The 56792-nt window shown below is 69.6% G+C and carries 55 protein-coding genes, 1 pseudogene and 1 riboswitch (1 of these 57 running past the window's edge); of the genes and pseudogenes, 20 read left to right on the forward strand and 36 right to left on the reverse strand.

The features are described from left to right. Positions 1-130: 130 nt before the first annotated feature. The 5 genes from KZ829_RS14190 to KZ829_RS14210 are packed head-to-tail and all read right to left on the reverse strand — an operon-like array spanning position 131 to position 3459. Positions 131-652 (reverse strand): hypothetical protein, encoded by a 522-nt coding sequence (locus KZ829_RS14190; RefSeq protein WP_220144364.1) that lies wholly within the window; start codon positions 650-652, stop codon positions 131-133. Continuing rightward, positions 649-1224: a GrpB family protein gene (locus tag KZ829_RS14195; RefSeq protein WP_246635655.1), complete on the reverse strand. Its 576-nt coding sequence runs from the start codon at positions 1222-1224 to the stop codon at positions 649-651. The genes KZ829_RS14190 and KZ829_RS14195 overlap by 4 nt, the downstream gene beginning before the upstream one ends. A gap of 24 nt (positions 1225-1248) precedes the next feature. Next, positions 1249-1881 carry a hypothetical protein gene (locus KZ829_RS14200; RefSeq protein ID WP_220144366.1) on the reverse strand — a complete coding sequence of 211 codons (633 nt, stop codon included), beginning with the start codon at positions 1879-1881 and terminating at the stop codon, positions 1249-1251. 21 nt (positions 1882-1902) lie between these two features. Beyond that, positions 1903-2640, reverse strand: a complete 738-nt coding sequence (locus KZ829_RS14205; RefSeq protein ID WP_220144367.1) for a VOC family protein — start codon at positions 2638-2640, stop codon at positions 1903-1905. 18 nt (positions 2641-2658) lie between these two features. Then, entirely contained in the window at positions 2659-3459 is an 801-nt protein-coding gene (locus KZ829_RS14210) for a hypothetical protein (protein ID WP_220144368.1), read from the reverse strand. A gap of 317 nt (positions 3460-3776) precedes the next feature. Between KZ829_RS14210 and KZ829_RS14215 the strand changes: the two genes are divergently transcribed. Next, entirely contained in the window at positions 3777-4643 is an 867-nt protein-coding gene (locus tag KZ829_RS14215) for an aminoglycoside phosphotransferase family protein (protein WP_220144369.1), read from the forward strand. 57 nt (positions 4644-4700) lie between these two features. On the opposite strand, the gene KZ829_RS14220 is transcribed toward KZ829_RS14215, so the two are convergent. Continuing rightward, a complete protein-coding gene (locus KZ829_RS14220) occupies positions 4701-5504 on the reverse strand; it encodes a CAP domain-containing protein (RefSeq protein ID WP_246635633.1) in 804 nt (267 codons plus the stop codon). Between the two features lie 696 nt (positions 5505-6200). Then, positions 6201-6375: riboswitch (cyclic di-AMP (ydaO/yuaA leader) on the forward strand. A 6-nt stretch (positions 6376-6381) separates the two neighbouring features. Between KZ829_RS14220 and KZ829_RS14225 the strand changes: the two genes are divergently transcribed. After that, positions 6382-6957 (forward strand): C40 family peptidase, encoded by a 576-nt coding sequence (locus KZ829_RS14225; protein WP_220144370.1) that lies wholly within the window; start codon positions 6382-6384, stop codon positions 6955-6957. Positions 6958-7008: 51 nt separating this feature from the next. Here KZ829_RS14225 and KZ829_RS14230 read toward each other — a convergent pair whose 3' ends face one another. The 4 genes from KZ829_RS14230 to KZ829_RS14245 form a co-directional block, all read right to left on the reverse strand. Then, entirely contained in the window at positions 7009-7215 is a 207-nt protein-coding gene (locus tag KZ829_RS14230) for a heavy-metal-associated domain-containing protein (protein ID WP_220144371.1), read from the reverse strand. 96 nt (positions 7216-7311) lie between these two features. Next, positions 7312-8547: an RNA polymerase sigma factor gene (locus tag KZ829_RS14235; RefSeq protein WP_220144372.1), complete on the reverse strand. Its 1236-nt coding sequence runs from the start codon at positions 8545-8547 to the stop codon at positions 7312-7314. Continuing rightward, positions 8544-8924: a YciI family protein gene (locus tag KZ829_RS14240; RefSeq protein ID WP_246635634.1), complete on the reverse strand. Its 381-nt coding sequence runs from the start codon at positions 8922-8924 to the stop codon at positions 8544-8546. Before KZ829_RS14240 ends, KZ829_RS14235 begins: the two co-directional genes overlap by 4 nt. A gap of 92 nt (positions 8925-9016) precedes the next feature. Continuing rightward, positions 9017-10258 (reverse strand): MFS transporter, encoded by a 1242-nt coding sequence (locus KZ829_RS14245; protein ID WP_220144373.1) that lies wholly within the window; start codon positions 10256-10258, stop codon positions 9017-9019. Positions 10259-10304: 46 nt separating this feature from the next. Here KZ829_RS14245 and KZ829_RS14250 point away from each other — a divergent pair, with 46 nt between their 5' ends. Continuing rightward, positions 10305-11444, forward strand: a complete 1140-nt coding sequence (locus tag KZ829_RS14250; RefSeq protein WP_220144374.1) for an ROK family transcriptional regulator — start codon at positions 10305-10307, stop codon at positions 11442-11444. Here the strand turns inward: KZ829_RS14250 and argF are convergent. From argF to KZ829_RS14275, 5 genes are all read right to left on the reverse strand, one after another. Then, positions 11413-12414 (reverse strand): ornithine carbamoyltransferase, encoded by a 1002-nt coding sequence (gene argF, locus KZ829_RS14255; RefSeq protein WP_220144375.1) that lies wholly within the window; start codon positions 12412-12414, stop codon positions 11413-11415. The two genes, KZ829_RS14250 and argF, sit on opposite strands and share 32 nt — an antisense overlap. A gap of 13 nt (positions 12415-12427) precedes the next feature. Then, complete coding sequence (locus KZ829_RS14260; protein ID WP_220144376.1) at positions 12428-13648, reverse strand: arginine deiminase; 1221 nt, start codon at positions 13646-13648, stop codon at positions 12428-12430. Between the two features lie 13 nt (positions 13649-13661). Beyond that, positions 13662-14627 (reverse strand): carbamate kinase, encoded by a 966-nt coding sequence (gene arcC, locus KZ829_RS14265; RefSeq protein WP_220144377.1) that lies wholly within the window; start codon positions 14625-14627, stop codon positions 13662-13664. 15 nt (positions 14628-14642) lie between these two features. Further along, a complete protein-coding gene (locus tag KZ829_RS14270) occupies positions 14643-16043 on the reverse strand; it encodes an amino acid permease (RefSeq protein ID WP_220144378.1) in 1401 nt (466 codons plus the stop codon). Between the two features lie 624 nt (positions 16044-16667). Then, positions 16668-17588, reverse strand: coding sequence for an alpha/beta fold hydrolase (locus tag KZ829_RS14275; RefSeq protein WP_220144379.1), 921 nt, complete (start codon positions 17586-17588; stop codon positions 16668-16670). Between the two features lie 81 nt (positions 17589-17669). Between KZ829_RS14275 and KZ829_RS14280 the strand changes: the two genes are divergently transcribed. Then, entirely contained in the window at positions 17670-18329 is a 660-nt protein-coding gene (locus tag KZ829_RS14280) for a TetR/AcrR family transcriptional regulator (protein ID WP_220144380.1), read from the forward strand. A gap of 16 nt (positions 18330-18345) precedes the next feature. Here KZ829_RS14280 and KZ829_RS14285 read toward each other — a convergent pair whose 3' ends face one another. The 6 genes from KZ829_RS14285 to KZ829_RS14310 form a co-directional block, all read right to left on the reverse strand. Further along, positions 18346-19011 carry a dihydrofolate reductase family protein gene (locus KZ829_RS14285; protein ID WP_220144381.1) on the reverse strand — a complete coding sequence of 222 codons (666 nt, stop codon included), beginning with the start codon at positions 19009-19011 and terminating at the stop codon, positions 18346-18348. Beyond that, positions 19011-19487: an SRPBCC family protein gene (locus tag KZ829_RS14290; protein WP_220144382.1), complete on the reverse strand. Its 477-nt coding sequence runs from the start codon at positions 19485-19487 to the stop codon at positions 19011-19013. Before KZ829_RS14290 ends, KZ829_RS14285 begins: the two co-directional genes overlap by 1 nt. Before the next feature lie 70 nt (positions 19488-19557). Continuing rightward, complete coding sequence (iscB, locus tag KZ829_RS14295; protein WP_220144383.1) at positions 19558-20865, reverse strand: RNA-guided endonuclease IscB; 1308 nt, start codon at positions 20863-20865, stop codon at positions 19558-19560. 347 nt (positions 20866-21212) lie between these two features. After that, positions 21213-21554: an ArsR/SmtB family transcription factor gene (locus tag KZ829_RS14300; protein ID WP_220144384.1), complete on the reverse strand. Its 342-nt coding sequence runs from the start codon at positions 21552-21554 to the stop codon at positions 21213-21215. 178 nt (positions 21555-21732) lie between these two features. Beyond that, positions 21733-22320, reverse strand: a complete 588-nt coding sequence (locus KZ829_RS14305) for a hypothetical protein (protein ID WP_220144385.1) — start codon at positions 22318-22320, stop codon at positions 21733-21735. Positions 22321-22500: 180 nt separating this feature from the next. After that, the gene (locus KZ829_RS14310; protein ID WP_220144386.1) at positions 22501-23079 is read right to left on the reverse strand and encodes a DinB family protein; all 579 of its coding nucleotides are present in this window, start codon (positions 23077-23079) and stop codon (positions 22501-22503) included. A 64-nt stretch (positions 23080-23143) separates the two neighbouring features. On the opposite strand from KZ829_RS14310, the gene KZ829_RS14315 reads away from it, so the two are divergent. From KZ829_RS14315 to KZ829_RS14345, 7 genes are all read left to right on the forward strand, one after another. Continuing rightward, positions 23144-23803, forward strand: coding sequence for an MSMEG_1061 family FMN-dependent PPOX-type flavoprotein (locus tag KZ829_RS14315; protein WP_220144387.1), 660 nt, complete (start codon positions 23144-23146; stop codon positions 23801-23803). Between the two features lie 163 nt (positions 23804-23966). After that, positions 23967-24644, forward strand: coding sequence for a response regulator transcription factor (locus KZ829_RS14320; RefSeq protein WP_220144388.1), 678 nt, complete (start codon positions 23967-23969; stop codon positions 24642-24644). A 121-nt stretch (positions 24645-24765) separates the two neighbouring features. After that, positions 24766-26145, forward strand: a complete 1380-nt coding sequence (locus KZ829_RS14325) for a sensor histidine kinase (protein ID WP_308285478.1) — start codon at positions 24766-24768, stop codon at positions 26143-26145. Positions 26146-26200: 55 nt separating this feature from the next. Then, a complete protein-coding gene (locus tag KZ829_RS14330; RefSeq protein ID WP_220144390.1) occupies positions 26201-27589 on the forward strand; it encodes a DUF2079 domain-containing protein in 1389 nt (462 codons plus the stop codon). A gap of 39 nt (positions 27590-27628) precedes the next feature. Then, entirely contained in the window at positions 27629-28354 is a 726-nt protein-coding gene (locus KZ829_RS14335; protein WP_220144391.1) for an aminoglycoside adenylyltransferase domain-containing protein, read from the forward strand. A 26-nt stretch (positions 28355-28380) separates the two neighbouring features. Further along, positions 28381-28740: a GNAT family N-acetyltransferase gene (locus KZ829_RS14340; RefSeq protein WP_220144392.1), complete on the forward strand. Its 360-nt coding sequence runs from the start codon at positions 28381-28383 to the stop codon at positions 28738-28740. Positions 28741-28769: 29 nt separating this feature from the next. Continuing rightward, the gene (locus tag KZ829_RS14345) at positions 28770-29288 is read left to right on the forward strand and encodes a P-loop nucleotide/nucleoside kinase family protein (protein WP_220144393.1); all 519 of its coding nucleotides are present in this window, start codon (positions 28770-28772) and stop codon (positions 29286-29288) included. A 63-nt stretch (positions 29289-29351) separates the two neighbouring features. On the opposite strand, the gene KZ829_RS14350 is transcribed toward KZ829_RS14345, so the two are convergent. After that, on the reverse strand, positions 29352-30557 hold the full coding sequence (locus KZ829_RS14350; RefSeq protein WP_220144394.1) for a cytochrome P450 family protein: 1206 nt from the start codon (positions 30555-30557) through the stop codon (positions 29352-29354). 38 nt (positions 30558-30595) lie between these two features. Here KZ829_RS14350 and KZ829_RS14355 point away from each other — a divergent pair, with 38 nt between their 5' ends. Continuing rightward, on the forward strand, positions 30596-31156 hold the full coding sequence (locus KZ829_RS14355) for an AAA family ATPase (protein WP_220144395.1): 561 nt from the start codon (positions 30596-30598) through the stop codon (positions 31154-31156). Between the two features lie 4 nt (positions 31157-31160). On the opposite strand, the gene KZ829_RS14360 is transcribed toward KZ829_RS14355, so the two are convergent. Next, positions 31161-31622: a pyridoxamine 5'-phosphate oxidase family protein gene (locus KZ829_RS14360; protein WP_220144396.1), complete on the reverse strand. Its 462-nt coding sequence runs from the start codon at positions 31620-31622 to the stop codon at positions 31161-31163. Positions 31623-31773: 151 nt separating this feature from the next. Between KZ829_RS14360 and KZ829_RS14365 the strand changes: the two genes are divergently transcribed. Next, the gene (locus KZ829_RS14365) at positions 31774-32718 is read left to right on the forward strand and encodes an LLM class flavin-dependent oxidoreductase (protein ID WP_372453867.1); all 945 of its coding nucleotides are present in this window, start codon (positions 31774-31776) and stop codon (positions 32716-32718) included. Between the two features lie 112 nt (positions 32719-32830). Beyond that, on the forward strand, positions 32831-33046 hold the full coding sequence (locus KZ829_RS14370) for a hypothetical protein (RefSeq protein ID WP_220144398.1): 216 nt from the start codon (positions 32831-32833) through the stop codon (positions 33044-33046). Here the strand turns inward: KZ829_RS14370 and KZ829_RS14375 are convergent. Continuing rightward, positions 33022-33408, reverse strand: coding sequence for a hypothetical protein (locus tag KZ829_RS14375; protein ID WP_220144399.1), 387 nt, complete (start codon positions 33406-33408; stop codon positions 33022-33024). The genes KZ829_RS14370 and KZ829_RS14375 overlap by 25 nt on opposite strands. Before the next feature lie 242 nt (positions 33409-33650). On the opposite strand from KZ829_RS14375, the gene KZ829_RS14380 reads away from it, so the two are divergent. Both KZ829_RS14380 and KZ829_RS14385 read left to right on the forward strand, forming a co-directional pair. Further along, on the forward strand, positions 33651-37460 hold the full coding sequence (locus KZ829_RS14380) for a CHAT domain-containing protein (RefSeq protein ID WP_308285479.1): 3810 nt from the start codon (positions 33651-33653) through the stop codon (positions 37458-37460). A gap of 103 nt (positions 37461-37563) precedes the next feature. After that, positions 37564-40728: a hypothetical protein gene (locus KZ829_RS14385; protein WP_220144401.1), complete on the forward strand. Its 3165-nt coding sequence runs from the start codon at positions 37564-37566 to the stop codon at positions 40726-40728. A 5-nt stretch (positions 40729-40733) separates the two neighbouring features. On the opposite strand, the gene KZ829_RS14390 is transcribed toward KZ829_RS14385, so the two are convergent. Next, the gene (locus KZ829_RS14390) at positions 40734-41258 is read right to left on the reverse strand and encodes a GNAT family N-acetyltransferase (RefSeq protein ID WP_246635638.1); all 525 of its coding nucleotides are present in this window, start codon (positions 41256-41258) and stop codon (positions 40734-40736) included. 77 nt (positions 41259-41335) lie between these two features. Here KZ829_RS14390 and KZ829_RS14395 point away from each other — a divergent pair, with 77 nt between their 5' ends. After that, entirely contained in the window at positions 41336-41560 is a 225-nt protein-coding gene (locus KZ829_RS14395; protein WP_220144402.1) for a hypothetical protein, read from the forward strand. 43 nt (positions 41561-41603) lie between these two features. On the opposite strand, the gene KZ829_RS14400 is transcribed toward KZ829_RS14395, so the two are convergent. Beyond that, positions 41604-42233, reverse strand: a complete 630-nt coding sequence (locus KZ829_RS14400; RefSeq protein WP_220144403.1) for a TetR/AcrR family transcriptional regulator — start codon at positions 42231-42233, stop codon at positions 41604-41606. A gap of 124 nt (positions 42234-42357) precedes the next feature. Here KZ829_RS14400 and KZ829_RS14405 point away from each other — a divergent pair, with 124 nt between their 5' ends. Together KZ829_RS14405 and KZ829_RS14410 are read left to right on the forward strand one after the other, a co-directional pair. Beyond that, entirely contained in the window at positions 42358-43305 is a 948-nt protein-coding gene (locus KZ829_RS14405) for an NADP-dependent oxidoreductase (RefSeq protein ID WP_220144404.1), read from the forward strand. 102 nt (positions 43306-43407) lie between these two features. After that, positions 43408-44331 carry an NmrA family NAD(P)-binding protein gene (locus KZ829_RS14410; RefSeq protein ID WP_220144405.1) on the forward strand — a complete coding sequence of 308 codons (924 nt, stop codon included), beginning with the start codon at positions 43408-43410 and terminating at the stop codon, positions 44329-44331. Between the two features lie 263 nt (positions 44332-44594). Here KZ829_RS14410 and KZ829_RS14415 read toward each other — a convergent pair whose 3' ends face one another. Next, the gene (locus tag KZ829_RS14415; protein WP_220144406.1) at positions 44595-44843 is read right to left on the reverse strand and encodes a tetratricopeptide repeat protein; all 249 of its coding nucleotides are present in this window, start codon (positions 44841-44843) and stop codon (positions 44595-44597) included. 407 nt (positions 44844-45250) lie between these two features. Here KZ829_RS14415 and KZ829_RS14420 point away from each other — a divergent pair, with 407 nt between their 5' ends. After that, on the forward strand, positions 45251-45679 hold the full coding sequence (locus KZ829_RS14420) for a hypothetical protein (protein ID WP_220144407.1): 429 nt from the start codon (positions 45251-45253) through the stop codon (positions 45677-45679). Here KZ829_RS14420 and KZ829_RS14425 read toward each other — a convergent pair. From KZ829_RS14425 to dctP, 9 genes and pseudogenes are all read right to left on the reverse strand, one after another. Beyond that, entirely contained in the window at positions 45589-48384 is a 2796-nt protein-coding gene (locus KZ829_RS14425; RefSeq protein WP_220144408.1) for a TniQ family protein, read from the reverse strand. The two genes, KZ829_RS14420 and KZ829_RS14425, sit on opposite strands and share 91 nt — an antisense overlap. Positions 48385-48389: 5 nt before the next feature. Beyond that, complete coding sequence (locus KZ829_RS14430) at positions 48390-49484, reverse strand: TniB family NTP-binding protein (protein ID WP_220144409.1); 1095 nt, start codon at positions 49482-49484, stop codon at positions 48390-48392. Further along, positions 49481-51454 carry a TnsB C-terminal domain-containing protein gene (locus tag KZ829_RS44485; RefSeq protein WP_220144410.1) on the reverse strand — a complete coding sequence of 658 codons (1974 nt, stop codon included), beginning with the start codon at positions 51452-51454 and terminating at the stop codon, positions 49481-49483. Before KZ829_RS44485 ends, KZ829_RS14430 begins: the two co-directional genes overlap by 4 nt. Continuing rightward, positions 51451-52197 carry a TnsA-like heteromeric transposase endonuclease subunit gene (locus KZ829_RS14440; protein ID WP_220144411.1) on the reverse strand — a complete coding sequence of 249 codons (747 nt, stop codon included), beginning with the start codon at positions 52195-52197 and terminating at the stop codon, positions 51451-51453. Before KZ829_RS14440 ends, KZ829_RS44485 begins: the two co-directional genes overlap by 4 nt. Before the next feature lie 172 nt (positions 52198-52369). After that, on the reverse strand, positions 52370-53719 hold the full coding sequence (locus tag KZ829_RS43955; RefSeq protein WP_220144412.1) for a hypothetical protein: 1350 nt from the start codon (positions 53717-53719) through the stop codon (positions 52370-52372). 109 nt (positions 53720-53828) lie between these two features. After that, positions 53829-54542: pseudogene (locus tag KZ829_RS14450) on the reverse strand (Ppx/GppA phosphatase family protein); the annotation flags it as partial. A 93-nt stretch (positions 54543-54635) separates the two neighbouring features. Continuing rightward, on the reverse strand, positions 54636-55916 hold the full coding sequence (locus tag KZ829_RS14455; protein WP_220144414.1) for a sodium:proton antiporter: 1281 nt from the start codon (positions 55914-55916) through the stop codon (positions 54636-54638). Positions 55917-55920: 4 nt separating this feature from the next. After that, positions 55921-56781, reverse strand: coding sequence for a shikimate dehydrogenase (locus tag KZ829_RS14460; RefSeq protein ID WP_246635640.1), 861 nt, complete (start codon positions 56779-56781; stop codon positions 55921-55923). Beyond that, positions 56781-56792: the 3' portion of a TRAP transporter substrate-binding protein DctP gene (gene dctP / locus KZ829_RS14465; protein ID WP_220144415.1), read on the reverse strand. 993 nt of this gene lie beyond the right edge of the window; 12 of the gene's 1005 nt are visible here — the last part of the coding sequence; its start codon lies beyond the right edge, outside the window — the gene reads right to left on this strand; it ends in the stop codon at positions 56781-56783. The genes KZ829_RS14460 and dctP overlap by 1 nt, the downstream gene beginning before the upstream one ends.

Genomic DNA, 56792 nt, shown 5'->3' on the forward strand with positions numbered 1-56792 from the left:
ATCGAGCAAGCGGAGTCCTGGGGTGGGTTGTCTTGGAGTGACAAACCTCTATACCGGAACTCCGCTTCCTACTTTCTGATCAACACACCCTTGACGCCAGCCCGGACCGCCTAACTGAACGGCGTTGACTCTAGTCGAGGTCGTGGACCTCCAGCCCGCGCATGATCCGGCTTCGCATGGACCCGAATTCGTAACCATCCACATCAGAGGAAAGCTCCGCCACCTCTCGGAGCACGGGCTCGACGTCGATGCCCCTGTCACGGGCCCGATTGCACAACCACCAGATCCTCATCAGCTCGTCGCGCGGGTCGGCACCCTGATCCATCGCGGAGACGTGCATCAGCCCGCGGCGAAACTCCGTCACCGACTCCCATTCGACCGGCAGACGAGCCGCCCAGCGGAACGACGGAAAATCCCGGAAGACGGCCCGGACCTCTTCGCGGACCGGCGGACCACCAATCTCGTACGCGTCGAGCAGCGCCTCCAACGCGGCAGCGGCCTCTACCGCCACCCCGGCCTCGTCCACCGGTGCCGGCGCCCGGCGCAGTTTGTCCTGCCAATCCGGGTCACGCACGTCGACCGGGCGCTTCGCGATCTCCCGCAACAATTCATCGAGTACGGCGACGTCCGCGCGTATCGAGGCGAGATTCATGCCGTCCCCCGTACTGAAGGAGACCAGCCCGTGGCGGCCGCCCACTCCTCCGCGACGGTCACGACGAGGTCGACCACCGGGTCCTTGACCTCCGTGTAGACCTCCAGATCACCGACGGCCTCGCCCAGAACACTCTTGAACCGCGCATACGCCGGCACCGCGTGCGGATGCGCCCGGAACCAGTCCCGGAACAGCAGGGCGAGCCGCTCGTTCGGCGATCCGGCAAGCCGGCAATGCAGGTTGACCCGCCGCTCACCCGGTACGCGCTTGTTCCAGTACCGCTTGGCCCAAAGGAGCGGCGGATCCGCGCGACCGGCCGGCACATGATCCTGCTCGTACGGTCGCCGGCAGAACCCCAGGTTGGCCAACGGTCCGTCGAACGCGGCCGCCGCATCGTCGAGATCGACGACACTGACCTGTACGTCGAACACCGGCTTGGCCGCCATCCCGGGAATCGAGGTGCTGCCGATGTGATCGACCCGCAGCGCCGACGGCGCCAACGCGGCCCGCAACTCACCGACCAGAGCCGCTCCCTGGTGTCGCCAATCCGGGTCATACGCGGCTATGAACATCACGCCAGCACGGTAGCGAAACGCTCAGCGGTCCTGCCATGCGCCGATCGCCGCGACGGCATGACCATCGCCACACCACCAGACGGCGGCGCCGTCGTGGCTCCGGGCGTGAACACCGAGCCGGTGCACCGGGCACACCGGCCACGCCGACCAGAGCATGTGCATCACCGCGTCCTGCGCGTCTTCGGCCACCGCCACCAGCGCGGACACCGGGTCGGCACCGGAGGCGGGAAAGACGCCCACCCCGGTGCCCGAGTGGCCGTCCCAGGTCTCGGCGTGGGCGTTGCCGTTGTGGCCGGGCCAGTATTCCTCGTCGACCCGAAGCCGGCACCGATCGGGCAGCCCGGTCGCGGCCACGTCCTGGTTGACCAGGCGCATGGCGTCCTCGAGGCGGGTCAGCCACTCCGGCTCTTCCGTGAAGCCCGGCTGGAAACCGGCCTCCGCGAGCAGGGTGAGGGCGAGTCCGGCCAGCCGGGGCCGGCTCACCTCCGCGCAGTCGAGGCTCAGCGAGGCCAGCTCGGTGGCATCCGGATCCGCCGGCTCAAGCTCCAGCACGGACGCGGCCAGATCGAACGCGTCCGTGCAGTCGACCTCGCCTGCCCGTGCCGCGCGGTACACGGTCCGGTACAGCCGGTCGAGAACCTCAACATCATCCACGCTTCTATGATCCACGCTGGATCAACCCGGGCTGAGCAGGCAGAACTCGTTGCCTTCCGGGTCGGCGAGAACCGTCCACGAGATGTCGCCGTTGCCCAGGTCGACGGTGGTGGCGCCGAGAGCCCGCAATCGGGCCGCCTCTGCCCCCGGATCGTCACCCGGATACGGGCGAACGTCCAGGTGGACGCGGTTCCACCCGGTCTTGACGTCGGGTGTGCGCAGGAACTGCAGATACGGGCCGACACCCGCCGCCGAACGCAGGACCGCGTTGTGGTCGCTCACCCGCAGCACCGTCCAGTCCATGGCCGCGCCCCAGAACCGGGCCATGGCACGCGGATCCGCGCAGTCGACCACGACGGTGGAGATCGGCCCGGTGTCCGAGCCCGGGTCGTGCCAGTCCAGCACGCAGAACTCGTTGCCCTCCGGGTCGGCCATGACCTTCCACGGCACGTCGCCCTGCCCGAGGTCGACCGGTGTGGCGCCGAGGCCGGTCAGGCGGGCGACCAGCTCCGCCTGATGCTCCTTCGAGGTGGTGGCGAGGTCGAGGTGCACCCGGTTCTTCACCGTCTTGGGCTCCGGGGAGACGACCAGGTCGATGCAGACCGCGACGGGATCGGGGTAGACGAAACCCTCGGGTTCGAGGTTCGTCACACCGGGTCCCTCGCTGGAGACCGCCCAGCCGAGCGCCTCCGCCCAGAAAGCGCCGAGCCCGGCGTCGTCGTACGCCTTCATGTTGATCTGTACCAGCCGCGTTGCCACGCCGCCGATACTAAAGGTTCAATTCTTGGTCTCGATCTCCGCGCGCATGTCGGGGAAGTCGCCCTTCACGTCCACCGCGGTCTCGTAGAAGTGCAGGAACATGCCGACGCTTCCTTCGTCGGCCCACCCGCAGATGGCCACGTCCTCCTTACCGATGACGCTGTTGCCGCACTGCGCCACGCCGCCGAGCGAGCCGGTGCTGACAGCGGAGACCTGGGTGAGCTGGTTCTCGCCACTGAACGACTGGAACATGGTGTCGAGCATGCGCTGCGGATCGTCGATGTCGACCTCGGCCGCGAGCACGGCGATCATCTTCTTGTCGGCCAGGGACCCGTAGAAGGCCCCGAACGCGTTCGCGGCGCCCGGGTAGCCTTCCAGTTCCTTCGCCAGGTCCATGGTGAGCGAGGACAGTTCCTGGGCCTCGATTTTGGAATGACCGTTCAGCGTGCTCGGCTCACGGATGCTGATGTCCGCCTTCGCCATTTCGCTCGGGCCGGGGCTCGCCTTCTCGTTCTGGGAGAACTTCTCTCCGACCAGATAAAAAACGATTCCACCGCCGACGAGTACGACGAGCGCGATCGCCGCCGACAGGAGTGTGATCGCGACCGTTCGCGACTGTCCCTGCCGCTGCGGCGGGGCCATCGGGATACCCGGCCGGCCATACTCGGGTTGGCTGAGGCCCGGGTGGCCGTAGCTCGGCTGGGCATAGGTGGGCCGACCGAAGTCCGGCTGCTCGTAGAGTGGCGCGGTGTGCTGCGGCGTCTCATACGGGTCGACGGGCGGTGGAAGCGGTTCACCGGGCGGCGGCGGGTAGGTCATCAACGCTCCAGGACTCGAACTGTCGCTGGATACTACCGACGGCCGAAGCCGCGGCCTCTCATGACCTGGGCGGATGTGGTTACCGGACGACGGCGATGGTCAGGACGCCGGGCGGTGGGCGCACATGTCGGCGGTGTCGAAGGTGGTGAGGCCGGCGTCCGGCGCGGCCGGCGGTCGCGGGCCTGTCGGGGAGCCTACGCTGAGGTGTTGTCGCCCAGTGATCGTCGACGGATGAGGGCCGGCGCTTGACGAGTGGAAGCGATTCGCCGGACCGCGGGGCGAGGTCGGTCGTGGAAGTGCCACAGTCGTTTCGGGACATGCCGCGCTGGTGGCACGGCGGTGCCGGCTGGTTGGACCGGCTGCCCGCGCTCGTTGCGGACTGGTGTGCCCGGTGGCGGCTGACCGTCACCGGTGCGCCGGTGCATGGGTCGAACGCGCTGGTCGTACCCGTTGCCCGGGGTGAAGATCTTTTTGTTCTTCGACTGACGCCTCCCGGTCCCGGCGTCGCCGGGCAGGTGGCCGCGCTGCGGTTCTGGGACGGCCGCGGAACCGTCCGGCTCGTCCAGGCCGACGTCGATGCCGGGGTGATGCTGCTGGAACGGCTGGACATCGAAGGCTCGCTGGCCCGGGCGCCGTCGCTGGAGGCGGTCGAGGTGCTGGGGCGGATGATGCGCCGGCTGGCGGTTCCGGCGCCGTCGCACGCACCGAGTACTGCGGGAGTGGTGGCTCGGCGCCTGACGGCGATGCCGGCTGAATGGCGGCGCTTGGGCCGTCCCTTCGACGAGGTCCTGCTCGATCGCGCGGTGGCGGCCGGCGCCCGGATGGCGCGTGCCGACTCCGGTCTGGCTGTCGACGGTGACCTGCACAGCGGGCAGGTGTTGCGCGGTGAACGAGAACCGTGGCTGATCGTCGATCCCGTGCTGCTGCGCGGTGACATCGCTTACGACCTGGCCCGTGTGCTGTGGACCCGGCTCGACGACATGCCCGGGCCGGACAGCATTCTTCAGCACTTCCACATCGCCGTGGGCGCTGCCGACCTCGATCTCGATCGCTGTCGCGACGGGGTTCTCTACCGGGCCGTGGATTACTGGCTCTGGGGGCTGGCAGCCGGGTTGACCGATGATCCTCGGCGCTGTCGGCGCCTCGTCCACGCCATCGACGGGCCGGGTGAAGGAGGGGGCTGAAGCGAGATGCCCCAGCCGCACAGGGCGGCTGGGGCATCAGGCGTCAGGCGTCAGGCGTCAGTAACCGAAGTCCTGGGTGTAGTACGGGGTGCCGTCGGCCTTGAAGACCACGCCGACACCGACCGTCTTGGACTTGCAGTTGACGATGTTGGTGCGGTGGCCGGTGCTGTTCATCCAGCCGTTGACCACCTCGGAGGCGGTGCGGTAGCCGTAGGCGATGTTCTCGGCCGACGGCTGGGCGTAGCCGGCCGCCTTGGCACGGTCGACGAAGCTGGATCCGCCGCTGCCGGTGTGCGAGAACGTGCCGGTCTGGGCCATCCAGGCGCTGTGGTCGCGGGCGGCCTTGGTGAGCTGCTCGTTGACCGTCAGGGCGGAGCAGCCGTTCTTGCCACGCTCCACGTTGATCAGGCGGTTGACCTCGTCCTGCAGGGCCTGCTCGGTCGACTTGGCCGGCGTGGTGTTGCCCGGGGCGGGTGTCGTCGGCGCGGGCTGGCTCGGGGCGGGCTGGCTCGGGGCGGGCTTCGTCGGGGCGGGCGTGGTGGGAGCCGGCCGCGACGGGCGCTGGCCCGGACCGGGGTTCCAGGAGCCGTACCGGCCCGAGTCGTAGTTCCCGGAGCCGTACCTGCCCGAGTCGTAGTTCCCGGAGCCGTACCGGCCGGAGTCGTAGTTTCCGGAGCCGTACCGACCGGAGTCGTAGTTGCCGGAGCCGTACCAGGAGCCGTACTGCCCGTAGTCGGGCTGCGTCGGGCCAGGCTTCGCCGGTGCAGCCTCGGCCGGGCTCGCGATCATCGTGGTTGCGCCGACGGCGGCGACCGGGGCGAGGAGGGCGGTCACAGCGAAGCGGCGAAGAAGCTGGCGCAAGAGCAGACCCTTTCGAAATGTGCAACCCGCTGTTTGCGGGCTCACCAGTCACTTCGACGGGGCGCCGGCCGCGACGATCACAGAATCGGTGTTTGCCGGTTTCCGAATGGTTGCCGCGATCGATCCGGGCACCGGCGGCGTTCGCGGTCATCTTGCGGATCGTGGACGCTTCCGGACGTACCGTATCGATCTTGAAAGACCTGGCCGCGGAGCCCACGGGCCCACCAGCGTTCGACATGCGCTCAGCCGGACCACGAGAGGACGCGGCCGCAACCGGCCGGAGGGATCTTGACGCGAGGACCAAGGAGTCGTGTGCGGTGAGCGCCCGGCCGGTGAAGCCCCGGCCCGCCGGTGACGGCGCTCGACCACCTGGCCGTGCCCGGCGAGCCGGTGAGTCGGCCCGCCCTCGACAGAACGGATGATCGGCGGCGGGGCGACGGAGACAGCGATCCGGATTTATCGTGATCAGTTTCACACAAGATCATCACCGAGGCGTCACCGTCCATGAACACAGCGTGTCGGAAAACTTCGCACCCGTCCTGCAACCGGGACGCCGTTCGCCGAATCGATCGGCGGCCGTGGATGCCGAGGCGGGTTGGCGGCCCCGGGACCTGGGATATCAAGGAGGGGCGGCGGGCACCTGCTCGCCGGTCGTGTCAGCACGGACCACGCCGAGCCCTGCCCCGGTCCGGCGACACGAGCCACTTGGCGAGCATGAGGCAATCGGGGGCAGGGACGGGGGAACCACATATCGATCCGCCACCGCCAGTGGCAGGTAACGGATCTTGGGGTGAAGCCGCCAGCGTGCGGCCGGGCATTCCTTCGCGCCCGAACCCGACAGCTAACCTCGCAGGCGTGCCGGAGGGATTCCTTCACCGTGCACGTACGTACTTCGAGCCGGCACTTCCGCACCCTGGGAACCGGCACCATCGCCCTGTCCGTGGGTCTCGGTCTTCTCGCTGGAGGGCTCGGCACACCGCACACCGCCTCCGCCGCCCCACAGGCGCCGAGCGTCGCCGCCGTCCGGACCAACGTGACGGTGAGCCGTACCGTCACCGTCGAGGCCGCGACCAGCACTCGGGTCGTGACCGCGGCGCAGCCGATCGGCGCCCGGGTCGTGACCGAGGCCGCCCGGCACAAGGGCAAGCCCTACGTGTTCGGCGCCGTCGGGCCGAACCGATTCGACTGCTCGGGCTTCACCCTCTACGTCTACAAGAAGACGGTGGGCAAGAAGCTGCCGCACAAGGCGAACCTGCAGCAGAAGTACGGCAAGGCGATCAGCAAGGCCAAGGCCCGCCCCGGTGACCTCATCATCATCCGCAGGGGCTCGTACGGCATCCACGCCGCCATCTACGCGGGCAACGGCAAGATGTGGTCGGCGCCGCGGACCGGCAAGCCGGTCAGCAAGCAGAGGATCTGGAGCTCGAACTACGTCGTCCGGCGCCTGGCCTGATGACAGCGCTGCCCGCACCCACCACAGGGTGCGGGCAGCTGGCGTGTATGACTACCTCGCCAGTTCGTACCCGGCCTCGTCGACGGCCGCGGCCACCGCGGTGTCCTCGACGGGCTGGTCGCTGGTGACGGTGACCGCGCCGGAGGTCAGGTCGACCTCGACGCCGGTGACGCCGGGAATCCTGCCGACCTCCTCGGTCACCGAGTTGACGCAGTGTGAGCAGGTCATACCGGTCACGGTGTAGGTCCTGACAGCCATCACGGTCTCCTTGTCGTTAGCGGACGCCGACCAACCACACTACCCCTACCCCCCTAGGGTATTCAGGCCTGGGGAGACGGCCCGGCGCGTCGTGGGTCAGAGCTGGTCGCGGCGGCGGATGAGGTACGCCCGTTCGGCCGCGTTGTCGGTGCGGGCTACGGCCCGGTCGTAGGCGGCCGCCGCGGCACCGTCGCCGAGACGTCGCAGCAGGTCGGCACGGGCGGCGTGGAAGGCGTGATAGCCGTCGAGGACGTCGGCGAGCCGGTCGACCTCGGCGAGCCCGGCGGCCGGGCCGTCGACCTCGGCGACCGCGACCGCCCGGTTCAGCCGCACGATCGGTGACGGGTCGAGCCGCACCATCCGGTCGTACAGGGCGACGATCGTCGGCCAGGGGGTCTCCCGGGCCGACCGGGCCTCGGTGTGGACGGCGTTGATCGCGGCCAGGATCTGGTAGCGCCCGGCCGGTGGGCCGCCGGCCGCCGCCGCCGCGATCCGCTCCCGGACCAGCGCGGCGCCCTCGGCGATGAGGTCACGGTCCCAAAGCTTGCGGTCCTGCTCGGCGAGGATCACCAGTTCCCCGCTGTCGGACACGCGAGCCCGCCGCCGGGCGTCGGTGAACAGCATCAGGGCGAGCAGCCCGGCCACCTCGCCGTCGCCGGGCAGCAGGTCGCGCAGCAGGCGGCCGAGGCGGATCGCCTCGTCGGTGAGGTCGGCGCGGACCGGGTCGTCGCCCTCGCCGGCGAGATAGCCCTCGTTGAAGATGAGGTAGACGACCGCGAGCACGCCGGCGAGCCGCTCGCGGATGTCGCCGGCCGACGGCACCCGGTAGGGAATGCCGGCCGCCCGGATCTTCGTCTTGGCACGGGTGATGCGCTGCGCCATCGCGGTCTCCCGGACCAGGAAGGCGCGGGCGATCTCGGCGACGGTGAGGCCGCCGAGCAGGCGCAGGGTGAGCGCCACCCGGGCGTCCATGGCGAGCGCCGGGTGACAGCAGGTGAAGACGAGCCGGAGCCGGTCGTCCTCGACGGGGCCGGTGGGTTCGGGTGCGCTGTCGTCGTACACGATGAGGGCCGCCTGGTGTTTGGCGTCGCGCTGGGCCTCGCGCCGCAGCCAGTCGATCGCCTTGCGGGATGCCGTGGTGGCGAGCCACCCGCCGGGATTCGGCGGTACGCCTTCGCGCGGCCACCGCTGTGCGGCGGCCGCGAACGCCTCGGCCGTCGCCTCCTCGGCGATGTCGAGATCACCGAAACGGCGGGCGAGGCCGGCGACCAGCCGCGCCCACTCCTGACGGTGGGCGCGGGTGATCGCCTGCTCGGTGGCGCCAGCGCTCATTGCTTCCCGAGGTAGCCGGCACGGTCGGCTCCGGGGCCGCGGAACCGGTGCACCTCCTGGGGCCAGTCGAGCGCCGTCGCGAGCCGGCCGGCCCAGTAGCGCGCCGTCGCGTCGTCGGGCACCTCCACCGCGGCGAACCCGCCGAGGTGCTCCTTGGTCTCGACGAACGGGCCGTCGGTGAAGACGGCTTCCCCGTCGACGGTCTCGACGCTGCACAGCGTGGTGGACCGGTCGAGGCCGCCGTTGCTGAAGATCAGCACGCCCTCGGCCAGCATCTCGTCGATCACGGGGCGGACCGCCTCGGACTTCGCGCGGATCTGCTCCTCGGTGTGGTGGGGCACCCACTCGTCGTTGAAGGTGATCAGGTATTCCGGCATGGTCGTCTCCCTCTGATACCGGTCCGGCGGACGCCGCACACCGATTCCACGAACGGCCGCCCCTTGATACGACACCATCGGAACAGAATCTTTCAGACGGCCCGCCGGCGGTCGAGCGTGAACCCGGCAGCGGCCAGGGCGAGGCCGGCCAGGCCGAGGGCGACGCCGGCCCAGGCGGGGGCGCGGTAGCCGAGACCGGCGGCGATGACCGCTCCGCCGAGAGCCGCACCGAGACTGTTGGCGATGTTCATGGCGGACTGGTTGACCGCCGCGCCCATCAACTGTGCCCCCGGTGCGACCGTGATCAGGCGGGACTGCAGGGCGGGGCCGAGGAAGAGGCTGGTCGCGCCGATCAGGAAGGCGCCGGTGAACAGGCCGGCCGTGGTGCCGGCGGTCAGGGCGAAGAGCACCGCGGTGGCGATCATCGCGGTGAAGCCGAGGAGGGTGGCGCGGTGCAGGTCGCGGTCGGCGTACCAGCCGCCGAGCGCGTTGCCGACGGTCATGCCGAGGCCCATGGCGACCAGCACCCACGGCACGGTGCCGGCGGACAGGCCGGTGACCTCGGTGGTGACCGGGGCGATGTAACTGTTGACGGCGAAGAAGCCGGCGAAGCCGATGGCGGCGGTGGCGGCGGTCAACCAGACCAGCGGGTGGCGCAGCGAGCGCAGCTCGGCGGCGGGGGAACCGTCGGCGGCGGGCGCGTCCGGCACGGTGGCGGCCACGGCCACCAGTGCGAGGGCGAAGACACCGGCGATGACCAGGTAGGCGATCCGCCAGCCGGACTGCTGGCCGAGCCAGGTGACGGCCGGCACGCCGACGACGTTGGCGATGGTCAGCCCGCTGAGCACGACGGCGAAGCCACGGCCCTCGTTCCCGGGGCCCATCAGTTTGGCCGCGAGCAGACCGGCTGCGCCGAAGTAGGCGCCGTGCGGCAGCCCGGCCACGAACCGGGCGACCAGGACGAGGGTGAATCCGGGGGCGAGCGCGGACGCGACGGTGCCGGCCACGAAGAGCACGAGCAGGGCGAGGACCAGCCGCCGGCGCGGCACCCGGGCGGTCGCGGCGGCGATCAGGGGCGCGCCGACGACGACCCCGAGGGCGTACGCGGTGACCATCCAGCCGGCGTGCGCGACGGCGTCGGACGGTGATCGGGTGTATTCGGCGCCGAGCAGGTCCTGGGCGATCTGGGGCAGCAGGCCGGCGGGGACGAACTCGGTGAGGCCGATGGCGACGGCGCCGAAGGCGAGGGCGAGCAGGGCTGGCCAGCGGCGGTCGGCGCCGGGGTGGGGAGCCACAGCGTCGAGTTCTGCAACGCTGTTGCGTTTGTCGGTCATGGCCCGGACTTTAGCAACGCTGTTGCGTTAGTTGTAGTGTGAGCCCGTGCACCTCGCCTTCCTCCGCGACTACCACGAGGCCCTGGTCCTCACGCTGGCCCGCACCCGGCCGACCATCGAGCGCGGCACGGTCGCCGAGGTCACCGGCCTGACCCCGCAGGCCGTCTCCAAGGTCATCGCCCGGCTGCTGGAGGAGGGCCTGATCGCACCGGCCGGGGTCCGCCGGGCCGCGATGGGCAAACCGGCCGCCGTCTACCAGCTCGTGCCCGACAGCCGGTGGGCGATCGGCGCACACGTCACCCGCCGCGCCCTGCGCCTGGCCCTGACCGACCTGGCCGGCACCGTCCGGGCGAGCACCACGACCGCCCTGCCACCCGACTTCACCCCGGAGCAGCTGCTGAGCGACCTGTCCGCCGGGGTCACCGCGCTACTCGCTCCCCCGGGCCCCGAAGGCTCGCCCCGGCACCTCGCCGGAGTCGGTATCGGCATGATCGGGCCGCTCGACCAGGCCACCGGCACCGTCCGCGACGCGCATCGGCTCCGCCACTGGCACGACATCCCGCTGGCCGCCCTCGCCACCGAACGACTCGGCCTGCCGGTCCACGTCGACAAGGACGTCACCGCCGCGGTGACCGCCGAGGCGTGGCGCCGCGGCGCCGGGTTCCGCGACGCCGCCCTGATCATGGTCGAGAGCGGAGTCGGCGCCGGCCTCTGGCTCGGCGGCACCGCCCACCGCGGCGCGCACACCAACGCCGGGGAGTTCGGGCACACCGTCGTCCAGCTCGACGGCCCGCCGTGCGTGTGCGGCCGCCGCGGCTGCCTGGAAGCGGTTCACGACCGGGCCGGTGACCCGGCGGCGGCCGCGGCCGTCCTCGGTGTCGGCGTGGTCAACCTGTTGCAGACCCTCGACCTGGGGCACATCGTTCTCGCCGGAGCCGACCTGCTCGAACACGGCGACATCTACCGCCGGGCCGTCGAACACGCGGTCCGGACCCAGGTCCCCCGCGCCGACTGGCTGTCCGTCGAGGTCGCCCTGGCCGGTCTCGGCACCGACACGATCGCGGCGGGCGCCGCGATGCAGGTCCTGAACGCGCGGTACGGCGTCCCCGATGCCCGGGTGCCGGCTCGGCCGGGGCCGAGCCGGCACCCGGTGGTCAGCCCAGAGTCGCGACCAGAACCGCTTTGATGGTGTGCAGACGGTTCTCGGCCTGATCGAAGACGATGCTGGCCGGTGAGTCGAAGACCTCGCCGGTGACCTCGATGCCGGAGGTCATGCCGGTGTGCTCCATGATCTCGGCGCCGACCACGGTGTTGCTGTCGTGGAAGGCCGGCAGGCAGTGCATGAACTTGACGAGCGGGTTCCCGGTCCTCGCCAGCAGGTCACTGTTCACCTGGTACGGCGTGAGCTGGCGGACCCGGTCGGTCCACACGTTCTTGGCCTCGCCCATCGACACCCAGACGTCGGTGTGGACGAAGTCGACGCCGGCGACCGCCTCACCGGGGTTGTCGGTGATGGTGATCCGGGCGCCGGTACGCCCGGCGATCTCCTGGGCGAGCTGGACGACGTCCTTCGGCGGGTGCAGGTCGGCGGGCCCGGCGAGCCGGACGTCGCTGCCCATGAGCGCCCCCATGATCAGCAGTGAGCGGCCCATGTTGAAGCGGCAGTCGCCGAGGTAGGCGTACGTCAGGCCGTCGTAGGGTTTGTTGCTAGCCTCGCGCATGGTCAGGAAGTCGGCCAGCATCTGGGTGGGGTGCCACTCGTTGGTCAGCCCGTTGTAGACCGGCACCCCGGCGTGCGCGGCGAGTTCCTCGACGTCGGTCTGGGCGCTGCCGCGGAACTCGATGGCGTCGTACATGCGGCCGAGGACGGCGGCGGTGTCGGCGATCGACTCCTTGTGGCCCAGCTGCGACCCGGACGGGTCGAGGTAGGTGACGTGCGCGCCCTGGTCGAAGGCCGAGACCTCGAAGGCCGAGCGGGTACGGGTGGAGGTCTTCTCGAAGATGAGGGCGATCTCCTTGCCCTCGAGGTGTTTGACCTCGGTGCCGGCGTACTTGGCCAGTTTCAGCGCCTCGGCGAGCTTCAACAGGTGCCGCAGCTCCTGTGGGCTGAAGTCGATCTCTTTGAGGAAGTGGCGGTTTCTGAGGTTGAACGCCATGGACGGTCTCCGATCAGAACGCGGGGTCACGCTGGATGGGACAGGTCATGCAGTGGGAGCCGCCGCGGCCGCGGCCGAGTTCGAAGCCGGCGATCGGCAGCACCTCGATGCCGGCCTTGCGCAGCGCGGCGTTCGTGCTGGTGTTGCGCTCGTACCCGACGACGACCCCGGGTTCGAGGGCGACCACGTTGTTGCCGTCGTCCCACTGTTCGCGTTCGGCCCCGAAGCTGTCGCCGCCGGTCTCGATGACCCGCATCTCACCGATCCCGAGAACCCGCGCCATGACCTGGGGCAGCGAACCGTGTGCCTGTTCGACGACGAGGTCGTCGGCGTCGTCGCCCGGGCGGATGGCCCAGATCCGGGCGCCGTCGACGACCTGCGGGAACGCGGTGACCACGTCCCGGTCGCACATGGTGATCACCGTGTCGAGATGCATGTAGCTGCGTGACTTCGGCAGCAGCACGGCCAGCACGACCCGCGCGGCGGCGGCCCGGAACAGCGAACGTGCGATCCACAGCACGGCCTGCGGGGTGGTGCGCTCACCCATGCCGATCATCACCGCGCCGTTGCCGATGGGCTGGACGTCGCCGCCCTCGACGTTCGCGCGGCCCCAGTCCTCGTCGGCGCCGCCGAGCCAGATCGGGAACTTCTCGGCGGTGAACATCGGATGGAACCGGTAGACCGTCTCCATGATCATGGTTTCCGGTTTGCGGGCCGGTTTGGTCATCGGGTTGAGCGTGACGCCGTCGTAGATCCAGCAGGACGGGTCACGCTGGAACAGGAAGTTGGGCAGCGGCGGCAGCAGCATCGTCGTGGCCGACGCCGACTCCCACATGAGCCCGAGCGGGTTGGCCACGTCGGCCTTGGTGATCCCGCCGATCAGGAAGTCCGCCACCTGCGCCGGTTCGGCACCGCCGACCCATTCGCGGGCCCGGTCGGCGGCGGTGATCCCCACCTCGCGCTCGTTGAGAATGTGCTCGCTGACCCACAGCTTGGCGGCCGGGTCGGCAAGCGCCTCGGTGAGCAGGGTCTCCACCTCGAACACCTCGACACCGCGGCCGCGCATCACCTCGCAGAACGCGTCGTGCTCGGCCTCGGCCCGCTCGACCCACAGCACGTCGTCGAAGAGCAGCTCCTCGGCGTTCGACGGGGTCAGCCGGGTGTGTTCGAGACCGGGACGGTGCACCATGACCTTGCGTAGCTTGCCAACCTCTGAGTGAACCCCGAAGGGCATTCCGATCACCTCTTTAGAGAGCGTTGGTGGGGACGGACTGAGGTTTGAGGTCGTGCGGGCCGCCGTAGTCGCCGCCGGGGGTCACGACCGTGCCGGCCTTGCCGGCGAGGATCTGCTCCGCCTCGTCGAGCGCCCCGATCGCGGCCAGGTCACCGGTCAGCTCCACGAACCGGCAGACGGCCTCGACCTTCGGCCCCATCGAGCCGGGCGGGAACTCCTCGCGGCGCAACGCGGCCGGGGTGGCCCGGGACAGGACCTCGGCCTGGCCGGTGCCGAAACCGCGGTACACCGCGGGCACGTCGGTGAGCAGCAGCAGCGCATCCGCCTCGAGCGACTCGGCCAGGACCGCGGTGGCCAGATCCTTGTCGACGACCGCCTCGACACCCTCCAGCCGGCCCGCCTCGTTGCGGATCACCGGTACGCCGCCCCCGCCGGCGCAGACCACCACCGCGCCGGTGGACAGCAGCTGGCGGATGATGCGGGTCTCGACGATCCGCTCGGGCGCCGGTGACGGGACGACCCGGCGCCAGTGCGGCCCGTCCGGTTTCACGTCCCAGCCCCGTTCGGCCGCCAGCCGTCGCGCCGTCGCCTCGTCGTACACCTGCCCGACGAACTTGGTCGGCGACGCGAACGCCGGGTCGGCGGCGGACACCAGGGTCTGGTTGACGATCGCCGCGACCTGCCGCCCCGGCAGGGCGTTCTGCAGGCCCTGGAGCAGCCAGTAGCCGATCATTCCCTGGGTCTGCGCGCCGAGGACGTCCAGCGGGTAGGGCCGTTCCAGGTCAGGGTCGTTCGCACTCTCCAGGGCGAGCATGCCGACCTGCGGGCCGTTACCGTGGGTGATGACCAGCTCGTGGCGGGCGGCCAGCGGGGCCAGGGCTTCGACGGCTCGGCGGGCGTTCTCCTGCTGGATCGCGGCGTCGGGCTTCTGGCCGCGTTGCAGCAGCGCGTTGCCGCCGATGGCGATCACGATGCGCATGGGGATCCTTCCGGGTCAGTGGTAGGGCGGGACCGGCGGCGGTTCGGTCATCCGGGTACGCATGCGCAGGTAGACGGGTATGCCGATGAGCATGGCCGCGCCCGCCATCAGGAACGGGCTCCACACCTGGTACCAGTTGTCCGCACCGGTGTTGCGGGAGCACACGATGAACAGGACCGAGAAGGCCAGGGCGAGGACCGCCACCGTCGCGTCGCGGGCGAAGCGTGGCGTGTGCAGTTCCCGGCGGTCGCGCAGCCGCCACTTCAGTTGGGCGAGCGCGGAGAACGCGTACGGGATCGCGGCGGTGATGCCGGTCATCAGCACCAGGGTGTTGAAGACGGTGGCGCCGCTGGCGCCCATGAAGCTCACCGCCATCGCGACACTGCCCAGCACGGTGGAGGAGATGATGCTGACCGCCGGCACCCCGCGGCTGGAGACCCGCCCGAACACCTCCGGGAACAGGCCGTCCTTCGCGGCCGCCAGCGGCATCTCGGCGCAGATCATGATCCAGCCGTTGAGAGCGCCGATGCCGGAGACGATCACGGCCAGGGCCACCAGCGATCCCGCCCAGGTGCCGCCGCCGACCATCGCGTCGGCCGCCACCGAGTACGACGCCTTGTTCTCGTCCTTGGCGAGTTCCGTGGTGGGCACCGTGCCGAACACGGCGATCATCGAGAGCAGATAGACCACCGAGGAGCCCAGCGTGCCCAGCAGCGTGGCCTTGGGAATGTTGCGCTCGGGGTCGCGGACCTTCGCCGCGGCGACCGCGGCCGCCTCCACCCCGAGATAGCTGAAGAGGCAGATCGCCATCGCGCTGCCGATCGCGCTCAGATCGGACTCGCCGCTGACGTTCCACGGTGAGAAGTTGCCGGAGCTGATGGCGAACAGGCCGACGGTCGACATCAGCGCCAGCGGCACGTACTTGATGATCGACGTCCAGAGCTGGACGGCCCCGGCGTTCTTGACGCCGCTGAGGTTCACGGCCGCCGGAATCCACAGGCCGACGAGGGCGATGACGATCGACCAGCCGGCCACATGACCGGTGTTGACGAACTTCTCGACGTAGAAGACCCAGCCGGTGACGATCGCCGCGTTCCCGGCCCAGGCCGTGATCCAGTACGACCACGCGTTCATGAATCCCGTGCCGTTGCCGAAACCGGCACGGGCGTAGGCGTACGGGCCACCGTCGGCGGGCAGCCGCCGCGACAGCGACGCGAACATCAGCGCCAGCGCGACCGCGCCCAGTGTGGTCAGCAGCATCGCGACGATGCTGATCGGCCCGATCGACGCCAGGGAGTACGGCAGGTTGAAGATGCCGACCCCGATGATGCTGCCCAGAATGAGCGCCGTGGCTTGCGGGAGCCCCAGGCTGGCGGCGGCCTCGGGCTTCGACGACGCTTCTCTGACCTCTGCCATGGCTCTCCCCGCACTGCTGGGTGGACATCGCATGAATGACGATTTACGTGCGTTAACCTCGTGTTTCAGTTACCGTTGCCTCGCGATTCGCCCCGTGCGCGGTCAGTGGCGAACCACACCTGAACGATGGCGGCCGATCCCCCGCCTCACTTCGTCCGGAGCGGATGAATTCCGCGGACCCCGACGCCCTCGGATGTGGACTTTGGACTGGTCAAGGGCCTGCATCAGGAAACAGGGCGGACCAATCCGTCCCGCCGGCCGTGGCGATTTCATTCTCCGCAGAATGTGCAGGATGCGACCGTGAACTACATTGGCCACGATCGGCCACACGGGGGTTGCACGACGGTTTTCGGCTGCCGTACCTGCGGAACCGCGCTGACGGTTCCGGTGTCGAGAGTGGCGCTTCCCGCTCACACGTGTCTGAGGCTCAGCTACGGCCCGGGTTCGCACGACCCGGTGCTGGAACCCGGCACGGTTGCTGGACGGCGGGTGGCGGCCGGACCTGCCCGAGCCGGTCACTCGGCGGATGTGCGCTGTTCGACACCGTCTTCGCCCGCCGCGGCGCGCCCACGGCGTAGAGCCGACGCCGCTCAGGATCGGTGTGTGCGTACCCGGATGGGTCTTTCAGCCGTCGATTCTCTGCGTCTGGGCGGCATCGTCGGCGCGGGCGCGGATCTCGCGGGCCACGGTGGGCCAGATCTCCCGGGGGAGGTCGTGGCCGGTGCCCGGAAGTTCGACGTAGCGGGCGTTCGGCACCGATGCGGCGATGCGGCGGCCGGCGGCGGGGCGGATCAGCGGGTCCTGCTCGCCGTGCAGCACGAGGGTGGGGACGCGGAGCTCGCGGAGACGTGGGCCGTGCCAGGTGGCGCTGGTCTGGCGGGCCTGGGCGCGGCTGTCGCGGACGCCGCTGGGCAGTCCGGCGTCGAGTTCGCGCTCGACGCGGAGGCGGGCGTCCTGCTCGTCGAAGGGGTAGCCCGGGGAGGCGACCGCCCGCAACAGGTCCAGGCCCGCGACCACGTCGCCGTCGCGGCCGGCGGGGTGGCGCATCCGGGTCAGGCGCGCCAGGAACGGCAGGCGCACGTAGCGGAGGACGGCGGCGCCGCGAACGTCGCTGGGCACGGCGGCGTACGAGGTCAGGGTGTGCACCCGGTCGGGGTGACGTAGTGCGGTGCGCTGGGCGACCAGGCCGCCCTGGGAGATGCCGAAGAGGTGGGCGCGCTGCCAGCCGAGCGCGTCGAGGACGGCGACCGTGTCGTCGGCCATGTCCTCGGCGGTGTAGGCGGGCGGGCGCCGGCGCAGCAGGGCGGTCAGCGGGTTGCCGACGGGCGTGTCGTCGAAGTGGGTGGAGCCGCCGGCGTCGCGGCCGTCGAACGAGACGACGCTGAATCCGGCGTCGATCAGTGCGGCGACCAGGCCGTCGGGCCACCAGAGGCGGGAGACGCCCAGTCCCATGAGCAGCAGCAGCGGCTCGCCGCCGGCGCCGCCGAGGTCGTCGACCGCGAGACGTACGTCGCCGTTGCGTGCGGTGTACGGGGTCCTGGTCATCATCGCCTCACTCATTCGGGAACAGCGTTCGCGAACACTGTACTCGGAACGATAGGGTGGGCACAACGGGAGAGGAGCGGCATGGAGACGGTGCCGGTGTGGCTTCGAGAACGGCGTACGGGCGTGGGCCGGCCCGCCGAGCGATCCCGCGCGGAGGTGACCGCCGCGGCGATCGCCCTGGCCGACCGGGAGGGCCTGGCCGCCGTGTCGATGCGCCGCGTCGCCGCCGAACTGGGCACCGGCGCGGCGTCGCTCTACCGCTACGTCGACAGCCGGGACGACCTGCTCGATCTGATGACCGACGAGATGGCCACCGAGTATCAACTGCCCGAGCCGGGCGGCCCCTGGCTGCCGGCCCTGCTGGAGGTGTACCGGCAGGGCCGCACGGTGATGCTGCGGCACACCTGGCTGCCGGAGCTGATGCTCACCCGCTCCACGCTCGGCCCGCACTCCACCGAACTACTGGAACACGTGCTCGCGATCCTCGCCGCGCACCCGGCGGGCGCGGGCCGCAAACTGGAGGCGTTCGCCGTGATGACCACGCTCACCGCCGCCCTCACCTTGAACGAACTCAACGCGAGCTCCGGCGCCCCGCAGAGGCAGGGCGCCTACCTGGCCCACGCGGTCGCGGCGGGACGGCACCCCCACCTGACGGCGGCGCTGGCCGGCGGCCCGCCGACACCGGCGCCACGTTTCGAGGACACGGTGTCACGGGTGCTCACCGGCCTGCTGGGCGAATGAGCGCCGCCGTCACCGGTCAGCGAGGGTGTACGGCGTAGGTCAGGTGCGTCACCCGCGGTGACGGCTCGGAGCGGACCGGCTCCAGCCTGATCCGGGAGGCGTCCACGCCGTCGAACAGGCGGGTGCCGGAGCCGAGGAGCACGGGCGCCAGCGCGATCGTGAACTCGTCGACCAGGCCGGCGTTCACGTACTGCAGGATCGTCTCCCCACCGCCCGAGATGCGGACGTCACGGTCGCCGGCGGCCTCGCGGGCCCGGTCGAGCGCGGACTTGATGCCGTCGTTGACGAAGTGGAAGGTCGTCCCGCCGGGCCGCTCCCACGGCTCCCGCTCGGTGTGCGTCACGACGAAGACCGGCGTGTGGAAGGGCGCCTCCTCCGGCCATGACTGCTCGCCGAGGTCGAACATGCGCTTTCCCATGACGTTCGCGCCGATTCGCTCGTACGTCTCCCGCGCGATCTCGTTGTCGCGCCCCTCCTCGCCGCCCTCGCCCAGCTTGAGGTTCTCCCGGAAGAACCGCAGCGGGAACATCCACTGCTGCAACTCCCCCCACTGTTTCATCCACCGCCGCACGTCCGGATCATCCTGCCTACCGGGCGTGAGGAAGTCGTCGACGGACGGCGGCTCGGGCGCGACGAAGCCGTCCAGCGACATCGACACACCGAAGAACACCTTTCCGGCCATCAGCTCTCCCCTTCCTTCAGCAAAACCTCGATGACGTACGCCGACAGGTTGCCCAGAGTCTGCCGACCACCCTCGACAGCGTGGTATTTCTCGACCGCCTCGTCGCGCAGCTGCTTCGTGGGGAACACCGTGCGCATCTCGATCCGGGTCGCCACGCCGTCCGGTGTGAACGTCAGAACCGACTCGAACGCGTTCGGGTCGTCGTGGAACTCCCCGTGCAGCAGCGCGATCCGCTCCGGCGGGACGATCTCGGTCCAGGTGATCCATTCGGAGTAGTCGGTCCCGTCCGGCCCGTGCATCACGAAGTCCCACACCTCGCCCTCGCGGAACTCGAAGGACCGCGTGGTGGTGCTGAAGCCCTCCGGCCCCCACCACCGGGACAGGTGACGGACCTCGGTGAACGCCTCGAACACCAGCTCCCGCGGGGCGTCGATGACCCGGGAGATCACGATTTCCCGCTCTTCTGCGCCGGTCATCGCACCACGGGGGCGGAAACCGGCTCCTTCAGGGCCGGGAGGAAACCCGGTACGGGCCGGCGGCTTCTCGTCAGGCATGGGTTGGTTGTCCTTCGGGTTGGTGGGTGTAGGCCCAGCCGTCGGCGCGTTGCAGCAGCCGGATGTGCCGGTGGTGGACTCCTTGAAGCAGCCCGGTTCCGGTGCGGATGTTGAACCTGCCGGTGCTGCGTACGGCGACCCGGCCGGTGTGCGTGCCGCGGTTGACACCGGCCGGAACGACCGCGTGGACGAGGTCACCGGTGGCGAAGCCATACACCTGTTTCGTCCTCGGTAGGCGCAGGCGGGGGAAGCCGTACCTGTCGCTGCGGGTGCGGCTATAGGTGCCCCGGCCCGTTGACGTCGCGACCAGCGCCGTGCCCGGCCATCGGGTGACGGTGTCGAGTGCGCCGGTGTGCAGCGCGTCAAGGGTGTGGGTTTTCAGTGCGCCGGTGCGGTGCCGGTTCCATTTCGTGCGGCCGCCGGTAGCAACCTGCACTGGCAGGCCGGTACCGGTCAGCGCTCGCCACAACGCCCACCGGGTCGAAGTTGCCGCGGCGGCATCGCGCAGTGGTGTCTTCGTCTGGCGCAGGATCCGGGCGAGCACGTCCGGCCGGTCGGTGAGGAACACCTCTGCCGGTGTGGGGCCTTTCGCCTGGTTGCACGGGACGCAGGCCAAGGTGAGATTTGAGATCCGGTCGGATCCGCCGCACGCTCTCGGGCGGATGTGGTCGATGTTGAGCGGCACCCCCGAGGCGCCGCAGTACGCACACCGGCGTTTCCACTTCTCGAGCAAATACTCGCGGACCTCGTACCCGGCAAGTTCCCCGGCTTGATACTCCACGCCTTGGATGGCCGGGTTCTGCAGCAGCTGGGTGTCGAACGCGACCCGTTCGACGTGTAGCTGGGTGACCGGCGCCCACCGGCGCAGCCGCTCCACCCAGGACATGGTGTTGTCGACCCGGTGCCGCAACGATGGGGCGAGCCAGCCTTGCGACCGGGCACGGTTGTTGAACCGTGGCGCCCGGTGCCGCAGGTTCCGTGACCGGCGGCCACGGCGCAGCGCAGCCCGGGCGGTGAGCTTGTCCCGGATCTGCCCGCCCCGGTGCCGGACCTCGATCAAGAGCAGTCCGGTACGGGTACCGTCCTGGGCGGTGAACACGGCGACGCCGGTCGCCTTCGACCCCGGGTCCACCCCGACCTCAACCCCCAGAATCTCCGACTCGCCCACGGTGCGGTCTTTGAGCCGGATGACGAACGGGGTGTGGCGGTGCACGACGGCGCGGCCGGCGGTGAGCAGTTTGCGGGCGCGGGCGGGTGTGCACGGTTGTAGTGGCCAGCCGTGTTTGTCGAGGACGAGCACGACCGGATGATGGGTTGGTGGGGTCTTACGGCCCCGGTCTCCGGACGGTGGCCCGTCCGGGTGACGCCGCTGGCCCGCATGCGGGGCAGTGGTCTCCCCTCGCCCATGTTGCACACCAGATACCGCAACGGGGTCGCGGTGTCCGTGTCCCGTTTCGTGCGCTCTCGTCGGCTTGTCTGCTGACACGGATTCCAGAGTCCGGCGCTGAGGAAGCACACCGGAGCGGGTCGACTGTCTTGTATGCAACGTAGTCACCTCCTTCAAGGTGCCTCGGGCTGGTCAGCCGTCCCCTCCGCACCGAGCCCGCTGACGCGAGCACGGTCCTTCGGGGCCGAGAAGCTGACCAGTCAGTCCTCCTGCCGTGTCTGCTTGAGCTCCTGCACGTACGTTTCCAGCCGGTCGAAACCGCCGGCCCAGAACCGTTCGAATCCGCCCACCCACTCGTGGATCGGCCGCAACCCGCGAGCGTCCAGGCCGTAGAGGCGCTGCTTGCCCACCTCACGGACACGCACCAGCCCCACCTCCCGGAGCACTCGCAGGTGTTTGGACGCCCGTGGCTGGCTCATCCCCAGCTCCTGGGCCAGGTCGGTCACCGGCCACTCCCCCGCCCGCAGCAGCGCCAGGATGTCCCGGCGCTGCGGCTCGGCGATCGCGTTGAACGCGTCCGACGTCGTAGCTGCTCGTGCCATGACTACAATCATATTCCCATAACGGAATGCGTCAAGCCGAAGCGACGCCCCATTGGTCGGAGTCAGCGGGTGTCCCGCCTACTTCGCGATCACGGCATTGACCGCCGGCACCGAGCGGAAGATCACCGATCTGGTATGGCAAGCGGCCCGGCTGAGAAAGGTCGGTGTCCGCTTCCGCTCAGTCGGTTCGGATCGTTCCGACGGGGATGCAGTTCTTCTTGCCCGCGATACTGACATCGCACAGGGACGCACCCTCGAGGTCGGCCTTCTCGGAGACCAACTGCCAGGCCCAGGTGTAGTACACCGTGTTCGCTTCCAGGACGTCGACACCCTCTGCCCCGTCACCCCCGAAGAGCACCTGGTCCTCGGTGAGATAGGGCTCGCGGCCGTCGAACACGGTCCCGATGTACTGGTTCAGGTCCTGACTGCGGCTGGGGTAGTCGATGCTCAGGTGCTGGATCGGTGCGGTGATCCGGCGTTCCGGCGGATCGGCCTCCACCCGCAGCAGCAGCACCAGCGCCGTCGTGCCGGCCGGCGGCGGCGGGTCGGACGGCATGGACAGCGTCGTCATGGCGTCGAGCACCTGCACCGTGTACGTGTACGTGTTTTCCACGTGCAGCACGGGCCCACGAGCCGCGGGAAGCGTGGGCCGGGTCAGGTCGTCCCCCGCGTACTTTCCCGAACCGAGGGATGGCGCTGTTCCGGCCTGCGCCGCGCCCGCATCCGCATCGGCACTGCCGGAACTGCCGCACGCCGCGAGCGCCACCGAGCCCAGCAACACGAGAAGCGGAATACCGACTCTGACTCCACGCACCGCAGCCTCCGCGATAGATCGATGATCGCCGTCCCGGTCGCGGACTGTACCAAGCCTCCGCCGACGAGATCAGCCGCTCGCGCGGCGCAGCGACCTCGCACGTACTGCTGCCCGGTAGGCGGCAGTGACCGGTCAGGCGAAGGAACGCGCGGTGGCTTCCAGCCGGTCGCGGTAGGCGGCCCACCACGCCTCGTCGGCCTCGTGGACGTTGTCGCCGGGGCTCAGCCAGCCGACCTGGCCGTCGATCAACTCGCGGACGAGATCGGCGTGGCCGGCATGGCGGTTCAGCTCGGCGAGCACGTGTACGAGGATGTGGTGCAGTGTCACCGGAATGTCTCCCCACCAACGGACCGATCCGGGCGCGTCGATCGGGAGCGCCTCGATCGTCGCGTCGGCGTGGGCCCAGGCCTGCTGCCACAGGGCGATGATGTCGTCGCGGGACTCGCCGGCGCCGGCCCACATGTCCACGTTGGGTTCGGCGCCCTCGGCCAGGCTGAGCAGTGGCCTGGGGAACGGCCGGTCGAACACCTCGCCGAAGTAGCCGGCGGTCACCACGGCCACGTGCTTGACCAGTCCGAGCAGGTTCGTTCCGGTCGGTACGAGCGGCCGCCGGACGTCGTACTCCGACAGCCCGTCGAGCTTCCCGAGCAGCGACTCGCGTGCCTCCCGCAGGTAGCGGAGAAGATTCGCCTTGGCATCGAGATCAGTCATGCCGCCCAGGATGCCATCGGCCGCGCGGTCCCCGTACACCGAAGGGGTTTATTAAGGTCGATGCATGCGACCAGATCTCGCCACCAGCGCCTTCGACTCGTTGCGCCACGACGCCGTGCCCGACCGGGAGACGCTGCGCCGAACCTATGCGATGCCCGGCGACGCGGCCGTGCGCAAACAGATGACCGAACTCACCGACCAGACCCGGCAGTTGATCGCCTGCTCCTCGCTGGTCTTCATCGCCAGCGCGGACGCCGACGGCAACTTCGACGTCTCGCCGCGCGGCGGCCCCGCCGGATTCGTCAGCGTCCTGGACCCGCGGACCGTGGTGATTCCGGACGCGACCGGCAACAAGCGGCTGGACACCCTGCAGAACGTCATCGCCACCGGGCGGGCCGGGCTGCTGTTCGTCATCCCGGGGCGCGCCACGACGCTGCGCGTGAACGGCCGGGCCTGCGTCTCCACCCGCCCGGACCTGCTGTCTCAGCTGACCGCGGTGGGTAAGCCGCCGGCCAGTGCGCTGGTGGTGGGCATCGACGAGGTCTACCCGCACTGCCCCAAGTCGTTCCTGCGCGGCTCGGCCTGGAAGCCCGAGGAGTGGCTCGCGGCGGACGCCCAGCCGACCTCGGCCGAGGTGACGCTGGCCCAGCTGAGGATGCCGGATCTGACGATCGCCGAGATCGAGCAGACGGAGGCGGACGCGCTGAAGTACCGGTACGAGTGAGCCGAGCGGAGGGTGAGCACCGGAGTGAGGCCGCTCTGCCCGGCTCAACGAGGCGACCTGGAGTGGGCAGCCCGCCAGTGAAGTGCTGGGCATAGGACAGGCCTGTACCGGAACCTGAAATCGGCTTCAGGATCTTGACGTCGGGTGCTGGGAGGATGACCTGGTGCGGTTACTGGTCGTGGAAGACGAACGAGAACTGGCCGAGTCGTTGCGTCGCGGTTTGATTGCTGAGGGTTACAGCGTCGATGTAGCTCATGACGGGAGCACCGGGCTCGAGTACGCCATGACCGAGGGCTATCAGGCCGTGATTCTCGACCTGATGCTGCCGCGGCTGAACGGTTTCCAGGTGTGCGCCCGGCTGCGGGAGTCGCGGGTCGGGACGCCGGTGCTGGTGCTCACCGCCAAGGACGGGGAGTACGACGAGGCGGAGGCCCTGGACACCGGGGCGGACGACTATCTGACCAAACCGTTCTCGTACGTCGTCCTGCTGGCCCGGGTGAGAGCCCTGCTGCGCCGTGGCGGCGAGCCGAGGCCGGCGTTGCTGCGAGTGGGTGACCTGGTGGTGGATCAGGCGCAGCGCCGCTGTTCGCGGGGGACGACCCCGATCACGCTGACCGCCAAGCAGTTCTCGGTGCTGGCCTGCCTGGCGCGCCGGGCGAATGTGGTGGTCAGCAAGGCCGAGATCCTGGACGAGGTGTGGGACGCGGCCTACGACGGTGATCTGAACATCGTGGAGGTCTACATTCGCGCGCTGCGCCGCAGTATCGATGTGCCGTTCGGGGTGCGGAGCATCGAGACGGTCCGTGGCGTGGGTTACCGGCTGGTGGACGGCTGTGCGTAGGCCGTGGTTGCCGAGCCCGGCGGCGGTACGTGTCCGGGCGGCGGCAGCGGCGGCGCTGGCGGCCGCGTTGTGCCTCGGGGGCGGGGCGTTCTGGCTGCGCCAGGTGATATATGCCGACAGCGTGGCGGGGTCAATCGCGACCGCGCGGTCACAGGCCCTCGCTATCGCCTCGACATACGACACCCCTGCGGCGAGGATCAACGCGGACGGGGGCACGCTGGCCCGCGGCCCGGTGGACCTCGACGTCGAGAGTGATCTTGCGCGCGACGGATACGACCGGTGGTACGAGTTCCCCTATTACGGCATGGGGATCAGTTTCGCGGTGGTCGACGACCACGGCGAAGTGCTGCTGGCCCAGAACCAGCTGGCCTACTACGTGCGGGAGAGCGGTCTGACCTTCCCCCCATCCCCACCACGGCAGAGCGACTTCTCGTTCGGTCGTCTCGACGTCTTCCTGCGACCCCCCGGCAACGGCGCACAAGGGCAGCACGACGGTCGCGAGGTCACCCTGGTGACCTATAACTTCAGTCCATCGGGCCCCGAGTCGAAAGACGTCGAGGCGACCGTCTACATGCTCATCTCTCCGCTCGACGCGGAGGCCGCCGTGGCCCCGGTCGACCACTGGCTGCGCCGTGGTCTCCCCACCGCCGTACTGTTCGTCGCCGTGGTCGCCTGGTGGGCCGCCGGGCGCGCGCTGCGCCCGGTCGAGAGGATGCGGGCCGAGCTGGCACGGATCACCGCCGCGGACATGAGCAGCCGGGTACCCCAGCCGCGCACCGGCGACGAGATCGCGCGGCTGGCGGTCACCATGAATGCGACCCTCGACCGGCTCGCCGACGCGGCCGAGCGGCAGCGCCGGTTCGTCGCCGACGCGGCGCACGAACTGCGCAGTCCCCTCGCCGGTCTGCGGAACACCGTCGAGGTCGCCGCCACGCACGGCGGCACTGCCGACCCGAAGGTTCTGGGCGCCGGCATCGAGAGGTTGCAGCGGCTCACTGACGACCTGCTCCTTCTCGCGCGTCTCGAACGGACGGCGCCCGCCCGCGGGAAGCCGATCGACGTCGCCGCGATCGCGGAGGAACTGGCCGGCGAACGGCGCTATCGTGTGCCGCCGGACGAGCGGTTCATCGTGGTGGCGCCTGAGCCCGCGCTGGTGACCGGGCGCGAGGAGGAACTGGCCAGAATGCTGAGAAACATTCTGGACAACGCCTCCCGATACGCGCGCGACCGCGTCACCGTGACCGTCACGAAACCAGGGCCCGGCCTCGTTCGCGTGGAGGTCCACGACGACGGCCCCGGCATACCGGAAGCCGACCGGGAACGGGTCTTCGAACGGTTCGCGCGCATCGACGAGGCCCGCGACCGCGGCCACGGCGGCGCGGGGCTCGGCCTGGCCATCGCCCGGGACATCGCCGTACGCCACGGCGGCAGCCTGTACGCGGCCGGCGCCACCGGCGGCGCCCGCCTCGTCGCGGAGCTGCCGCAGTCGCCGCCCAACTGAAACTTGTTCAGGATTCTTCAGCGGCGGTTCAGCCGCGGCACCGCAACCTCCCGGCATGCCCACAACCCCAGTCCGCTCCTCGTCCGCGGCACCGTACCCTCTGGCCGGGGCGCTGTTCCTCGCCTACGCGTGCTGGTCGGTGCACCGGCATCTACGGCTGGAGACCAGCGCCTACGACCTCGGCATCTTCGAACAGGCGGTACGCGGCTACGCCCACCTCGGCGCACCCGAGGTGACGATCAAGGCGCCCGGCTTCAACCTCCTGGGCGACCATTTCCATCCGATCCTTGCCGTGCTCGGCCCGCTCTACCGGCTGTTTCCGAGCCCGATCACCCTTCTGGTCGCGCAGGCGGCCCTGATCGCGGTGTCGTCGATACCGATCACCCGGCTCGCCACCCGTGTCGTCGGCCCCGGAGCGGGGGTGAGCGCCGGGCTGGCGTACGGGATGTCCTGGGGTCTGCAGTCCGCGGTCGACTTCGACTTCCACGAGGTCGCCTTCGCCGTTCCCCTGCTGGCTTTCGGCCTGACCGCACTGGCCGAGCGTCGTTTCCTCGCCGCCGCCACTTGGACGCTGCCGCTCATCGCGGTGAAGGAGGACCTACCGGCAACGGTGGCGGTCATCGGCTTGCTGCTGGCGCTGCGCGGCCGGCGGCGCTTGGGCGCGGCGACGATCCTGATCGCGATCTGCTCGGGCCTCGTGATCGTCGGCGCGATCCTGCCGGCCTTGAATCCCGCGCACATATATCCGTACGCGGCAAGCGCGGCCCACGACGGCCAGGACCCGCTGAACCGCATGTTCCTGCCCGCCGTCAAGACGCACACCCTGCTCTGGCTCCTCGCACCGACACTGTTCCTCGCGCTGCGCTCACCACTGCTGCTCGCCGCCGTACCGACCTTGGCCTGGCGATTCTGGTCGACGAACCCGCTCTATTGGAACACCGGCTTCCAATACAGCGCCGTCCTGATTCCCATCGTCTTCGTGGCATTCCTCGACGCGCTGAACGCGACAGGGAACGGACGCCCGGCGCGGGCGGCGGTCCACACCGCCTGTGTGATCGCGGTTGCCGCGACACTGCTGGCTCCCTTACCGCTGCGCGGCCTGCTGAGCCCGGGCACCTGGGCCACCGACACCGATGCCCGGCGGATACGCCTGACGCTGGCCCACATACCGGACAACGCCCGGGTCGCCGCCGACAACCGGCTGGCGCCGCAGCTCACCGCCCGATGCACCGTCTACTTCTTCCCCACGTACCCACGGTCCGACATCCGGCCCGAGTGGGTCGCCGTCAGCAACCCGCCGGAGACCACCATGGCCGCCCCCGTGACGATGGCCGCCGCCATCGACCACCTACCGGCTCAGGGATACCAGGTCGCCCTCCGGACCAGTGGAGTCATCATCTTCCGTCGCAGTGACGTCGATCAGCCCGCCACTCGGGCCGAGTGATAGAACAGGCTGATGGTCGACAGGGCGGAACGGAGTGCCGTGACCGCTGCCGAGGGGCTGGCCCACCTCCTCGCCGGCGCCGGGGTCGGGTCGGTGGTGTTGCACGGGTCGTTGGCCGCCGGCGGTTTCCGCCCCGAACAAAGCGACATCGACCTGTTGGCCGTCCTGGACGGCGGCCTGACCGATACACAAGCGGCAGAGATCGAGCGGCTGGTCCGCCAGGCGGATGTGGGTGGCGCGGCCGGCATCGACCTGGATGTCGTGGCGGCCGAGGTCGCCGGCGCACCGGATCGAATGCCCGCGCTGGAGTTGCACCTGAGCCGACACGACGGGCCGCCGGCCGTGTTCGAGGCGGAACGCCGGGTGCGGGCCGCTCCGGACCTGCTCGCTGAGCTGTCGATGGCACGCGCACACGGGCGTGCCATCGTCGGTGCCGCGCCGCATGAGGTGATCGCGCCCGTTCCGGCCGAGTGGATAATCGAGCGCGGCCGGTACTGGCTGACGTTCTGGCGATCGCAGACCGACGACGTCCAGCACGCCGCCTTCATGGTCCTCACCGCCTGCCGCATGTGGCGGTTCGCCGTGGAGGGTGTGCACTGTCCGAAGGCGCAGGCCGCACGGTGGGCCATGGACCGGGATACGTCGCTGGTGGCGATCCGGCAGGCGTTACGGCAGCTCGACCACGGCCCAGCGGTCGTCGTCGCCGGGAACGACATCGCGGATCTGCTCGACGTCGTGCTGAACGAGACCGCTCAACGGGGATAGTTCACCGGCGTATGGGCGGTGTGTGCGTGTGTTCGGGGGCGACTGCTCCTGGGTCGCGGCCGCCCCTCGCCGCCCGGCTGTCGGCTGATCCGGGCCAGATCACCATCCGGGTCGCTGAGGCCGACGGCCGGTTCGTCTGCACCGCCTTCGCGGTCTACTATCCCGGCACCGACTTCGTCGCGCTCCTCGGCGGCGCGACCTCGGCGGACTGGCGGGGACGCGGCCTCTATCGCACCATGATCGCCGCCCGGGCACGGGAGGCCACCGCCCGCGGCTTCCGGCTGCTGCACGTCGACGCCTCCCCCGCCAGCGCGCCCGTCCTGCGCCGATGCGGCTTCCACGAGATCACCACATCGACGCACTACCAGTGGACGCCGCCGACATAGCCGGACCGCCCTTGCCTCGCGGTGGCACGATGCGCGGCGTGATCGTGTGGATCAACGGCGCGTTCGGCTCCGGCAAGACGACGACGGCGAGTCTGCTGGCCGAAAGGCTGGACGGGGCGAAGCTGTTCGATCCGGAATACGTCGGATACATGCTCATGCCGTTCGTCGAGTCACCGACCGGCGATTTTCAGGACCTCTCGCTCTGGCGGCACCTCGTGATCGAGACGATGACCGGCCTCGCCCGACAGTATCCACACCCGTGGGTCGCCCCGATGAGCCTGATAAACGCGACCTACCGGACCGAGATCCTGGACGGCATCCACCAATCCGGCATCAGGGTCCACGAATTCATTCTGACGGTCCCCGAGGACCGGCTACGGGCCCGGATCGACGCGGACGAGGTCGACGTCAAGGCACGGCAATGGCGCCAGGACCACGTCGATCAAGCGCTGGCCACGTTCGCCACACTGACCGACGCCACGTTCATCGACGGCACGCCACCCGCCGAGCAGGTAGCCGGGGCCGTCCTGCATCGATTGGCCGCGTGACGAAATGCAGCTGGCCGGCGATCCGGATCAGGCATACGTCCACGAACTCACTGCTGACACCAATCAGGCGTTGGCCGGATCGCTCGGCCGGAGGCGGATCGGCAGGGATCGTAGGCCGTGCATCAACAGCCCGGTGCGCCAGCGCAGCTCCTGCGGCGCCGTGGTGACCTCGAGATCGGGGTGGCGGGCGAACAATCGGCGAACGGCGATCTGCGCTTCCATCCGGGCCAGCGGCGCGCCCAGGCAGAAGTGGATGCCGTGGCCGAAGGCGAGATGCCCGCTGTCGGGCCGGGCGGGGTCGAACGTGCCCGGGTCGGTGAATCGTCGCGGGTCGCGGTTGGCCGCGAGCAGGGAGACGAGCACCTGCTCGCCGGCCGGGATGGTGGTGTCCCCGAGGGTGACCGGGCGGGTGGTGACCCGGTAGGTGCTGGTCGCCGACGGGCTGGCCATCCGGAGCACCTCCTCGACCACGGCGGGCACCAGGTCCGGGTCGTCGCGCATCCGCGAGCGCTGCGATGGGTGGCGGCTCAGCAGGTGGACGGTGTTGCCGATCAGGTTCGCCGTGGTCTCGTGGCCGGCCACGACCAGCAGGAGCGCCATGCCGACCAGTTCGTCGTCGGTGAGCCGGTCACCGTCGTCGACGATCACGGCGAGCGCGCTGAGGAGATCGTCCGCCGGCCGGGCGCGTTTGCGGGTGAGCAGGTCACGGAAGTAGGCGACGCTCTGCGACAGGGCTTCGACCAGGTCGGCGCCGCCCACGATGATCGTGTCGGACCAGGCCCGGAACGGCCCGCGTTCGGCCGGCGGGATGCCGAGCAGTTCGCAGATCACCTCGAACGGCAGCGGGACGGCGAGCCGGTCGATCACGTCCACCTCGGCATCCGCGGCGAACGCGTCGATCAGCCGGTCGGTGAGCTGCTCGATCCTCGGTCGCAGCGCTTCGGTACGGCGTGGGGTGAAGCCGGCCGAGACGAGCCGCCGCAGCCGGGTGTGGTCCGGCGGGTCGCGCAGCAGCATCTGCGTCGTCAGCGCCGAGCGCAGTTGCGGGGGCAGCCCGTCCATGGGCTGCTGTTTGGACAGCGACGGATCGGTCAGTACGAGGCGGGCCTCGTCCCAGCGGGTGACCAGCCAGAACGGGATCCCCGCGGGTGACGTCACCCGGTGCGCCGGGCCGGCCTGCCGCAGCTCGGCCAGCGCCGGATGCGGGTTTGCCGGGTACGCGTCGTCGAACAGCGCCATGCGTAGTGCCTCCCCCAGGCGGACATGCATCGACCATCGTAGGGGTCCACTCACGAAGGAGGCTCACCGTGCCCCATTTCATCCTCACCGGCACGCCCGGCGCCGGTAAGACCGCCATCCTTCGCCGGCTGGAGGTCCGCGGACATGCCGTGGTGGAGGAGGCCGCAACCGATGTCATCGCGTTGTCGCAGGCCCTCGGCGATCCGGAGCCGTGGCGGGGTCCCGAGTTCGCCGACCATGTCGTGGCACTTCAGCAGCGGCGACAGCACGCCGTCGGCCGGGCGGCACCCGGCATCGTCGTCTTCGACCGGTCTCCGGTCTGTACCCTGGCACTGAGCCGTTACAGCGGCCGGCCACCGTCACGCCGTCTTCTCGACGAGGTCGAGCGCATCACCGCCGACCGCTTCTACGAGCGGACCGTCTTCTTCGTCCGAAACCAGGGGTACGTCCGGAGAACCGCCGCCCGGCGCATCAGTCTCGACGATGCCCTCATTTTCGAGAGGATTCACGAGCAGACCTATCGCGACCAGGGTTTCGACCTCCTCGAGGTGCCCGCCGGGCCGCTCCTGGAACGCGTGACCGTCGTCGAAAGGGCCCTCGGAACGCTGTCCGAGCGCCCGCGGCCCTGAGGGGTCAGAGCGGGAGTGGGATGCGGCGTTCGGGGCCGTCGTCGGCGGGGAGCAGCCAGGCCTCGGTGATGTCGGCGCGGTAGAGGCGCAGCGGGGCCTCGCCGGTGACCTGGTTCAGGCGCCAGGCGGGGAATCCTTCAGCGACCGACCGGGTGGAGAAGATCTGCAACTGTACGGCGAGGTCGCCGTCCGGGCAGGGTGCGGCGGTGGCGCGGGCGTAGAAGGCGGTGGCTCCGCCCATCGGAACCGTCGAGTCGAAGACGGTGACCGCTATCCGGGGGTTGTCGGCGATGAGTTCGGAGTGCCGCGCGGAGGGGCGGGAGAGCCACAGCACCCTGCTGAAGTCCAGGTTGACGAAGTAGACGGGGCTCACCCAGGGTTCTCCGGCGGGGGTGGCGGTGCCGAGTACCGCGTATCGGTTGGCGGCGAGGATGGCGCGGGCCTGAGTGGTCAACTCATCGGTCATACGGCCCACGATGCCGTGTTCCGGCGAAAACCGCTGACTCGCCGCTGTGTTCTGGCGCACCGGCGGGAACGATCACCAACGGCTGTGCGTTGCCGCGCGTATGACGCGCCTTTCGATTCTGGATCTCGCACCGATCGCTCCCGGTGAAACGGTGGCGCAGGCCATCGAAAATTCCGTCGCTCTCGCGCAGGCGGCCGAGCGGTCCGGCTACGAGCGGGTCTGGTACGCCGAGCATCACAACATGGCCCGGATCGCGTCGAGTGCCACCAGTCTGCTGATCGGGCACGTCGCCGGCCACACCTCCACGATCCGTCTCGGTGCGGGCGGCATCATGCTGCCCAACCACTCGCCGTTGGTGATCGCCGAGCAGTTCGGCACCCTGGCCTCGCTCTACCCGGACCGGATCGACCTGGGCCTCGGCCGGGCGCCCGGCAGTGACCAGGTCACCATGCGGGCGATGCGCCGGACCCCGATGTCGGCGGACAGCTTCCCGCAGGACGTCCGCGAGTTGCAGGGCTATCTCGGCGACGAGTCACCGGTGGAGGGGGTACGGGCGACGCCGGGCGCCGGAACGAACGTGCCGCTGTACATTCTCGGCTCGTCGTTGTTCGGCGCCCGGCTCGCCGCCGCGTACGGCCTGCCGTACGCGTTCGCCTCGCACTTCTCGCCCGGCCTGCTGCATGAGGCGGTCACGCTCTACCGCAGTGAGTTCATCCCGTCGGCGCAGCTGGCGGAGCCGTACGTGATCGCCGGGGTGAACGTGGTGGCCGCCGCCTCGGCCGAGGAGGCGCGGCAGCGGTTCGAGGTCACCCGCCGCATCCTGGTCCGGGGTCTGGTCAAACGAACGCCGGGGGCCGGGGACTATACCGACGAGGAGATCGACGCCTTCCTGACGACACCGAACGGCCGGCAACTCGCCTCGATGCTGACCTACACGGCGGTGGGCACCCCGGACGAGGTCCGGGAGTACCTCACCTCGTTCGCCGAGCAGGCGCAGGCCGACGAGCTGATCGTCGCTCACCAGTCGACGAGGATCGCCGACCGCCTCGAATCCGTCGCGCTGACCGCCGAAGCGGTGCTGGGCGCGGCCGCATAAGCCGTGGCCCTCGCGGGGCCACGGCCGCGGTGCGCTAATCGATGGCGTGCGGTGCGATGGCCCGGCGGCGGGCCGGGCCGAGGGCGAGCCCGGCGAGCGCAGGTGCGACGGCGTGGCCAGCGCCCAGGCCGGACGGAGAATCGAAGCGGAGACCCTGCTCGACGAAGCGAGCACAGCGGCAGTGCGCATGACGGCTCCGGTGAATGCTGGTGAAATGAACTTCATGATCGTGACGACGGATGGGCCGCGGCGCGCCGGTCCGCGACGGGTGTGCCTGGCATGCCTGCCCGTTGCGGCAGAGGGTCATGTCGACGATTCGTCGTCGTAACTCCACCAATGCTGGGCTGGATCGGCGGCCACGTACAGGAACTCATCCCGCGAATAGACTCGGCCGAAATTGCTGTCGATCCAGAATTCGTAATGCGGCGCGAGGCCCTTGACCAGGTCCACGACGGCTTCCGTTTCCCGATAATCGACCACGAACGCCTTCGGGCTGGCAGGAATCTTCTCCTGCGGCCACTCATCGAAGATCCCCTCCTCAATGGGGGACATCGCACAAACGTACATCCGCCCGCCAGGCGGCTCCACTCTGGCCACCTTTCCAGCAACGAAGGCTGCTTCGCCGAACATGTCCGCGATGTGACGCAATCCGACATCAGTGCGATCGAACACCAAAACCACCGTGTTCACAGCAACCCTTTCGTCACATGGACTCGAACAGAAGCTGTCTACGCACGCCGCTGGCGAGCGGTTCGATCCGGGCGACATCCTCAACCCAACCGGCCACACCTCACGAGGCACCGAACAGCCCGGTTCCGCCTGTCCGCCAGGTATATGGGACGACCCGGTGGGCTCACCGTGCTGACCGCGTCGGGTGAGGAGGAGCACGCGGAGTGACTACCGGTCTGGTACTGGATGACGCCGGGTTCGAGGTGCTGGTCGGCGGCGAGCCGGTGGGCACTCGCCGGGTGCTGGGCGTACCTGACGTCAAGCTGCTGCTCGATATCGCGGGCCGGTATGTGGAGGCGGTGCATGCCCGCTCGGACGATGCGGTGTTCGTAGGGCTGGGCCGGGAGCTGTTCAGCTGGATCGACGGCGGCCACGGACAGCTGAGCACACGGTTGGAGCAGGCGGCGGTGCCGCTGGTGTTCGAGGTGCGGGCGCCGCAGTCGCCGTCGGCAGCCGGGTGGGCGGTGCTGCGCGCGCCGTGGGAGGTACTGGCCGACCAGACCGGGTTCCTGGCCGCCGATGGGCTGCGCCGGTTCGAGGTGGTTCGCCGCCTGGGGACGCCGACGGCCGCCGCGCCGCTGGACGAGTACCGGCTGGGGCTGATGTTCATGGCCTCGGCGCCGCGGCGGCAACGGGAACTCGACTTCGAAGCGGAGGAGTCGGCCATCCTCACCGCGGTCGGCGACACCCGGGCGGACCTGGTGGTGGAGGACACCGGTGATCCGGAGCAACTGGGCCTACGGTGGGCCGACCTCGGCGGGCTGCCGGTGCTGCATCTTTCCTGCCACGGGGTGAACAACTGGCCGACGTCTCCGGACGGGCCCCGGGTACCGGTGCTGATGATGGAGGACGAGGTCGGCGACGGTCGGCCCGTGACGGCGCCGGATCTGATCGGCCGGTTGTCGGTGATGCCGCGGTTGATGTTCGTCTCGGCGTGCCTGACGGCGACACCGGCGGACGCGGAAGGCTACCTACCGCCCGGCGAGGATCATCGCTCCCCCGGCGAGCCGGCCGGCGGCGCAGCAGGTGACGTCGAGGTGGTGCCGGTGGCGCATTCGCTGTCCACCAGCCTGGTGCGCGCCGGGGTGCCCGCGGTGATCGGCTGGGACGGGTCGGTCACCGATGGCGCCGCAACCCTGTTCGCCCGACATTTCTACGAGCGTTTGGGGCGACGGCTGGACCTGGCTACAGCGATGGGTGACGCTCGCCGGAAGCTGCTGGCCTGTGAACAGCCGGTTCTACGGGCGGATTGGCATCTGGCCCGGATCTGGCTGGGTCCGTCCGGGGGCGGTCCGGTGGTAGCCGGGATACGTAAGCGGCAGTGGATGTCGGCGCTCCACGGTACGAAGACGTTCCTGGACCTCAAACGGCGGCACGTGCCGGTGGCCACGGCGGAGATGTTCGTCGGCCGGCGCCGGGAGATGCGGCGGGCGTTGCGAGCGCTGCGTGGCATCGAGCACGCCGGGGTGCTGCTGCACGGCCAGGGCCGGTTGGGCAAGTCGAGTCTGGCGGCACGGTTGGCGGACCGGTTCGGCGATCGCGCGGTGGCGGTGGTGTTCGGTGACTACACCGCGATGGGGATCCTGGAGGCGATCGCGGCGGCGGTGGAGGACAACGCGGCGGCCCGGTCGTTGATCGAGGCGAAACGGGCCGAGGTGCGCGACCATCCGGAGTCGTTGCGGTGGCTGCTGGTGGATCTGCTGTCCGGCCCCTGTTCCCAGCCCGGCAGCGACGGGCAACGGCCGCTGCTGCTGATCATCGACGACCTCGAACAAGTCCTCGAGCCACAGGAGGAAGGCCCGCACCGGGTGTCCGGCCGCCATGCGTCGGTGCTGGCGGCGGTACTGCGGGCGTTCGACCCGGAACGGGGTGACAGCCGATTGATCCTGACCAGCCGGTTCGTGTTCACGCTCGACGGACTGCCGGATCGTTTGGAGCGAGTGCAGTTGGCGCCGTTGACCGAGGTGGCGCGACGGAAGCTGGCGGTGCGGCAGGAGGCCGTGCCGTCCGAACAATTGCGGCTGACGCGGACCGAGTTGGCGGCACGGGCGGTGGCGGTAAGCCGGGGCAACCCCGGTTTACAGGATCTGGTCGTGTTGCGGCTGGTCTACAGCCCGCAGGTCGACCTGGCCCGGGCCGAACAGGCGGTCACCGACATCGAGAGCTACCTCGATCGTGGCGATCTACCGGCTGACACCGAGATCCGCGCATTCGTGGAGAACCTGGCTCTGGACGCGCTGATCGAGCAGGCCGGGGCCGCCCACATCGCCCTGCTGCGAGCGCTGACCCTCTTCGAACTGCCGATGCCCGCAGCCGTCACCGACCTGCTGGAAAGCCGCACCCTCGGGTCTGTGCGGCGGCTCTGCGGTCTCGGGCTGGCCGACACCTTCTCCGACGCCGGCGATCAGCGGGCGACCGCAACCGCGGTCAACGCCCTGGCCGCCGGCCGGCTCACCCCGCTGACGGATGCTGAACAGGTCGAACTCGCGACTGTGGTGGTCCGGCCTCTGCTGACCGCGTGGGGTGGCCCCGACGAGCAACCAACCTGGAACGCCGCCTTGGATCTACAACTCACCCGGCTGGCGGTGATGGCTGAGGACCCGACGGTGGTCGCGCTGTGCTCCGGGGACGCGGTGCGGGCTCTACTTGCGGGCCCGGCGGAGCAGGCGCTTGCGCTGGGGCAGCAGGCTCTCGCCGTGCTCGACCGGTGCGCCAGGTCTGCGCCGGTCTGGTTGTTGCGCAATGTTGCTGACGCAGCACAGATCAGCGGCGATGGTGACACGGCGGTCGCGCTTTTCGAGCAGGCGGTCCAGCAGGTCACGGCCGAAGGTGAAGCGGCCGACCCGTTGACCCACGCCAGAGTCACTGGCGAACACGCCAAGCTCCTGATCACCCGGGGCGCGCTGGAACAGGCCGAACAGTTGCTGAACCAGGCCCGCGAAATGTTCACCACCGCGGGATCCGAACGTGAAGCAGCAACGGCGTGGGGGGATCTGGCCGAGATCCTCTTCCTACGTGGCGGCTACGACGAAGCGCTCCGCATCCGCCACGAAATCGAACTACCCGTCTACCAACGACTCGGCGACACCCGCGCCATCGCCATCGCCTGGGGACGAATCGCCGACATCCACTACCAGCGTGGCGAGTACGACGAAGCACTCCGCATCCGCCAAGAGGTCCAACTACCCGTCTACCAACGACTCGGCGACACCCGCGGCTCCGCCATAACGTGGGGCGCTGTCGCCGACATCCGCTACCAGCGTGGCGAGTACGACGAAGCACTCCGCATCCGCCACGAAATCGAACTACCCGTCTACCAACGATTCGGCGACACCCGCGAAACCGCAATAACGTGGGGAAAGATCGCCGACATCCGCTACCAGCGTCGCGACTTCGACGAAGCACTCCGCATCCGCCACGAAATCGAACTACCCGTCTACCAACGACTCGGCGACACCCGCGCCATCGCTGTCACCTGGGGAAAGATCGCCGACATCCGCTACCAGCGTGGCGAGTACGACGAAGCACTCCGCATCCGCCAAGAGGTCCAGCTACCCGTCTACCAGCGACTCGGCGACACCCGCGCCATCGCTCTCAACTGGGAGAGAATCGCCGAGATCCTCTTCGAACATGGCGACTACGACGAAGCACTTCGTATCCGCCTCGAAATGGTGCTGCCAGCGGCCGAACGGCTGAACGATATGGAGGGCATTGCCACCACCACCTGGGGCATATCGCAAATCCAGGTGCAACGCCAGGACTTCCCCTCAGCGTTGTCCAACATGCTCAAGGCGTTCGAGATCTTCGATCGCCTGCGACGGCCCGACGGACTTGCTGTCGTGGGAGCCAACCTCGGTGTGCTTCTCACCGCCTATGGAAAACTGGACGATGCCCGAAAGGTATGGGAGAAGAGCCTCGCGGCAGCGACCAAGGTCGGGCTCACACCTCTCGTTCAGCAGATCGGTGAGCTTCTGCGGGGCACCGACTCCGCACCGCACCCGGAAGACGGCTGATCGGTTGATCTTGCATCGCCGCAGGACAACGGCACCCCTCCGGAGGCCGTCGAGCCCGTCCGCGGGGCTGGCGGACGGGTCGGCGGATGTGCACAGTGGAACGATGCCGGCGCCGGATATCGACCTCGCTGAGATCCGCCGGGAGTACCTGGACGGAATCGGGCGCGGCGACCTGCGGGTGGTGGACCGGCTGCTGATCCGGCTGCGGTCGATCGGCGGCGATGGGCGTACCCCGCCGGTCGAGGTTTTGCTGTTGATCGCGAATCTGCTCGCCGGCCGTTTCACGCTCACCGGCGACGAGCGGGATCTGCGGGAAGCGCTCGATGTGCTGCGGCGTGCCGGTTACCTCGGTGCGTCGGATCCGGCGGATCCGCATCATGCGGAATGGGCGCTCTCGTCGGCGATGACGTATATCTCCGCCTACTACGTCAGCCAGAACGCCGACGTCCTGGACCGCGCTGTCGACCTGTTGCGGCCGGTCGAGCCGCGTACGCCGGCGGTGCTGCATCTTCTCGCCACCGCCCTGTTCCTGCGCGGGACGGCGGTCGGGGTGACCAGCGCGGACCAGCTCGGCGAACAGATCGGCCTGTTGCGTGAGTGCCTGGCCGTGGTGCCGCCCGGGTCGCCGCAGCGGCCGTCACTGGCGAGCATGCTCGGGTTCTCGCTGGCCTCGTTGTCCGAGGTCAGCGGCGACCCCGCGGCCGCGGCCGAGGCGCGGGAGCTGCTCGCGAGCGTGCTGGCCACGATCCCGGCCGGTCACCCGGAGCGGGCGCAGCTCGTTCCCGCGTACGCCCGATGCCTGATCGCCAGGGAGGATCCCGGCGATGTCGAGCTGGCGATCCGCGAGCTGAGCGCGGAGGAACGACATCCCGACGTGCTCCAGGTTCTCGCCGAGGCCCTGCTGCTGCGGTCGGCGCGAACCGACAGCCGCGCCGACATCGACCAAGCCGCGGCTCTGGCGGAGCAGGCCGCCGCGAAGGCCCAGGGCGCAGGCCGGCTCGGCGCGCTGGCGGCCGGCGGGCAGGCGTACCTGCGACGGTTTCTCGCCGACGGCGACCGCATCGACCTGGACCGGTCCCTCGCCATGTTCGCGGAGCTGCGGGCGTCACCGACAGCCCTGGAGATCGGTTTGGCCGCCGCCTACGCGCAGGCGCTGCGCCAGCGCGGCGACCGGGCCGACCTCGACGCGGCCGTGGAACTGCTCGCCGGGGTGAAGAACGAGGAGCAGCCCCGGATCATCCTCGCGATGATTCTCTCGGTGCGGGCCACCCACCACAGCGGCGATCTCGGCGACGTCCGTCGTGCCCTGACGCTGCTCGACGGCACCCGCCCGAGTCCGGCCATCGCGACCGTGCACGCCACCGCGACCGGCGCCGCCTACATGGCCGCCTACCAGATCGACGGCGACCCGGCCGACCTGGAGCACGCGATCCGGGCGCTGCGCCGCGAGGATCCGGCCGGGGCCGCACGCCGTGACGTGGCGGAACGGCTCCTATTGCTGGGCACCACCCTGACGGCGTCCGCGAGGTACCTCGGCGGTGACGGCGTCCACGAGGCGATCACGGTCCTGCGGCAGGCCGAGAGCATGGTCGACGACCGCGCCACCCAGGCGGCGGCGCTGCGCTACCAGCTCGGGAACGCCCTGGCGACCGCCGGTTTCCGGGACGCCGGCCGGTTGGACGAGGCCGTCGGCCTGCTGCGGGCGGTGCTGCGCGGGCCCGATCCGCTGCTGGTCACCCGGGCGCAGGCGATCGGCCGGCTCGGCTCGGCCTTGACCCTCAGATTCCATGCGTACGGTCGACCGGAGGACCTCACCGAGGGAATCGTGAATCTCCGGCAGGCCCTGGCACAGATGACCGTCGAGGGCATCGGCCGCTGGATCACGCAGATGGAGCTGGCCATGGCCCTGTCAGCGCGGTTCGAACAGCACGGCGACCCCGCCGACATCGAGACGGCGGCCGACCTGATGCGCGCGGTCACCGCCAAGGCCGGGATGACCCGCTCGTACGGAAGCATCCTCCTGGAGATCACCCTGCGCACGAGATTGCAGCGGCCCGGCGGCGAGGACGGCCTCGACGAGGGCATCGGCCTGCTCCGCGACATCCTCGACGCGATTCCCCGAACCCATATCGAGTACGCCGTGGCCGCGGCCAATCTCGCCGCCGCCCTGGTCCTGCGGTTCCACCGCGACGGCCGGGGCGAGGATCTCGACCGGGCCATCGCCATCGGGCGCACCCTGGCCGGCGACGACGAGCCGGATCCACGGTTCGCCGCCAACCTGTCCGCCCATCTCAAGAACCGGTACGACCTGCACGGTCACCTCCCGGACCTCGACGACGCGATCGAGGCGTCGAGGACCGCCGTCGAACGGGCCACGGGCCGAACCGCTCGTGCCGGTCTGCTCTCCCGGCTCGGCCGTCTGCTCCTGGCCCGGGGCGACCTGGAAGAGGCCATCACGGTGGGGCGGCACGCGGCGGCGATGGACGGGCCGGACCTCGGACACTTCGAACGCGGCCGGCTCCGTGCCGACCTGGCGGGCACGCTGGTCGTGGCCTTCGAGCACACCGGACAGCGCGCTCACCTCGAGGAGGCGATCGACCGGATCCGTGAGGCGATCGAGGTGTCGTCGGCCGACGATCTGTATCAGTCGTCGTTTCTCGCCACACTCGGGCAGGCCCTGGAACGGCGCTGGCGGGCGTTCCACGACGACGCGGATCTGCGCGCCGCGGTCACGGCTCTGCGGGATGCCCTGGCCACGGAGGAGCCGGCGTCCCCCGACCACGCCCAGCTCCTCGCGGTGCTGGCCGGGGTGCTGCTGACCGACGGCCTGCACCGCGATGACCCGTCGACGGTGGCCGTCGCCCGCGACCACGGCCGCGAGGCCGCACACCACCCGGCGGTGCCGACGCGATCCCGCATCGAGGGTGCCGCCACCTGGGGGAACGCGGCGCGATGGCTCGACGACCTGCCCGAGGTGCAGACCGCGTTCGCGTACGCGGTCGGTCTGCTCGCCCCGCTGGCCTGGCGGGGCATCAGCCGGGTCAGCCAGGAGACGGCCCTGAGCCACTGGTCCGGCGCCGGCCCACAGGCGAGCGCGGCCGCGCTGGCCAACCAGGATCCGGGCAGCGCCGTGGAGCTGCTGGAACGCGGCCGCGGCGTGCTCTGGACCGGCCTGCTGGACACCCGGTCCTCCCTGGAGGACCTGGCCGACCGGGCACCGGACCTCGCCGCCGACCTGGTCCGCGTCCGCCGGGGCCTCGACGGATGACCCTCCTACTCGGTCAGGTCGATGGCGTAGACGCGCAGCGGTGTGCCGAGGGCCGGGTCGCGGGTCTCCCGGTCCAGGCGCATGCCGATCTTGAGCATGACGCGGGCGGACGCCTCGTTGCCGGCCTGATGGATGCTGACCAGGTGTTTCATGCCCAGGTCGTCGCGGGCGTGCGCGAGCACCGCCCGGGCGGCCTCGGTGGCGAGACCGCGGCCCCAGTGCTTGCGGGCCAGGCGCCAGCCGATCTCCACGTTCGGCAGGATCTCCGGCAGGAAGGTGGGCACCGCCAGCCCGGTGAAGCCGGCCAGCTCGCCGGTGTCGCGCAGGGTAAGCGCGAACAGGCCGAACCCGTGCTCGTCCCAGTGCCGGCGCCAGGTGGCGAGACGTTCCGCGGTGCCGTCGCGGTCGAGGGGCCGCCCGTTGCGGATCCAGCGCATGACCTCCGGGTCCGCGTTGATGGCGGCCATCGGATCCAGGTCGTCGTCGGTCCAGTGGCGCAGCACGAGCCGGGGCGTTTCCAAACGCGTCAAATCCCTCACGAAACCACAAACTACCGGAACCCTCGGGAATTCCTGGTCGGCCGTGGAGCCAGCCGATCAGCGCATACATGCTCCGCAAGCGCTTGGCGGCACTGGGCATGTCCACCCAGGCCGCCCGCACCGCCGCCCTGTTCCAGCTCGCCGTCGACCTACCCGCCGGTCTGCTCGCACGCTGCCTGGGCATTGACATCAGCAGCGCCGTGGACTGGCAACGCGCGGCCGCAGGAGACTGGCACGCCTGCGCCGCCAGAACCGCCCTTGATTCTGAGCGCGCGCGTAGCGGTCTCATTTGAACGAGAGCTTGGGCTCCGATCTTGGCACGGCGCGGTGCTGAGGTTATCGGAGCAGGGGCATGAGGACGCCGTCGACGATCTGTGCGATGTCGTCGTCATTGATGGGGCGATCGTGGACGACTCCCCAGTGGACGAGAAGGGCGATGGCGGCGGAGACCGCGATCGCGTGTCCGCCCTGCGGGTGGCTCTGTCGAGGGGGCAGGTCGCCACGCTGCATCGCGTGGTCCAGCACGCCTGCGAGAGCCTGGTGCAGGGAGTCGACGTAGCGCACCCGGACCAGGCTGCACAGCTCCGGTTCCTGGCGGGCCGTGTCGAGTAGGGCCGAGACCAGGTCGACCCGGGAGGTGTCCTGGCCGCCCGTGATGCTGACCAGGGTGGCGAAAAGCTCATCGCGCAGGCGCCCACTGCCGATGTGGACCGGCGCGACGTCGTCGGTGAGTCCCGCGTGGCTGAGGGCTTCCGCGGCGAGTTCCGCGCGCGATTGCCAGCGCCGGTACACGGTCGCCTTGCCCACCCCGGCTCGTGCCGCGGCTTTATCCATGGTCAGGGCCGGGTAGCCGCCCTCGGCGAGCAACTCGGTCGCCGCTTGCAGGATCTTGGCGTCCCGGGCGGGGTCGCGGGGCGGTCCGGAGACGCCGGGGGGCCTCCGCAGCTGCGCATCGGGGTGGGGCATGGGGGCTCTCCTCACGAACTGGGACCGTCTTGTCTTTAGTTTATCTAGGCTGCTAACGTCGGAAGCAACCCGGAACATCATCGTCTCGGGTTGAGATGCACGACGGCGATAGTGAGGTGGCGCTGTGAAGGCCGTAGGTTTCACCGAGTTCGGCGGCCGCGAGGTCATGCGGGTGCTGGAGCTGCCCGAACCGCACGCGGGACCAGGACAGGTGCGGATCACGGTGGCCGCCGCCGCCGTCCACCCCGCCGACGTCAACATCCGCACCGGGCTCTCCGCCAAGTACAGCCCGGAGACGAACCCGCCGTCGGACGTGTACGTCGTGGGCTGGGAGATCGCCGGCACGATCGATGAGGTCGGGCAAGGAACACGTCCGGAGTTGACCCTCGGCGCCGAGGTGATCGCGCTCACGGAGCCGAAGCTGGACCTGGGCGGACAGGCGCAGTACGTGGTCGTACCGGCGGAACAGGTGGTCCTCGCGCCGAAGGGAGTCGACCTGACGGCGGCCTCGACCTTGCTGATGGCCGCGCTGACCGCGCAGATGGGCCTGGACGCATTGGCCCTGGCCCCGGGAGCGACGGTGGCGGTGACCGGTGCCGCCGGCGGGATCGGTGGTTACGCCGTGCAGTTGGCCAAGGCGGCCGGGCTGACCGTCATCGCCGACGCCGCGGACAAGGACCGTGACCTCGTCACGAGCCTGGGCGCTGATCACGTGCTCCCGCGCGGCAACGGGTTCCCCGACGGGGTCCGCGAGCTGCGCCCCGACGGCGCGGACGGGGTCATCGACGGCGGCTCGGTGGGCGAGGCGGTGGCCGCGGCGGTACGCGACGGCGGCGGGATCGCGACCTTCAAGGGGTTCACCGGCACCACCGACCGCGGTGTGAGCTGGTTCCCCGTCCTCGTCTTCGACCGCATCCGCGACACCGCGGCTCTGACGCGGCTACGCGACCAGGCCGAGTCCGGTGCCCTCACGCTGCGCGTCGCGGGAACCTACCCGATCGAGCAGGTCACCGAAGCGCACCGGCTCATCGAAGAGGGCGGGGTGCGGGGCCGGCCCGTGCTGGTGTTCTGAGCCAAGACGCCAGCGCCCCGCCAGATCAGACCTGGCCGGCTCGGCGATGCTGCGCCGGCCCTTCACATCAGAGAACGCGTTCTAGCGAAAGCAAGGCTTGCCATGACAACTGACCACAAGGCCAAGGTGCTGGTCACCGGTGCAACCGGAATGCAGGGCGGCGCCGTCGCCCACGCGCTCCTGCGCGCGGGACACCCCGTCACCGCGTTCGTGCGCGACCCCTCCTCGGCCCCTGCCCAGGCCCTGGCCGCCCAGGGTGCTGTCCTGGCCACCGGGGACTTGGAGGACGTCGCCTCCCTGAAGGCGGCCAGCGCCGGACACGACGCGGTCTTCTCCGTGCAACTGGCCGGTATCGACCCGGCCGATCCCGCCGAGATCCGCCAGGCCGGCAACATCGTCACCGCCGCCCAGAGCGCCGGCATCACTCAGCTGCTGCACACGTCGGTGTCGGCGACCGGGTGGCGCACCCAGCACCCGGACATCGAGGTGACCGACCCGGTGATGAAGGAGTACTGGAACCAGAAGGAGGAAACCGAGGACGTGATCCGACGCTCAGGGCTGCCGCGCTGGACCATCTTCAAGCCCGCCTGGTACATGGAGAACTTCCTCCCGCCCCGGCGGGACTACATGGCCCCCGACCTGCCGAAAGGCAAGCTGGTCACCGCCATGAATCCGCAGACCGAGCTGGCGCTCATCTGCGCCGACGACCTCGGTGCCGCTGTCGCCGCCGCAGTCGCCGAGCCCGACAGGTTCCACGAAGCCGAAATCGAGATGGCCGGCGATGCGCTGACCTACCCGCAGATGGCCGAAATCCTCTCCCAGGTCACCGGCCGCGAGATCACTATCGACTTCATCTCCCTGGAAGAGGCGACGCAGCGCTTCGGAACATCCGCAGCGTTCGGCGACGTCTTCAACGACCGTGTCGGCTACCCCGCACGCCCCCATCACGCCGCCGCCTACGGCCTGAGCACAACGACCTTCGCGCAGTGGGCAGCGAGGCAGGACTGGAGCACCATGACTGCCTGAACGCAGGCAAATTAACGCGCTGAGGGCGTGAATGCCGATGTTGAGCGCGCAACGGTCAGCTGTCAATGGCCTTGTCGAGCCAGCCAGCGGTACGGAGAGGATCTCGTAGTGCTGGCCCGGATGTTCCACGATGTGCTGAGTCGAAAGCAGTCCTCAGCGGCCGCAGCCGAGAAAGACAGTATTCCGGCAGTTCTAATACCCGACTGTGCCAGCACAACCACCGCCCGTCGGCGAATCAGAGAGCCGACGGCGATGACCGGAGCTCAACGCCGGTCGGTGATGCGGTGGCGGAACGCGGCCTGCCGGAAGCACTCGACAGCGCGGGCCAGCTGGTCGGCGTTGAGAAGCACGTTGCCGAGGTCGCACTGGGCCGAGGCCCACTGGGGGCTGCCGTGCCCGTACTCGTCGGTGGCGACCTGAACCTCGCGGGCCATCACGTTGTCGGCGTCACCGAAACGCCCCTCACGCAGCAGCGAGAAGGCGATGTCCACGGGTGCGGGGGTAGTCGTCACGCGCGGAGTTCCGGCCGCTGGCAGGAAGGCGTTTCACCGCCACCTGCCAACGGCTTTCACGGGTACGTGTGGGTTCTCATCTGGTCTGGCGGTCGTGTTGGTTGCTGACCTGGGGGCCCAGGTCGTTGGCTCGGGCGTTTGGCGGCCAGTTCTTCTCATAGGTCTGGCGCTTTCTTGATGACCTTGGGCGTGCGGTCGTGGTCGTCTCGTCGTGAGCCGTGGCGGTTAGGTCGACCATCCGGTCTGGCATCGGCGCAGCAGCGGCTGCCATCATCAGCTCATGGTGATCGGCGACGCCCCCCGTGCCGGGTGATGTGGTGTTCGGGTGGTCGCCGTGGCGTTACATGGTCGCGGCGACCGCGATGGGTCTCTTCGGGGCTGTAGTCGGTGTAGTCGGGTGGGAGTTCGTGTCCCTGCTGTTCCCGGCACCCGGCGACAGGCCAGGCAACCTCGACATCGCCCACGCTGCCCGTTTTGCGACTATCTATACAATCTCCTTCGCCATGTTTTCCCTGCTGTTCTCCCGCGCGCGCCCGGCCTGGTTGAGGTTCGGCGGCGACTGGGTCGATCTGGCTGCTGAGCGGCGCGACGGGGTCGTGGTGCCCTATGCGGCCGTGACCAGTGCCCGTGTCCGGTGGGTGTGGCCTGTCGCGAAGCTCGACGTTGTCGTAGGTTCCGCTGACGAATCGCGGGTGATGCGACTTGACCGCGGTGGCCGTCGTCCGTTGCGTAAGCGCAAGGGTGATCAACTGCGCTTCTCCATGCCGATTGCCGGGCTGAGGTCGTCGTCGGCGGACATCCGTTCTGAGCTTCGGCGCCGTGGACTCGGCGAGTGAGAGGTCCGGTCTTCCGTTTGGTTGGGGCTGACCGAGCGTGATGTGAGTTCTGCATCGGACTTAGCGGTTTTGTTCTCCTTCCAGCTTTTGTGAGGCGGGGCGTAGCGGTCGAGGAGTCGGCGGATGCTTGGCCGGCGGAGCTGTTCGAGCAGGTCGCGGCCGGCTTGTGTCAGTTGCATGGCGCGATAGCGGCTGCTGGTTCGTTCGATGAGGGGCTGGCCGATGTCGGCTTCGAGTTGGTCGAGTTGGTGGGAGAGGTTCTGGGTGTGAAGGCCGAGTGCTTTGGCGGCTGCGTTGACGCTTGGGTGAGCGGCGAGATTTTGGAAGCGGCGTAGTCGCTGCCAGCCGTTGCGTTTGCCCTCGACAGCGCGTCGAAGGTCGGCGGGCAGTTCGGGGTGACGTCGGGTCTGGACGACGTGACCGGCGGAGCCTGTTGGGCGAGCGGCGATGCCCAGGTGTTGGCGGTGCCGGCGCACGGTTTGGTGGCTGAGAGCGAGTTCTGCGGCGATGTCACCGTTGGTGCGCTGCAGAGTGCCGGCTTGTTGCTGCAGCCAGGCGGGATCAATGATCGGCTTCCGTTTCCTGGCCTCGCGTTTGCGCTTGGGGGTGACGCGGGGACGCTTCTTGTTCGTGACGCGACGCGCGTGGGTTGCGGCTTCCTTCTTGCTGCGGTTGCTAACCGGGAAGCCGTGGGCGCGGGCGTGCTGCGCGACCAGCGTGTAGGCGATTCCGGTGGTCGTTGCGATGTTCCGCAGCGTGCGTCCGGCTTGGCGATACTCCCGGTTGAAGAAGGCGCGGGTGAGCACCGCGGTGGCCCGTTCCCGCAGCTGGCGGGCCGCGGTCGGAGACGTTTTTGGAAGCGTTGGCGGGGGCCGGTCGAATCGGTGCTGGATGTAGCGGATGTGCTCGACGGTGACGCCGAGTCGGCGGGCGACGGCTGTCGGGCTGAGGTTCTCGACGTCGAGGAGGTGCTGGGCTGTGGATAGGTCGATGTCGTCGGGGTCGCGGCCGGGCAGGATGAGGCCGGCGACGCAGGTGGCGGGCGGGCTCCAGGTGAGCGGTTCGTCGATGCCTGCTGCGTGCAGCAGTCCGATGCCGTGGCGGTGCAGGCCTTCGCGGAGTGGGCTGTTCAGAAGGCGGTGGAAGTTCTGCAGTCCGGCCTTGGATGACTTGCTGGTGAAGGCGAGTAGGTGTTGGGGATTGTTGAGGTCGGCGCCGGTGAGCAGCTGGAACAGGTAGCGGCGGGCGTTGAGTAGACGGTCAGCTCTGCCGGGGTCGCTGCTGGCCTGGTAGCAGATCTCATGCCATTGCTCCGCGGTGAGAGCAATGTCGGTGAACACGGATCGGCGTCGACGGTAGTCGATCGGGCTGCCGTGCGCGTCGAGGTGCTCGGCCAGCGCGCAGATGGCGGCCAGCGTGTCGGGATGCTGCTTGGCGCAGTCGCTGAGGAAAAGACTGGTGGCGTTGCGCCAAGGGGTGAGCTCGTCGGTGGCTCGGAGGTTGCGGACCGGGTTGCCCGGGATGAGCAGCGCGTTGGTGATGTCGATAGCGACCTCGGTGACGTGCGCGCCGCGCGTGGGCAGAAAGCGGATGAGCCAGTCGGGCCAAAGGTATTGCGGGAGGTGCCGTGCCCGGTCGGCTGCGGTGCCGGAGTCCGGTTCCGGCAGGCGGGGTGTGGTGGTGCATGTTCGGTAGCGCAGCCGTTCGCTGACGGGCAGGTGGCCGTCGGCCGACGTCAGGATGCTGTGGCGCAGGTGTTCGGACAAACCGGATAGGCGCTGGTGGGACAGGATCATCGGCCCGCGTGCGGCGGGGGCCTGTCCGGTGCGGTAGGTGGTATAGACGTCGCGCAGCAGCGGCGTGATCCGTGGGAGGCGTTGGCCCTCGTCGGCGGTGATCACGTCGATGGCTTGGCAGGCCATGGCGGCGGCGATCACCGCAGCGGTAGGCGAATGACGTTTGATGCCGTGCAGGCCGTCGCGGTGAGCGTTCAACGCAGAGACGGTTGCGCTGCCGAGATATTCCAGCTCGTTCGGATCGATGCGGTGCAGGAACCAGACGGCGAGCGCGTTGAGGTCACGCAGATCAGTCACCGCGGCGTCGTCGAAGCGGTCGAGCCGGATATTGATCCAGATCTGGGCGGTCAGCCGCGGGTCGGCCGGATCCAACGGTTGCATGGGATGGGAAAGTAGGTCGCTGTCGCAGGCCGGGCCGTGACGAGTCCGGCCGTGGGTGCAGTGTGTCGGCGGTGCGATCCCGGAGCGTTCGGAGATGCTGTTGCGTGGGACGCGCTGGCATGTCGGGCAGAGCACCGCGAGCAAACTGCGGTGGATCAGGCAGGCGAACGTGTAGGGCAGTTGCCAGCGAATCGGCCACCGGCCAGCGGACTCGTTCAGACAGCCCGGGCAGAAACGCGAGCCGACGAGCGGTTTCCAACCGAGGTCGTTGAACTGGTCGAGCACGGTCGCGTCGAGGGCCGTGGACGGAAGGCCGGCTTGCGCCTCGATGCGCCGCAGCAGGCTGGGCGGCAGTTTCCAGGTCAGGTCGTAGTTGTGCCAGACCCATAGCCGGTCGCCGAAGCCCAGGGCTGTGGTGAGCCACCGCAGTGGCATGCCGTTGCGGTGCGCCAACCGCATCAGCCACGAGTCGAGAGCCTCGCCGGGGGCCGGGTCGGCCCGCAGCGGCAGGGTGCGCGGAATCTGCATGGTGTTCACCTCGATTCCGTCGTGGCCTGGCGGCGCGGCCTGCGGTCGGCCGTGATCGCTGCCTGGAGTTGGTGGCGGGCGGTTTCGGAGGCTTCGTCGATGCGGACGGTGTCCAGCAGGGATTCGGTGAGGACTTCCGCGCCGGTGCGGATGGCCTTGTAGCAGCCTCGGGTAATCAGGGTGATGAACGAGCCGATGTGGCCGGTCGTGCGGGCGAACAGGTAGTCGTCGAGGCCGGCGAGCATCCCCGGGTGTGCTTTGGCGAGCACGAGTTGCCGCTCGGTGGCCTTGAGCAGGCTGCGCCAGCGGCGCCGGCCAGTGGCGTCCCCGATCTGGAACGGCGGGAGTTCCAGACGGGTCCAGCGGCGGGCGATCTGCGCCATGATCGCGCTGTCGCCGGTGAGTCCTTCGGCGAACAGCCGGCGGTCGGCCAGGCCGACGCCGGCGTAGATGAACGTGACGGGCAGTTCGTTTGCCAGCCATTTCAAGTGGTTGGAGACGTCGACGCCGTCACGTCGGTTCGGGTCGATGAAGTGCAGGTCGTCGATGATGCCGATCCTGGTGTGGCAGGAGAGCACGCAGTCGACGGCGAAGGTCGCCAGTTGTGCTGCGCTGGCCCGGTCGGTGCCGGGATGGCCGTAGAACTCGCAGATCATCCGGTTGAGCGTGCGCAGCGTCGTCCGCGAGGTCAGCCCGACCCGAAACACTGGCAGTCGTTCGTGGCCGTCGTCCGTGCGTTCCCCGTGCCTGCGGCGCTGGGTGCGGTCGTAGTCGCGGGCGAACGTGTTGGCGATGGTGGTCTTGCCCAGCCCGGGCAGCGCGTCGATCACCGCGGCCCCCCGCACCCGATCCGGATCTTGGCGATTGGTCGCGACGATCTGGTCGAGTTCCTCGTGGATCGCCGCAAGCTGCGGGGTATTGATCGTGCCGAAGTTGGCGTGCCAGTCATGGCGGGCATCGTCGTAGTCGGCTTTGGCGTCCTGGCCCAGAACGGCGAGTTGCCGCGGGGTCAACGGCTCAGGACGCTCGCGGCTGGGTGCGTCGGCCCAGCGCCGCCAGCCTTCCTTGCGTGACAGGGTGTAGAGCGCGCCGCCGGTCACGCCAGCACCTCGAATGCGTCGTCGTAGAACCCCTCGTCCAGGTCGCCTTCGTCGTCGTCGCCCTCGGCGGCGGTCAACTCGGCGACCGGCGCCGACGGCAAGGCAGGCGTCTGCGACGCGATCGCGGGCAGGGCGGCGTACTCGGCCGACTGCCGCACGGCGATGCGCCGTTCGCGCCGATCGGCGACCAGCCCGGCCTCCCAGCGCTGCAGAAGCTGCATGAGGGCGCCGCCTGCGTCGAAAGCGTCGATGCCGGCGACAGCCAGACGCCGGGCATGCAGGGCAGCCTCGGCCGACAACGGGGTGTCCAGCAGCGGACGATGTTCCCAGTCGAGGTGGTGCCAACGCTGGTCATCGGGGTCCTGGAACCAGACCTGGCGGACGTCGTCCGAGTCGACCCGGATCGGCCACTTGCCGGCCAGAGTGCCGCCGTAGTCGCTGCGGGCGTTGCGGTAGCCGTCGAGGGCCGAACCGTTGTAACGCAGCCCGTTGACCTCGACCCCGTAGTTCTGGATCGTGCGGGCGACCACGGGAAGAAAGTCCAGCGCCAGCTGCGGCGTCGCGGGGACACGCAGCCATCCCGCCTTGCCGACCCCGATCACGAACATCTCCGCCGGAGACAGCTTCAACTGTGGCCACTGTGCGATCGCCAGGCCGTCGTGCTTCGCCCGGTGATAGACCGTGGCGATCCACTCACGGATCACGTCCTCAAGCTCGTGCAGGAACAGGAACGCCTCCTGCTCGACACGCTCGCCGCGCGAGTAGAGGTCCGGGCCCTTGTAGGCGGGCAGGTGCTGAATGAGGCCCTCGCGTAGCGTTCGGAAGAACCGCTCGACGGTGGGCTTGTCGGTGGGTTTGTGTGGCTGCGCCGGCTGGATCGAGATGCCGAGTCGGGTGCAGACCGCCAGCACGTGTGCGGACAGGAACACCTTGCCGTGGTCGACCACCAGCGTTTCGGGTGCGCAGACCGGCGCGGTCGTCGCCTCCGTCTCATCGAAGAGCACCATGGCCGGGACGCCGTGATAGGGCCAGGTCGCGTCCACTGGCCATGACGCCGGAGCCGGCCGGCCGGCGACAGCCTCGTAAAGCACCCCGGCGACGTCGACCGCTTTGGTCGACACCGCGGTGACACGCATCCCGACGATGCACCGGGTGAACAGGTCCTGCGCGACGGTCAACTGGGCGCGGACCCACCGGCAGGTCACCGGTTCCATCGCGAACACGTCCAGGTCCTGGGTGTCCAGGATCAGGTACTCCCCCGGCCGCACTGCCCGCAGCCGGCCGAAAGTGCCTTGCGGTCGATCGGCGATCGATCGACGGCCCTTCGCGCTGCCCGACACGGCGTTTGTCCCCTTGGCCAGCTCCTTCAGGCGCCGGTAGGCGGTCGCGTCCGACGGCTCAGCAACGACTCCCGGACCGTGCCGCTGCACCAGCAGCGCCGCTGCGCGGGCCAGCAACGCCGAGCGGCTCGGTGTCGAGTCGTTGATCTTCTCGGCCATCACGGCGCGGACCGCGTCATCCCAGCGAGGATCGACTCTGCTGCCGCGGCCGCGGATGACCCGGGTATCGACCAGCCCGGCTGCGCCGTCACGGCGATAGGCGGCCACCCAACGTTGCAACGTGCGAACACCCATGCCGAGTTCGGCAGCTTTGGCCTTGATCCTGTCGCGCAGCGGACCCTCGGCGTTGAGCACCTGCCGGACGTGTTCGACGCGCTCGGCAACCTGCTCCTGTTGTGCCCTGGTCAAGCTGGCCAAGGTGGTTCCGATACTGCCCGCGGCGAGCGGCTCGTGGGGCGGCTCGATCGACGTGCAGCCGGCTACCAGGCGGCCGAGGGTCAGGGCGTTGAAATGGCCGGTGCGTTCCAGCCGCACAGTCACAGCGCCGCCGTCGAGTTCCACGATCGTCACCACGTCGCCGTCGAACAGCAACTGGGTGCCGACACGCAGATCGATCACGTTGTCGTTCACGGCTTCATCACCCGCCAGATCGGCGATCCGGCGCTCAGAGGCAACGACAAATCCGTCGCCAACCGGCCGCACCACAGCAAATACAGCAGCACCGGCCGCACCATCTCCGGTACGGCGATCTCCGCTGCGGCGTTCTCGACACCACCGATGCTCAGCTGTCCGTCCACCAGCTCCAGAACAGGCGCGCAGAGTTCAGCGGCGACCGTGAACGGACGCCGGTAACCGGCCAAGAATCGAACGTTCGCGAGCTCGATCGGATCAGCGCCTGACCACTGCTCGAACCGCCAACCGCGCATCCTGACCAGCTCGCTGGTCCAATCGAAGACTTCCCGTACCAGTGGATCGGTCATCCGGCGGGCCGGTTTTACGTCCACCACCGTGACGGCCCCATCACTGTGGCTCAGCAGCAGATCCGGAACATGGCGGCGAACCTTCTCACCGACCGATTCTCGTATCTGGAAGGGTTGGGCAACGATTCCGCTGACGGCAGGGTCGAAATCCGCCAGCAGAATCCGAGCCAGCTCCAGCCGGCTCTCGTAGATCACGTGTGCCCCGGTCGTGGCCGACCAGTACCAACCGGAGTAGAACGTGCGACCCTTGTACCAGCGGAACTCCCGTACCGGCCGAGCCGACTGCAGCTCTGGCAGCTGCGCCCGACCCAGCACGGTATCGACGTAGTCACCACCAGCTGACCTGTACCTGACCCCGACAGAAGCGAGGCGCTTCTCGAAAGCAGTAGACATTGCCCGATCATTTACAGAAGGCAATATCCACTCCCTTCGACTCGCCGCCACTTCTCAGCGACTTGGCGAAACCGCCAAGTAGGCCGCCAGATCGATGAGAAACCGCCATTTCTAATGAGGACCTACACCAACGGCTTTCACGGGTACGGGCACTCGCCGACGGTTCAAGGGGTCAGCCCGGGAACTCGTCGGGGTCGACGTCGGACGAGGAGGCGTTGCCGCCTAAGACCTCTTTGAGGCTGAGCTCCCAGATCGTGTACTGGCGGGAGGTGGTGGTGAACTTGAGGCTGTCGTCGAATTTGCTGAACGCGCATTCGCGGGTGAAGCGTTTGCCGTCCCAGTCCACGCCGCTGGCCAGGAAGACCTGGTAGGTGCCGTCTTTGATGCGGCCGGTCGTGACCTTCTTGTTGCCCCGGATGTAGACGGCGACGGTCGGCTTCTTCGAGCCCACCTTCACCAGTTTGACCACGGTGTCCACCGCGTCGCCGTTGTCGATTTTGAGTTGGCCGCTGCCACCGGTGACGCGGGTCAGGTAGGTCGCGTTGGGCTTGCGGCGGATCTGATCCTTCGTCACGGCGGGCACGAACGAGCCGAATCGGTACTTCGCGGCCGGGTCGGAGGCGGCGAGCGCGGCGGTCGCGGCCCTGAGGCCGGCTGCGGCATCGGCGCGGCCGAGCGCGGCGGCGGCGGAGCCGCCGGTGCAGACGCTGCGGCCTTCCGCGGCTCCGGACACCGAGGACAGCTCGTCCGCCAGTGCGGAGAGCGCGGAGACGAGGTCGCCGTGCGCGGCACTGGCCGCAGCCGGCGCCGTCAGCGCGGACAGCGTGGATTCCTGGGTACGGACCTTCTCGGCCAGGGCATCGGCGGCGCTGGCCACCGCGCGGGGCGTGGTGGCCGCCCGCAGGGCGTTGACGCCCGCGGCCAGTTCCTTGTCGGCGGCGTCCAGTGAGGCCTGGAAGGCGACCGGATCGAGCGGCGGCGCCGCCGCGGCGGCGGCTTCCTCGGTCGGCAGGGTCGCGGTGGTGGTGGAGGTCGTGGTGGTGCCGCTGGTGGTCTCGGTGTCGCTCGCGCCGAAGACTCCGGGTGCCAGGAGGACGCCGCTGAGCAGGACCGTTCCCGCGGCGACGGCGAGGATCCGGGTCCGTGTGCTGAACCGCGGCCGGGCGGGAGCGGCGAAGCCGGGCGGCGGACCACCCGGCGGGAAGCCGGGCGGCGGACCACCTGGCGGGAAGCCGGGGCCGGGCGGCTGACCGTACCCGGGGAAGGCGCCGGCGGGAAGCACCCGGATGAGCACGGGCACGGTTCGTGTGGAGGCTGTGCCGGTGGCCGGGTCGACCCAGGGCAGGTCGACGTTCAGCATCACGCCGTCCGTGGCGCCCGGCGGAAAATAGATCATTGCGGGCTGACCGTCCGGGGATGCCGCGACCGCCTTCGTCGCACCGTTCGCGGCCTCGGCCGCGGTCAGCTCGACGACGACGTGCGCGGGACCGCCGGCGAAATCGCCCCCCGTATTCACATCCATCCTTAGAGTATCGACGGCCCCGTCAACGTAGGCCATCCATGATCTTCAGTACCGGTCGCGGCTGCTGGTCGGTGAGGCGCCACCGCCGGTGGGACGGGGTCGGCACACCGAGGGTGTCCAGCCGGTGCAGGATCACCCCTTCACGCAACGCCCAGGGGCAGATCTGCAGGTCATTGATCTCCAGTGCCCGCATCGCGGCCCCGGCCACCAATGCGCCGGCCACGAGCTGATGGGCGCGGCCGGGGCTCACGCCGTCCAGGTCGGCCAGGTCGGGCGACGCCATCCGGCTGACGTCACCGCGGGCGGGCGGGTCGCCGGGCAGCCGCTGCCGGGTGAGGCGCCCGGCGCCGAGGGGCAGTGACAGCGCCACGTCGGGGTCCTCGTCACGGCCGACCGCCAGCTCCAGGGATCCGCCGCCGATGTCGAGCACCAGGAGCCGTCCGGCGGACCAGCCGTACCACCGGCGGACGGCGAGGAAGGTGTAGCGTGCCTCGTCCTCGCCGGACAGCACCTTGAGGTCGACGCCGGTCTCGGCCCGTACCCGGGCCAGAACGGCCGCCGAGTTGTCCGCCTCGCGCAGCGCGGAGGTCGCGAAGGCGAGCAGCTCCTCGCATCCCGCGATCGTCGCGGTCGCTCTTGCCCGTGCCACGGCGCGCACCAGCCGGCCGGCGCCGGTGTCGGTCAGTCGTCCCGCCTCGACCTGTTCCGCGAGCCGTAGTTGCGTCTTCTCGGACCGCATGGGGTCGGGATGGCCGCCCCGGTGGGCGTCCACGACGAGGAGATGCACGGTGTTCGATCCGACATCCAGTACGCCGAGCCGCATGTCTGGAAGCTAACTCCGGGACGGGGGCGCCGGGACGGACAGGCGGTGAGATTCATCGAGAGTTCGGCAAGTCTTCGCCCGAGAGGCGCACTCTCACTGGAAGAAGAGGTGGGTGGTGGCCGTCAGGATCGGCAGCATGATCAGGGTTGCGGTGCCGGCGTAGGCGAAGAAGTGCGGCATCCGTACGCCTCGGTGTTCGGCGACCTCCTTGACCATCAGGTTCGGGCCGTTGCCGAGGTAGGTCAGCGATCCCATCATCACGGCGCCGCAGGCGATGGGGGCCAGCAGGTCGTCGCCGGCCGGGGCGGCGATCAGGGCGGCGAGGTATTGCGGGTCGGTGACGGCGATGCCGAGCTGCCCGGCGGCGACGGAGGTGAAGGCCAGGTAGGTGGGCGCGTTGTCCAGGGTCGACGACAGGGCGCCGGAGGCCCAGAAGTACTGCCACGGCTGGTGCGGGCCGATCTCGGCGGCGTGGGCGTTGAGCAGGAGCAGCGGCTGGGTCATGGTGACGAACACGCCAACGAAGATCACCGCGACCGAGACGATCGGGCCGAACGTGAAGTGGTTGCCGTCGTGGACGGCCCGGGGTGTGCACCGGTAGGACAGGTAGCCGATCGCGGCGAGCGCCGCCTCGGGTACGCCGAACGGCAACCCGAGAGCGCCCCGGGTCAGCAGGACGGCGACCACGGCCGCGAGCAGGAGCAGGTTGCGCTTGCCGGTGATGTGCGGGGGTTCGTGGGTGAGCAGCTGGTCCATCAGGCCGGTGGCGCGGTCGCGTCGTTCCTCGCGGTTGACGAGGAACTGGTCGATCAGGTTGAACAGCAGGATGAGAGTGCCGTTGACGAACAGCCACGGCGCCCACAGCCGGAGCGTCCAGCCGAACGGAACGCCCTTGAGGAAGCCGAGGTAGAGCGGTGGGTCGCCGATCGGGGTGAGCAGGCCACCGGCGTTGGCGACGATGAGGATGAAGAAGACGACCAGATGGGCCCGGGTACGGCGGCGCGCGTTGGCCCGCAGGAACGGCCTGATGAGCAGCATGGCGGCGCCGGTGGTCCCGATGATGTTGGCGAGCACCGCGCCGATGGTGAGCATGCCGGCGTTGGCGAGGGGTGTGCCGGCGAGCGAGCCGCGGATCTCGATGCCGCCGGCGATGACGAACAGTGCGGCGAGCAGCGACAGGAAGGACACGTATTCGACGATCGAGTGGGTGAGCGCCGCGGTCTGCCCGCTGACCAGCAGGTGGACGGCGGCGGGGACGGCGAGGGCCGTGACGACCAGGGCCTTGTTGGTGAGTCTGCTCCACCATCCGGCGGCGAGCGCCTCGAGCAGTGCGACCGCGGCCAGCAGGAGCACGAACGGCGCCGCGCTCCACATCGGTTCAGGCGCCGGTGCGCAGGAGTTCGGCGGAGTGGGCGAGCATCGCGGCGGGGTCCGCGGTGCGGCCGGTGAACAGTGCGAAGGCGGCGACGGCCTGGTGGACGCTCATCGGGGCGCCGGGCAGGGTGGGCGCCCCGGCGGCGCGGGCGGCCTGGAGCAGGGCGGTGTCGGTGGGCCGGTAGACGAGGTCGGCCACCCACAGGCCGGGGCGCAGGTCGGTGGCGGCGACGGGCGATCCGGGGTGGTGGGCCATGCCGGTCGGGGTGGCGTTGATGACGCCGTCGGCGGTGGCGAGCAGGTCGCTCTGGTCGGCGGGAGCGCCGGTGGTGACCCGGCCGGCGCCGAACCGGCCGGTCAGGGTGCGGGCCAGGGCGGCGGCCCGATCGGGGTCCAGGTCGACGACGGTCAGGCGCCGGGCGCCGAGGACCAGCATGGCATGGGCGACGGCCGCTCCGGCACCGCCCGCGCCGAGCTGTACCACGTGGTCGCGCGCCACCGACGGGAAGTGTTCGGCGAAGCTGGTGCGGAACCCGTACCCGTCGGTGTTGTGGCCTTTGGTGGTCTGGTCGTCGAAGACGACGGTGTTGACCGCCCCGAGCAGGCGCGCTTCGGCGGAGAGGTCGTCGAGGCAGTCGATGATCCGCTGTTTGAACGGGTGGGTGACGTTGAGGCCGCGGTAGCCGAGGGCGCGGGCCCAGCGCAGCAGGTCGGGCAGGTCGCTCGTGTGCAGGCCGAGGGTGTGCGAGTCGATGGTGGTGTAGAGCAGGCGGATCCCGTGCCGGTCGGCCTCGCGCTGGTGCAGCAGCGGGGAGTGGGACTGGCCGATGCCGGCACCGACCAGTCCGATCAGCACGTCCGCCATCAGGCGGAGGC

This window comes from Actinoplanes hulinensis, assembly GCF_019429605.1.
Classification (GTDB): Bacteria; Actinomycetota; Actinomycetes; order Mycobacteriales; family Micromonosporaceae; genus Actinoplanes; species Actinoplanes campanulatus.

Bases quoted from the DNA above. Each gene is read 5' to 3' on its own strand.
- KZ829_RS14210 (WP_220144368.1), bottom strand. From the start codon at position 3,459: ATGACCTACCCGCCGCCGCCCGGTGAACCGCTTCCACCGCCCGTCGAC.
- KZ829_RS14310 (WP_220144386.1), bottom strand. From the start codon at position 23,079: ATGACTGATCTCGATGCCAAGGCGAATCTTCTCCGCTACCTGCGGGAG.
- KZ829_RS14260 (WP_220144376.1), bottom strand. From the start codon at position 13,648: ATGCCCTTCGGGGTTCACTCAGAGGTTGGCAAGCTACGCAAGGTCATG.
- KZ829_RS14215 (WP_220144369.1), top strand. From the start codon at position 3,777: ATGCCGCGCTGGTGGCACGGCGGTGCCGGCTGGTTGGACCGGCTGCCC.
- KZ829_RS14285 (WP_220144381.1), bottom strand. From the start codon at position 19,011: ATGGCCGGAAAGGTGTTCTTCGGTGTGTCGATGTCGCTGGACGGCTTC.
- KZ829_RS14395 (WP_220144402.1), top strand. From the start codon at position 41,336: ATGCTCCGCAAGCGCTTGGCGGCACTGGGCATGTCCACCCAGGCCGCC.
- arcC (WP_220144377.1), bottom strand. From the start codon at position 14,627: ATGCGCATCGTGATCGCCATCGGCGGCAACGCGCTGCTGCAACGCGGC.
- KZ829_RS14425 (WP_220144408.1), bottom strand. From the start codon at position 48,384: ATGCAGATTCCGCGCACCCTGCCGCTGCGGGCCGACCCGGCCCCCGGC.
- KZ829_RS14300 (WP_220144384.1), bottom strand. From the start codon at position 21,554: ATGGCACGAGCAGCTACGACGTCGGACGCGTTCAACGCGATCGCCGAG.
- KZ829_RS14190 (WP_220144364.1), bottom strand. From the start codon at position 652: ATGAATCTCGCCTCGATACGCGCGGACGTCGCCGTACTCGATGAATTG.
- KZ829_RS14410 (WP_220144405.1), top strand. From the start codon at position 43,408: ATGACAACTGACCACAAGGCCAAGGTGCTGGTCACCGGTGCAACCGGA.
- KZ829_RS14275 (WP_220144379.1), bottom strand. From the start codon at position 17,588: ATGACCAGGACCCCGTACACCGCACGCAACGGCGACGTACGTCTCGCG.
- KZ829_RS14245 (WP_220144373.1), bottom strand. From the start codon at position 10,258: ATGACCGACAAACGCAACAGCGTTGCAGAACTCGACGCTGTGGCTCCC.
- KZ829_RS14240 (WP_246635634.1), bottom strand. From the start codon at position 8,924: ATGCCGGAATACCTGATCACCTTCAACGACGAGTGGGTGCCCCACCAC.
- KZ829_RS14360 (WP_220144396.1), bottom strand. From the start codon at position 31,622: ATGACCGATGAGTTGACCACTCAGGCCCGCGCCATCCTCGCCGCCAAC.
- KZ829_RS14460 (WP_246635640.1), bottom strand. From the start codon at position 56,781: ATGGCGGACGTGCTGATCGGACTGGTCGGTGCCGGCATCGGCCAGTCC.
- KZ829_RS14270 (WP_220144378.1), bottom strand. From the start codon at position 16,043: ATGGCAGAGGTCAGAGAAGCGTCGTCGAAGCCCGAGGCCGCCGCCAGC.
- KZ829_RS14350 (WP_220144394.1), bottom strand. From the start codon at position 30,557: ATGCATGTCCGCCTGGGGGAGGCACTACGCATGGCGCTGTTCGACGAC.
- KZ829_RS43955 (WP_220144412.1), bottom strand. From the start codon at position 53,719: ATGGATGTGAATACGGGGGGCGATTTCGCCGGCGGTCCCGCGCACGTC.
- KZ829_RS14345 (WP_220144393.1), top strand. From the start codon at position 28,770: ATGCGCGGCGTGATCGTGTGGATCAACGGCGCGTTCGGCTCCGGCAAG.
- KZ829_RS14455 (WP_220144414.1), bottom strand. From the start codon at position 55,916: ATGTGGAGCGCGGCGCCGTTCGTGCTCCTGCTGGCCGCGGTCGCACTG.
- argF (WP_220144375.1), bottom strand. From the start codon at position 12,414: ATGGCGTTCAACCTCAGAAACCGCCACTTCCTCAAAGAGATCGACTTC.
- KZ829_RS14290 (WP_220144382.1), bottom strand. From the start codon at position 19,487: ATGACCGGCGCAGAAGAGCGGGAAATCGTGATCTCCCGGGTCATCGAC.
- KZ829_RS14230 (WP_220144371.1), bottom strand. From the start codon at position 7,215: ATGGCTGTCAGGACCTACACCGTGACCGGTATGACCTGCTCACACTGC.
- KZ829_RS14400 (WP_220144403.1), bottom strand. From the start codon at position 42,233: ATGCCCCACCCCGATGCGCAGCTGCGGAGGCCCCCCGGCGTCTCCGGA.
- KZ829_RS14235 (WP_220144372.1), bottom strand. From the start codon at position 8,547: ATGAGCGCTGGCGCCACCGAGCAGGCGATCACCCGCGCCCACCGTCAG.
- KZ829_RS14315 (WP_220144387.1), top strand. From the start codon at position 23,144: ATGCGACCAGATCTCGCCACCAGCGCCTTCGACTCGTTGCGCCACGAC.
- KZ829_RS14195 (WP_246635655.1), bottom strand. From the start codon at position 1,224: ATGTTCATAGCCGCGTATGACCCGGATTGGCGACACCAGGGAGCGGCT.
- KZ829_RS14330 (WP_220144390.1), top strand. From the start codon at position 26,201: ATGCCCACAACCCCAGTCCGCTCCTCGTCCGCGGCACCGTACCCTCTG.
- KZ829_RS14385 (WP_220144401.1), top strand. From the start codon at position 37,564: ATGCCGGCGCCGGATATCGACCTCGCTGAGATCCGCCGGGAGTACCTG.
- KZ829_RS14440 (WP_220144411.1), bottom strand. From the start codon at position 52,197: ATGTCTACTGCTTTCGAGAAGCGCCTCGCTTCTGTCGGGGTCAGGTAC.
- KZ829_RS14280 (WP_220144380.1), top strand. From the start codon at position 17,670: ATGGAGACGGTGCCGGTGTGGCTTCGAGAACGGCGTACGGGCGTGGGC.